Source organism: Shinella fusca (assembly GCF_014203155.1).
In the GTDB taxonomy this organism is placed as follows: Bacteria; Pseudomonadota; Alphaproteobacteria; order Rhizobiales; family Rhizobiaceae; genus Shinella; species Shinella fusca.
The window spans coordinates 1-53,420 of sequence record NZ_JACHIK010000020.1; the positions used below are offsets into that span (position 1 = coordinate 1).

At 67.3% G+C, this 53,420-nt stretch carries 58 protein-coding genes and 1 pseudogene; 20 read left to right on the plus strand and 39 right to left on the minus strand.

All coding sequences use genetic code 11. The features are described from left to right. Positions 1–173 precede the first annotated feature (173 nt). A complete protein-coding gene (locus tag HNQ66_RS20380) occupies positions 174–689 on the plus strand; it encodes a glycosyltransferase family protein (protein ID WP_184146168.1) in 516 nt (171 codons plus the stop codon). Here HNQ66_RS20380 and moaB read toward each other — a convergent pair whose 3' ends face one another. Together moaB and HNQ66_RS20390 are read right to left on the minus strand one after the other, a co-directional pair. After that, positions 690–1,238, minus strand: a complete 549-nt coding sequence (gene moaB, locus HNQ66_RS20385; protein ID WP_184146171.1) for a molybdenum cofactor biosynthesis protein B — start codon at positions 1,236–1,238, stop codon at positions 690–692. Then, entirely contained in the window at positions 1,225–2,106 is an 882-nt protein-coding gene (locus HNQ66_RS20390; protein WP_184146173.1) for a 4-(cytidine 5'-diphospho)-2-C-methyl-D-erythritol kinase, read from the minus strand. The genes moaB and HNQ66_RS20390 overlap by 14 nt, the downstream gene beginning before the upstream one ends. Before the next feature lie 8 nt (positions 2,107–2,114). On the opposite strand from HNQ66_RS20390, the pseudogene HNQ66_RS23775 reads away from it, so the two are divergent. Further along, positions 2,115–2,268: pseudogene (locus tag HNQ66_RS23775) on the plus strand (bifunctional diaminohydroxyphosphoribosylaminopyrimidine deaminase/5-amino-6-(5-phosphoribosylamino)uracil reductase RibD); the annotation flags it as partial. Between the two features lie 50 nt (positions 2,269–2,318). Here the strand turns inward: HNQ66_RS23775 and HNQ66_RS20395 are convergent. Beyond that, positions 2,319–4,160 carry a tetratricopeptide repeat protein gene (locus tag HNQ66_RS20395; protein WP_184146176.1) on the minus strand — a complete coding sequence of 614 codons (1,842 nt, stop codon included), beginning with the start codon at positions 4,158–4,160 and terminating at the stop codon, positions 2,319–2,321. 295 nt (positions 4,161–4,455) lie between these two features. Further along, positions 4,456–5,472, minus strand: a complete 1,017-nt coding sequence (locus HNQ66_RS20400) for a polyprenyl synthetase family protein (RefSeq protein ID WP_184146178.1) — start codon at positions 5,470–5,472, stop codon at positions 4,456–4,458. A gap of 107 nt (positions 5,473–5,579) precedes the next feature. Between HNQ66_RS20400 and HNQ66_RS20405 the strand changes: the two genes are divergently transcribed. The 8 genes from HNQ66_RS20405 to HNQ66_RS20440 all read left to right on the plus strand — a co-directional run bounded on the left by HNQ66_RS20405 (position 5,580) and on the right by HNQ66_RS20440 (position 11,075). Beyond that, a complete protein-coding gene (locus HNQ66_RS20405; protein ID WP_184146181.1) occupies positions 5,580–5,801 on the plus strand; it encodes a putative signal transducing protein in 222 nt (73 codons plus the stop codon). A gap of 196 nt (positions 5,802–5,997) precedes the next feature. Further along, on the plus strand, positions 5,998–6,774 hold the full coding sequence (locus HNQ66_RS20410) for a tRNA1(Val) (adenine(37)-N6)-methyltransferase (RefSeq protein WP_184146184.1): 777 nt from the start codon (positions 5,998–6,000) through the stop codon (positions 6,772–6,774). Between the two features lie 49 nt (positions 6,775–6,823). Next, entirely contained in the window at positions 6,824–7,087 is a 264-nt protein-coding gene (locus HNQ66_RS20415; RefSeq protein WP_184146186.1) for a CopG family ribbon-helix-helix protein, read from the plus strand. Beyond that, positions 7,087–7,407, plus strand: coding sequence for a type II toxin-antitoxin system RelE/ParE family toxin (locus HNQ66_RS20420; RefSeq protein ID WP_184146188.1), 321 nt, complete (start codon positions 7,087–7,089; stop codon positions 7,405–7,407). The genes HNQ66_RS20415 and HNQ66_RS20420 overlap by 1 nt, the downstream gene beginning before the upstream one ends. A gap of 78 nt (positions 7,408–7,485) precedes the next feature. Beyond that, positions 7,486–8,361, plus strand: coding sequence for a S49 family peptidase (locus tag HNQ66_RS20425; RefSeq protein WP_184146190.1), 876 nt, complete (start codon positions 7,486–7,488; stop codon positions 8,359–8,361). Positions 8,362–8,388: 27 nt separating this feature from the next. Further along, complete coding sequence (locus tag HNQ66_RS20430; RefSeq protein ID WP_184146192.1) at positions 8,389–8,580, plus strand: hypothetical protein; 192 nt, start codon at positions 8,389–8,391, stop codon at positions 8,578–8,580. A gap of 204 nt (positions 8,581–8,784) precedes the next feature. Beyond that, positions 8,785–9,855, plus strand: a complete 1,071-nt coding sequence (locus HNQ66_RS20435) for a dTDP-glucose 4,6-dehydratase (RefSeq protein ID WP_184146195.1) — start codon at positions 8,785–8,787, stop codon at positions 9,853–9,855. 263 nt (positions 9,856–10,118) lie between these two features. Then, on the plus strand, positions 10,119–11,075 hold the full coding sequence (locus tag HNQ66_RS20440) for a glycine--tRNA ligase subunit alpha (protein WP_184146197.1): 957 nt from the start codon (positions 10,119–10,121) through the stop codon (positions 11,073–11,075). A 226-nt stretch (positions 11,076–11,301) separates the two neighbouring features. On the opposite strand, the gene HNQ66_RS20445 is transcribed toward HNQ66_RS20440, so the two are convergent. Beyond that, positions 11,302–11,499, minus strand: a complete 198-nt coding sequence (locus tag HNQ66_RS20445) for a hypothetical protein (protein ID WP_184146200.1) — start codon at positions 11,497–11,499, stop codon at positions 11,302–11,304. A 166-nt stretch (positions 11,500–11,665) separates the two neighbouring features. Between HNQ66_RS20445 and HNQ66_RS20450 the strand changes: the two genes are divergently transcribed. Both HNQ66_RS20450 and HNQ66_RS20455 read left to right on the plus strand, forming a co-directional pair. Beyond that, a complete protein-coding gene (locus HNQ66_RS20450) occupies positions 11,666–12,214 on the plus strand; it encodes a LemA family protein (RefSeq protein ID WP_184146203.1) in 549 nt (182 codons plus the stop codon). Between the two features lie 14 nt (positions 12,215–12,228). Continuing rightward, positions 12,229–14,169, plus strand: coding sequence for a DUF2207 domain-containing protein (locus tag HNQ66_RS20455; protein ID WP_184146206.1), 1,941 nt, complete (start codon positions 12,229–12,231; stop codon positions 14,167–14,169). A 147-nt stretch (positions 14,170–14,316) separates the two neighbouring features. Here HNQ66_RS20455 and HNQ66_RS20460 read toward each other — a convergent pair whose 3' ends face one another. Then, complete coding sequence (locus tag HNQ66_RS20460; RefSeq protein ID WP_184146209.1) at positions 14,317–15,411, minus strand: glycoside hydrolase family 25 protein; 1,095 nt, start codon at positions 15,409–15,411, stop codon at positions 14,317–14,319. A 170-nt stretch (positions 15,412–15,581) separates the two neighbouring features. On the opposite strand from HNQ66_RS20460, the gene HNQ66_RS20465 reads away from it, so the two are divergent. The 4 genes from HNQ66_RS20465 (at position 15,582) to mcpU (ending at position 21,128) form a co-directional block, all read left to right on the plus strand. Beyond that, the gene (locus HNQ66_RS20465; RefSeq protein WP_184146212.1) at positions 15,582–16,001 is read left to right on the plus strand and encodes a BA14K family protein; all 420 of its coding nucleotides are present in this window, start codon (positions 15,582–15,584) and stop codon (positions 15,999–16,001) included. A gap of 91 nt (positions 16,002–16,092) precedes the next feature. Continuing rightward, positions 16,093–17,865: an acyl-CoA dehydrogenase family protein gene (locus HNQ66_RS20470; protein WP_184146215.1), complete on the plus strand. Its 1,773-nt coding sequence runs from the start codon at positions 16,093–16,095 to the stop codon at positions 17,863–17,865. Positions 17,866–18,111: 246 nt separating this feature from the next. Then, the gene (locus HNQ66_RS20475; RefSeq protein WP_184146218.1) at positions 18,112–18,867 is read left to right on the plus strand and encodes a crotonase/enoyl-CoA hydratase family protein; all 756 of its coding nucleotides are present in this window, start codon (positions 18,112–18,114) and stop codon (positions 18,865–18,867) included. Positions 18,868–19,043: 176 nt separating this feature from the next. Further along, positions 19,044–21,128, plus strand: coding sequence for a methyl-accepting chemotaxis protein McpU (gene mcpU / locus HNQ66_RS20480; RefSeq protein WP_184146221.1), 2,085 nt, complete (start codon positions 19,044–19,046; stop codon positions 21,126–21,128). 192 nt (positions 21,129–21,320) lie between these two features. Here the strand turns inward: mcpU and HNQ66_RS20485 are convergent, their stop codons facing one another. From HNQ66_RS20485 to HNQ66_RS20550, 14 genes are all read right to left on the minus strand, one after another. Next, positions 21,321–22,571, minus strand: a complete 1,251-nt coding sequence (locus HNQ66_RS20485; protein WP_184146224.1) for a class I SAM-dependent RNA methyltransferase — start codon at positions 22,569–22,571, stop codon at positions 21,321–21,323. Continuing rightward, positions 22,568–23,311, minus strand: coding sequence for a TlyA family RNA methyltransferase (locus HNQ66_RS20490; protein ID WP_184146227.1), 744 nt, complete (start codon positions 23,309–23,311; stop codon positions 22,568–22,570). Before HNQ66_RS20490 ends, HNQ66_RS20485 begins: the two co-directional genes overlap by 4 nt. Positions 23,312–23,354: 43 nt before the next feature. Next, positions 23,355–23,615 carry a hypothetical protein gene (locus tag HNQ66_RS20495; RefSeq protein ID WP_184146229.1) on the minus strand — a complete coding sequence of 87 codons (261 nt, stop codon included), beginning with the start codon at positions 23,613–23,615 and terminating at the stop codon, positions 23,355–23,357. 306 nt (positions 23,616–23,921) lie between these two features. Continuing rightward, positions 23,922–25,841 (minus strand): 1-deoxy-D-xylulose-5-phosphate synthase, encoded by a 1,920-nt coding sequence (gene dxs, locus HNQ66_RS20500; protein WP_184146231.1) that lies wholly within the window; start codon positions 25,839–25,841, stop codon positions 23,922–23,924. Positions 25,842–26,070: 229 nt separating this feature from the next. After that, positions 26,071–26,463: a DUF1801 domain-containing protein gene (locus tag HNQ66_RS20505; protein ID WP_184146233.1), complete on the minus strand. Its 393-nt coding sequence runs from the start codon at positions 26,461–26,463 to the stop codon at positions 26,071–26,073. Between the two features lie 40 nt (positions 26,464–26,503). Further along, positions 26,504–26,710, minus strand: a complete 207-nt coding sequence (locus tag HNQ66_RS20510; RefSeq protein WP_184146235.1) for a hypothetical protein — start codon at positions 26,708–26,710, stop codon at positions 26,504–26,506. Next, positions 26,707–27,144 (minus strand): SRPBCC family protein, encoded by a 438-nt coding sequence (locus HNQ66_RS20515; protein ID WP_184146237.1) that lies wholly within the window; start codon positions 27,142–27,144, stop codon positions 26,707–26,709. The genes HNQ66_RS20510 and HNQ66_RS20515 overlap by 4 nt, the downstream gene beginning before the upstream one ends. Further along, a complete protein-coding gene (locus tag HNQ66_RS20520; protein WP_184146239.1) occupies positions 27,141–27,464 on the minus strand; it encodes an ArsR/SmtB family transcription factor in 324 nt (107 codons plus the stop codon). Before HNQ66_RS20520 ends, HNQ66_RS20515 begins: the two co-directional genes overlap by 4 nt. A gap of 285 nt (positions 27,465–27,749) precedes the next feature. Next, a complete protein-coding gene (locus tag HNQ66_RS20525; RefSeq protein WP_184146241.1) occupies positions 27,750–28,673 on the minus strand; it encodes a pirin family protein in 924 nt (307 codons plus the stop codon). A gap of 98 nt (positions 28,674–28,771) precedes the next feature. Beyond that, positions 28,772–29,149 (minus strand): HepT-like ribonuclease domain-containing protein, encoded by a 378-nt coding sequence (locus HNQ66_RS20530; RefSeq protein WP_184146243.1) that lies wholly within the window; start codon positions 29,147–29,149, stop codon positions 28,772–28,774. Then, positions 29,118–29,426, minus strand: coding sequence for a nucleotidyltransferase family protein (locus tag HNQ66_RS20535; RefSeq protein ID WP_184146245.1), 309 nt, complete (start codon positions 29,424–29,426; stop codon positions 29,118–29,120). Before HNQ66_RS20535 ends, HNQ66_RS20530 begins: the two co-directional genes overlap by 32 nt. Before the next feature lie 24 nt (positions 29,427–29,450). Beyond that, a complete protein-coding gene (locus tag HNQ66_RS20540; RefSeq protein WP_184146247.1) occupies positions 29,451–29,696 on the minus strand; it encodes an exodeoxyribonuclease VII small subunit in 246 nt (81 codons plus the stop codon). 4 nt (positions 29,697–29,700) lie between these two features. Then, on the minus strand, positions 29,701–30,627 hold the full coding sequence (locus HNQ66_RS20545; RefSeq protein WP_184146249.1) for a histone deacetylase family protein: 927 nt from the start codon (positions 30,625–30,627) through the stop codon (positions 29,701–29,703). A gap of 70 nt (positions 30,628–30,697) precedes the next feature. Next, positions 30,698–31,840: a zinc-dependent alcohol dehydrogenase family protein gene (locus HNQ66_RS20550; protein WP_184146251.1), complete on the minus strand. Its 1,143-nt coding sequence runs from the start codon at positions 31,838–31,840 to the stop codon at positions 30,698–30,700. Positions 31,841–31,861: 21 nt separating this feature from the next. On the opposite strand from HNQ66_RS20550, the gene HNQ66_RS20555 reads away from it, so the two are divergent. Beyond that, positions 31,862–32,263 carry an acyl-CoA thioesterase gene (locus HNQ66_RS20555; protein ID WP_343059584.1) on the plus strand — a complete coding sequence of 134 codons (402 nt, stop codon included), beginning with the start codon at positions 31,862–31,864 and terminating at the stop codon, positions 32,261–32,263. A gap of 6 nt (positions 32,264–32,269) precedes the next feature. On the opposite strand, the gene HNQ66_RS20560 is transcribed toward HNQ66_RS20555, so the two are convergent. From HNQ66_RS20560 to HNQ66_RS20580, 5 genes are read right to left on the minus strand one after another with little or no spacing between them, the layout of a single operon-like run. Beyond that, positions 32,270–33,439 (minus strand): thiolase family protein, encoded by a 1,170-nt coding sequence (locus HNQ66_RS20560; RefSeq protein WP_184146253.1) that lies wholly within the window; start codon positions 33,437–33,439, stop codon positions 32,270–32,272. Continuing rightward, entirely contained in the window at positions 33,417–35,099 is a 1,683-nt protein-coding gene (locus HNQ66_RS20565; protein ID WP_184146255.1) for an AMP-binding protein, read from the minus strand. Before HNQ66_RS20565 ends, HNQ66_RS20560 begins: the two co-directional genes overlap by 23 nt. Before the next feature lie 4 nt (positions 35,100–35,103). Then, on the minus strand, positions 35,104–35,667 hold the full coding sequence (locus tag HNQ66_RS20570; protein ID WP_184146257.1) for a biotin transporter BioY: 564 nt from the start codon (positions 35,665–35,667) through the stop codon (positions 35,104–35,106). Positions 35,668–35,705: 38 nt separating this feature from the next. Further along, positions 35,706–36,311, minus strand: a complete 606-nt coding sequence (locus HNQ66_RS20575; RefSeq protein WP_184146259.1) for an energy-coupling factor transporter transmembrane component T family protein — start codon at positions 36,309–36,311, stop codon at positions 35,706–35,708. Next, positions 36,305–36,985 carry an energy-coupling factor ABC transporter ATP-binding protein gene (locus HNQ66_RS20580; RefSeq protein ID WP_184146261.1) on the minus strand — a complete coding sequence of 227 codons (681 nt, stop codon included), beginning with the start codon at positions 36,983–36,985 and terminating at the stop codon, positions 36,305–36,307. The genes HNQ66_RS20575 and HNQ66_RS20580 overlap by 7 nt, the downstream gene beginning before the upstream one ends. Before the next feature lie 398 nt (positions 36,986–37,383). Here HNQ66_RS20580 and HNQ66_RS20585 point away from each other — a divergent pair, with 398 nt between their 5' ends. Continuing rightward, positions 37,384–38,574, plus strand: a complete 1,191-nt coding sequence (locus HNQ66_RS20585; protein WP_184146263.1) for a winged helix-turn-helix domain-containing protein — start codon at positions 37,384–37,386, stop codon at positions 38,572–38,574. Between the two features lie 25 nt (positions 38,575–38,599). On the opposite strand, the gene mazF is transcribed toward HNQ66_RS20585, so the two are convergent. From mazF to HNQ66_RS20610, 5 genes are all read right to left on the minus strand, one after another. Continuing rightward, positions 38,600–38,959 carry a type II toxin-antitoxin system toxin MazF gene (gene mazF, locus HNQ66_RS20590; RefSeq protein WP_184146265.1) on the minus strand — a complete coding sequence of 120 codons (360 nt, stop codon included), beginning with the start codon at positions 38,957–38,959 and terminating at the stop codon, positions 38,600–38,602. Continuing rightward, complete coding sequence (locus HNQ66_RS20595; protein WP_184146267.1) at positions 38,959–39,222, minus strand: AbrB/MazE/SpoVT family DNA-binding domain-containing protein; 264 nt, start codon at positions 39,220–39,222, stop codon at positions 38,959–38,961. The genes mazF and HNQ66_RS20595 overlap by 1 nt, the downstream gene beginning before the upstream one ends. Before the next feature lie 70 nt (positions 39,223–39,292). Continuing rightward, positions 39,293–40,393 (minus strand): 3,4-dihydroxy-2-butanone-4-phosphate synthase, encoded by a 1,101-nt coding sequence (ribB, locus tag HNQ66_RS20600; protein WP_184146269.1) that lies wholly within the window; start codon positions 40,391–40,393, stop codon positions 39,293–39,295. Positions 40,394–40,402: 9 nt separating this feature from the next. Further along, the gene (gene aroC / locus HNQ66_RS20605; RefSeq protein WP_184146271.1) at positions 40,403–41,500 is read right to left on the minus strand and encodes a chorismate synthase; all 1,098 of its coding nucleotides are present in this window, start codon (positions 41,498–41,500) and stop codon (positions 40,403–40,405) included. A gap of 289 nt (positions 41,501–41,789) precedes the next feature. Beyond that, positions 41,790–44,915, minus strand: coding sequence for a bifunctional diguanylate cyclase/phosphodiesterase (locus HNQ66_RS20610; RefSeq protein WP_184146273.1), 3,126 nt, complete (start codon positions 44,913–44,915; stop codon positions 41,790–41,792). Between the two features lie 282 nt (positions 44,916–45,197). Between HNQ66_RS20610 and HNQ66_RS20615 the strand changes: the two genes are divergently transcribed. Then, positions 45,198–45,461 (plus strand): DUF1344 domain-containing protein, encoded by a 264-nt coding sequence (locus tag HNQ66_RS20615; protein WP_184146275.1) that lies wholly within the window; start codon positions 45,198–45,200, stop codon positions 45,459–45,461. Positions 45,462–45,478: 17 nt separating this feature from the next. On the opposite strand, the gene HNQ66_RS20620 is transcribed toward HNQ66_RS20615, so the two are convergent. The 4 genes from HNQ66_RS20620 to HNQ66_RS20635 all read right to left on the minus strand — a co-directional run bounded on the left by HNQ66_RS20620 (position 45,479) and on the right by HNQ66_RS20635 (position 48,605). Beyond that, positions 45,479–46,060, minus strand: a complete 582-nt coding sequence (locus HNQ66_RS20620; protein WP_184146277.1) for a histidine phosphatase family protein — start codon at positions 46,058–46,060, stop codon at positions 45,479–45,481. Positions 46,061–46,077: 17 nt separating this feature from the next. Next, a complete protein-coding gene (fabI, locus tag HNQ66_RS20625) occupies positions 46,078–46,896 on the minus strand; it encodes an enoyl-ACP reductase FabI (RefSeq protein ID WP_184146279.1) in 819 nt (272 codons plus the stop codon). A gap of 184 nt (positions 46,897–47,080) precedes the next feature. Further along, the gene (locus HNQ66_RS20630) at positions 47,081–48,142 is read right to left on the minus strand and encodes a DnaJ C-terminal domain-containing protein (RefSeq protein WP_184146281.1); all 1,062 of its coding nucleotides are present in this window, start codon (positions 48,140–48,142) and stop codon (positions 47,081–47,083) included. Positions 48,143–48,224: 82 nt separating this feature from the next. After that, positions 48,225–48,605: an RT0821/Lpp0805 family surface protein gene (locus HNQ66_RS20635; protein WP_246434367.1), complete on the minus strand. Its 381-nt coding sequence runs from the start codon at positions 48,603–48,605 to the stop codon at positions 48,225–48,227. Between the two features lie 118 nt (positions 48,606–48,723). On the opposite strand from HNQ66_RS20635, the gene pdxH reads away from it, so the two are divergent. Then, positions 48,724–49,344, plus strand: coding sequence for a pyridoxamine 5'-phosphate oxidase (gene pdxH, locus HNQ66_RS20640; protein ID WP_184146283.1), 621 nt, complete (start codon positions 48,724–48,726; stop codon positions 49,342–49,344). 4 nt (positions 49,345–49,348) lie between these two features. Here pdxH and HNQ66_RS20645 read toward each other — a convergent pair whose 3' ends face one another. From HNQ66_RS20645 to HNQ66_RS20665, 5 genes are all read right to left on the minus strand, one after another. After that, the gene (locus HNQ66_RS20645; RefSeq protein WP_184146285.1) at positions 49,349–49,621 is read right to left on the minus strand and encodes a type II toxin-antitoxin system RelE family toxin; all 273 of its coding nucleotides are present in this window, start codon (positions 49,619–49,621) and stop codon (positions 49,349–49,351) included. Beyond that, on the minus strand, positions 49,605–49,829 hold the full coding sequence (gene relB, locus HNQ66_RS20650) for a type II toxin-antitoxin system RelB family antitoxin (RefSeq protein ID WP_184146288.1): 225 nt from the start codon (positions 49,827–49,829) through the stop codon (positions 49,605–49,607). Before relB ends, HNQ66_RS20645 begins: the two co-directional genes overlap by 17 nt. A 49-nt stretch (positions 49,830–49,878) precedes the next feature. Then, positions 49,879–50,934: a polysaccharide deacetylase family protein gene (locus HNQ66_RS20655; RefSeq protein WP_184146290.1), complete on the minus strand. Its 1,056-nt coding sequence runs from the start codon at positions 50,932–50,934 to the stop codon at positions 49,879–49,881. A 247-nt stretch (positions 50,935–51,181) separates the two neighbouring features. Beyond that, positions 51,182–52,597: a metalloprotease TldD gene (gene tldD / locus HNQ66_RS20660; RefSeq protein WP_184146292.1), complete on the minus strand. Its 1,416-nt coding sequence runs from the start codon at positions 52,595–52,597 to the stop codon at positions 51,182–51,184. A 72-nt stretch (positions 52,598–52,669) separates the two neighbouring features. Further along, entirely contained in the window at positions 52,670–53,200 is a 531-nt protein-coding gene (locus HNQ66_RS20665; RefSeq protein WP_184146294.1) for an invasion associated locus B family protein, read from the minus strand. Positions 53,201–53,420: the final 220 nt, after the last annotated feature.

Here is a 53,420-nt window from a genome sequence, read left to right on the forward strand (position 1 = left end):
CTCCCACGGGCTTGGTGTCCCAAAGGTGCTGCGGTCTCTCATCCGCCACCGCAATCGGCAATACAGCGCCAATCCCGGGCAAAGGGAAGTTACAAGGTGCCGGCAGGCGGATGAGGGGCGGTCTTCATGGATGAGCCGATGACAAACGATGCTGCGATGCGGTAAGAGAGGCCATGCTGACGATCATCATGGAATGCCGGGACAACGAGGCGGAGCTGGCGCAGACGCTGTCGGTGCTCGTCGCCGGGGCCGTGGAAGGCCTCGTGCGCGACGTGATCGTGCTCGACCACGGCTCGCGCGACGGCTCGGCGACGGTGGCGGACGCAGCCGGCTGCCGCTTCCTCGATACGTGGGACCTTGCCGATGTGCTGGGCTCGGCGCGCGGCGACTGGCTGCTGCTGCTGGAGCCCGGCGCGCGGCCGCTTTCCGGCTGGGTGGAGGCGATCGCCGATCACGTCGCCGCCCATCCTGGCCCGGCCCGGTTCCGCGGCGCGCGCAAGCGGCCGTTCCTGCAGCGGCTCAGGCAGAGGCTGCCGCTCGAAGAGGGGTATCTCGTTACGAAGCGGCAGGCGGCCGACTCGGTACGGCCGGGCATGGGGCTTGCCGGGCTTGCGGCAGGGGCGAAGGTGCGGATGCTGCCCGCCGAGATCGCGCCGGCCTGGGCGACGCGGGCATTGCGCGCCGGCTGATCAGCCCGCCGAGCGCCTCAGGTGCTCGTCGAGGCGCGGCATGATTTCCACGAAATTGCAGGGCATGTGGCGATAGTCGAGCTGCGCCTTCAGGATGCTGTCCCAGGCGTCCTTGCAGGCGCCCGGCGAGCCGGGCAGCACGAAGACGAAGGTGGCGTTGAGCACGCCGCCCGTCGCGCGCGACTGGATCGTCGACGTGCCGATCTTGTCGTAGGAGATGCGGTGGAACACCTCGGAAAAGCCGTCCATGCGCTTTTCGAAGATCGGCTCCAGCGCCTCCGGCGTCACGTCGCGGCCGGTAAAGCCCGTTCCCCCCGTGGTGATCACCACGTCGATGGCCTCCTCCCGCGTCCAGGCCTCCACCTGCGCGCGGATGGCGGCGACGTCGTCCGCCACGATGGCGCGGGCGGCAAGGCGGTGCCCGGCTTCGGTGACGCGGGCGACGAGCGTGTCGCCGGAGCGGTCCGTCTCCGGCGTGCGGGTGTCCGAGACCGTCAGCACGGCGATGCCGACCGGGATGAAGGGCCTTGTCTCGTCAATGCGCGCCATCGGATGCTCCAAGCGTCGTGGTGGCGGCGAAGAACCAGTGCGGATGCCGCCGGGAAAGCGCGGCTGCCGCTGCGTCCGCCGCCTCCCGCGAAGGATATAGCCCAAAGCAGGTCGCGCCGGAACCGGACATGCGCACGGTGCTCGCTTCGGCCTCGCCAAGGCTTTCGGATATCCGCGCGATCTCCGGGCAGAGCCGGCGGGCGGGCGGCTCGAGGTCGTTGCGCAGGCCCGCTATGGCCGCCGGCCAGTCGGCCGATGCTCCCTCAAGGGCGAGCGGCGGATTGTCCGTCGAGGCGAGGGCCTTGAAGACGGCGGGCGTCGAGACGCCGACGAGCGGATTGGCGAGCACCATGGCAAGCGGGGGGAGGGCGAGCGGCGCGATGGCCTCGCCGATGCCGCGGGCGACCAGCGGCCGGCTCGCAAGGCACATCGGCACGTCCGCGCCGAGGTAGAGCGCAATGGCGTTCAGCGCGTCGTGCGGCAGGCCCGCCTGCCAGAGTGCCAGAAGCCCGCGCAGCGTCGCCGCCGCATCCGCCGAGCCGCCGCCGATGCCGGAGGCGACGGGCAGGTTCTTTTCGAGATGGATATGCACCGCCGGCGCGCCGCCGAGAGCCTCCCGCAGCCGGTCCCGGGCGCGCGTGACGAGGTTGTCGCCCTCCGCCGCAAGCGCGCCCGCGAAGGGGCCGGACAGCGTGAAGCGGTCCTCTTCCGCCGGCGAAAGGCCGATGCGGTCGCCGAAGGCGGTGAAGGTCACGAGGCTGTCGAGCAGGTGATAGCCGTCCGCCCGCCGGCCGGTGACGGCGAGCGCGAGGTTGATCTTGGCCGGGGCCGGCTCGATGAGCGCGAAATGAGCGGGGCTGTCAGGCATGGCGAGCACCCCCCTCTGCCCTGCCGGGCATCTCCCCCTCAAGGGGGGAGATCGGCAAGCGGCGGGAACCTCGCTCAAATTGCGACGTCGGAGAGGGGCGGGGCAATGCTCCATCCAATCTCCCCCCTTGAGGGGGAGATGCCCGGCAGGGCAGAGGGGGGTGTCCGGTGATGCTACGGCTCATAAACAGGCGTCCCGGCCGCCATCCCCGATCAGGACTTGCGGTCCGCCGCCTTGCTTTCCGGCGAGGTGTTTTCCGCCGGCTTGTCTTCCTTCGCCTCGGCGGAGGCCGGGTCGGTCTTCTTCAGTTCCGGCAGGCCGTTCTCGATCTTCAGCTTGATCTTCGGGATTTCGGCTTCCTCGGGGTTGAGGCCGAGGGCGCGGTTCCACTGGAAGGTCGCCTCCAGCTTGCGGCCGACGCGCCAGTAGGCATCGCCCAGATGGTCGTTGATCGTCGGATCGCCCGCCTTCAGCTCGGCCGCGCGCTCCAGTTCGGCGACGGCGTCCTGGAAGCGGTTCAGGCGGAAATAGGCCCAGCCGAGCGAATCGACGATATAGCCGTCGTCGGGCTTGAGGCTGACGGCCTTGCGGATCATGTCCAGCCCCTCGTCGAGGTTCAGGTTCATGTCCACCCAGGAATAGCCGAGATAGTTCAGCACCTGCGGCTGGTCGGGGTTGAGCTCCAGCGCCTTGCGGAAGTTCGGCTCGGCCTTGTCCCATTCCTTCAGCCGCTCGTAGGCGATGCCGCGCTGGAAGAAGATGCTCCAGTGGTTGCGCGCCGGAACGGCGCCGATGGCCGCGACCGCCTTGTCGTAGAGCGAGGCCATGGCCTTGTAGTCCTTGGCCTCGGAAAGCACGCTGCCGAGCGCGAGATAGGAGCGCAGGTCAGACGGGTCGGCGTCGATCAGCTCCTGGAGGTGGGTTTCCGCGTCCTTGACCTTGCCGGTGTCGGCGAGGTTGATGCCGAGCTGCAGTTCGGAAATGCGGCGCATCGGCGATTTTTCCGGCACGGCGCGGTAGTATTCGATGGCCTTTTCCGGGTTCTTCTCGCTCTCGGCGAGCCCGCCGAGCAGCACCAGGACGTCGTCGCTGTCCGGATCGAGCGCGCGGGCGGTCTGGAGATAGAGCGAGACGATGTCCTCCGCGCCCTCGCGGTTCAGCGCGCCGCCGATGGAAAAGAGCACGGCGGCCGCCCCCTGCGCGGCGGTGCGCACCTGCTGCTCCTGCTTCTCGCCGGCCTCGATGCTCTGGCGCAGCGCCTTCAGCGGTGCGTAGCTGGCGATGAAGTTGTCGCCGACCGAGATGGCGTCCAGCGCCTTCTGCTTGTTGCCCTCGCGCGCCTCCAGCCGGGCGAGCGCCATGACGGCGCGCAGGAACGTGTCCGGTGCGGCGCTCGCGCCGTTGCGGTCGAGGATGGCGTCGTTGAGGCGGGCGCGCGCGGTGACCTTGTCACCGGCCGCCGCGGCCAGCGCGCCGGCATGGTAATTCTTGAAGATGGCGAGCCATTCCGGCCCCTTCATGCCGCTGATGAGCTTGAGGGCTTCCTTCGGCTTGCCGTCGCCGAACTTGGCCCAGGCGAGCAGCAGGTCGTTCATCATGCGGTCGAGATCGTTCGGGCCGGAATAGGCGAGGATCTTTTCCGCGCTCTTGTATTCGCGCTTGCGGATCGCCTCCATGCCGCGCACGACCGAGGTGATGCGCTCGACGGCCGGGTCGTTCTTCAGCGCGTCGGCGAACTTCACGCCCTCCTCGAAATCGCCGTTCATCAGGTGCGTCACCATCAGGCGCTGCTTGACGTCGGAATTGGTCGGGTCGAACTGGAGCGCGATCTTGTAGAGCGCGACGGCGGTCTTGTAGTCCTTGTCGAAATCCGCCGTGCGGGCGGCGAGGAACGCGCCGGAGAAGGTGTTGACGTTCGCGGGGTCGAAGGGCTTTTCCTCGGCGGCGGCCGCGGCCGGTTTTTCTTCCGCGAAGGCCGCAAGGGGGCCGGTGAGGGCGATGCTCGCCGCGAGCGCCGCGCCGCAGAGAAGCCGAAGAAGAAGGGACTGCCGCATCAAGATGCCTTTCGCCGCAATGGGAGTTCGTTTGGTGCGTCTTCCGTACAGGTCATGCCACGGTGCCGCCCAAATCAGTCACGGATACATGGGGGCAGAGAATGGCTTTTTTGGCGCAGTGCGGCAAGAAAATCCTGCAGGCCCGCTTCGGATAGGGTGAGGGTGGAACGGCTCGCTCCGACGGCATCTGGTGCCTGCACGTGGTCATTCTTGCGAATGCCACAAAGAGGGCCGTTCCAAAGGAAAGGTTACCATCGCCGGGCGGCGCGTCAACCGTTTTCGCGCTCCGCCCGGGTCAACTGACGCGGGCGATGGAGAAGTCGATGACCTCCAGCAGCGCGTCCTTCCACGGGCTTGCCGGCAGCGGCGCCAGCGCGTCGCGGGCGATCATGCCGTAGTGCTGGGCCCGAGCGATGGTGTCGGAAAGGCCGCCGTAGCGGGTGATGAGGCCGAATGCGCGCTCCAGGTTCGCGTCGTCGCTCTGCCCGCCCTCGATGGCCTCGCGCCAGAAGGCGCGGTCTTCCGCCGTGCCGCGCCGCCAGGCGAGGATGACCGGCAGCGTGATCTTGCCCTCGCGGAAATCGTCGCCGGTGTTCTTGCCGAGGTCGGCCGCCTTGCCGCCGTAGTCGAGCGCGTCGTCGACGAGCTGGAAGGCAAGGCCGAGGTTCATGCCGTAGGATTTCAGCGCCGCGCGCTCGGCCTTGCCCGTGTTGGCGACGATGGGGCCGACTTCGGCGGCCGCGGCGAAGAGCGCGGCCGTCTTGGCGCGGATGACCTCGAGATAATCGTCCTCGGTCGTCTCCATGTTCTTGGCGACGGAAAGCTGCAGCACCTCGCCCTCGGCGATCACGGTCGCGGCGGTGGAGAGCACGTCGAGCGCCTCCAGCGAGCCGACCTCGACCATCATCTTGAAGGCCTGGCCGAGCAGGAAGTCGCCGACGAGCACGCTCGCCTGGTTGCCCCAGATCATGCGCGCGGTCGACTTGCCGCGGCGAAGGTCGCTCTCGTCCACCACGTCGTCGTGCAGCAGCGTCGCCGTGTGCATGAACTCGACGCTGGTGGCGAGCTTGACGTGCTGGTCGCCCTTGTAGCCGAACATCGCGGCGGCCGCGAGCGTCAGCATGGGGCGCAGCCTTTTGCCGCCGGAGGAGATCAGGTGGTTGGCCACCTCCGGGATCATCTGCACGTCGGAGCCGGCCTTCGACAGGATGAGCTGGTTCACCCGCTCCATGTCGGCTTTTGTCAGGTCGACGAGCGGCTTCACCGATGCCTGTTTGTTTTTGCCTTCTTCAAGCGGTATCACGACGCCCAAATGCCCGGACTCCTGTTCATTTTTGTTGAAAGACAATAGAAAACGGGGCCTTCTGCGGCAAGAGGCGAATTGTCCCGCCCTCGGAATTATGGCTGGAAAACGACCGAATGATCGAATTGATCCGAACCAACGACGCCGTGCTGCTCTCCTTTGCCGAAAGCCTGATGAAGGAAGCCGGCATCCACTGCCTGATCGCCGACCAGGGCATGAGCATCCTGGAAGGCTCCCTCGGCATGCTGCCGCGCCGTTTTCTCGTGGAAAGCGACCGGGAGGACGAGGCGCGGCGGATCTTGAAGGACGCAGGTCTTGCGGCGGAGTTGCGGGGGTGAGGAGGCAGGATTCCACAGCTCGCGGCTGCGTTTGGGGCTTCCACCCCCCTCTGCCCTGCCGGGCATCTCCCCCACAGGGGGGGAGATTGAATCGTGGCACCGCTTTTCCCCAAGCCGATCTCCCCCCCTGTGGGGGAGATGCCCGGCAGGGCAGAGGGGGGTATGCCGCAAGCCGCTCCGTCGAGGCTCCCCGCCCATGACTGTCCGCGAAACCGTCGACGCCTTCCACTACGGCCGCTTCCACCTCGTCCAGCCGAAGGGCATCGGCCACCGCTCGGGCATGGACGCCATGCTGCTGGCCGCCCTCGTGACGGGTGACGGCCCCATGCGCGTCGCCGATCTCGGCGCGGGGGCGGGCGCGGCCGGCCTTGCCGTCGCCGCGCGCATCGAGAAGGCCGAGGTCCTGCTGGTCGAGCGCTCGCCGCTGATGGCCGGCTTCGCCCGCAAGACGCTGGCGCTTCCCGCCAACGCCGCCTTGGCCTCCCGCGTCTCGGTGCTGGAGGCCGACGTCGCGCTCGCCGGCAAGGCGCGCATCGCGGCCGGCCTTGCCGACGACGTCTTCGACCACGTCATCATGAACCCGCCCTTCAACGACCGTATCGACAGCCGCACGCCCGATGCCCTGAAGGCCGAGGCCCATGCGATGGAGCACGACCTCTTCGAGCGCTGGATCAAGACCGCGGGCGCCATCATGAAGCCCGGCGGCCAGCTCTCGCTCATCGCCCGCCCGCAATCGATCGCCGAGATCATCGCCGCCTGCGGGCGACGTTTCGGCGGCATCGAGATCACCGCCCTCCACGCCCGCGCCGGCGAAAACGCACTGCGCATCCTCGTCACCGCCGTCAAGGGTTCGCGCACCCGCCTCGCCCTGCGCATGCCGCTTGTCATGCACGAGCCCGGCCAGCACGACTTCACCCCTTTCGTCGACGACCTCAACAACGGCCGCGCCGCCTATCTCCGCCTGCCGCGTTGACAATTTTCCGAAAATCGGCGACCTTGTATTACAAAATATGAGGTTTCCCATGGAAAATCAAAGAAACCTGTCCGATCCCTTGACGCTGCGGCTGCCGGGCGACGTGCTGGCGGATATCGAGGCGGTCGCCCGGATCTGCGGGCGCACCCGCAGCTGGGTCATGGTGCGGGCGATGAAGGCCTATCTTGCGAGCGAAGGCCGCGACATCCTCGATCTCGACGCGGCGCGGCGTGCCGCTGCCGAAGAAGGGGCGACGGAACTCGACGACCTCCTGACGAAAATGGAGCGTATTCTGCCGGGCGACGCCGCCTGATGCCGAAAGTCCTGTTCGCGCCGCCGGCAAGGGCCTTTGTCGAACAGGAAATCCTCTACCTGCGCGACCGCAGCCCGGCTGCCGCCATCGCCTTTCGTGCCGGCATTGCGCATCTCGGCCGCCAGCTCGCCCGCTTTCCGCAGTCGGGTTTCCTGCGGCAGGACATTCCGCTCGGCGGTATCTACCGCATCGTTCTCGGCGATTATCGCGTGGACTACGAATTGGCGGGGGATGACGTTCTCGTCCTGCTCATACGCCATGGCCGCCAGGCGGAGCCCGGCCTGCCGCTCGACGACGATGCGGATTACGAGGCGCCGTAGGCGATTTCCGCGGCCGATCTTGCGTTTTCGCCCGCCGTGCATACATCAGCCGGGCAACATGAGAGACAGGATCGCGCGATGGCCGGAATTTTGAAGAGGCTGGTTCCCAGGAGGTTTCGCAACGAGGGGGTGGCGATCCCCGTCGTGCGGCTGCAGGGGGCGATCATGGCGAACGGCAGCCAGTTCCGCCCGGCGCTGAACCTTGCCAGTGCCGCGCCGGTCCTCGAAAAGGCCTTCGGCGACAAGAAGGCGCCGGCCGTGGCGATCTCTATCAATTCGCCGGGCGGCTCGCCCGTCCAGTCGCGGCTGATCTTCCAGCGCATCCGCGATCTTGCGGCGGAAAAGGGCAAGCATGTCCTCGTCTTCGTCGAGGATGTCGCGGCCTCCGGCGGCTACATGATCGCGCTTGCGGGCGACGAGATCTTCGCCGACCCGACCTCCATCGTCGGCTCCATCGGCGTCGTTTCAGGCGGTTTCGGCTTTCCGGAGCTTTTGAAGAAGATCGGCGTCGAGCGGCGCGTCTATACCGCCGGCACCAACAAGGCGATCCTCGATCCCTTCCAGCCGGAGCGCGAGAACGAGATCGAATACCTGAAATCCCTCCAGCTCGAGATCCACCAGGTCTTCATCGACATGGTCAAGGCCCGCCGCGGCGGCAAGCTGGCGGACGATCCGGACCTCTTTTCCGGCCTGTTCTGGACGGGCACGCGCGGGCGCGCGCTCGGCCTCGTCGACGGGCTTTCCGACATGCGCACGGAACTGAAGCGGCGCTACGGGCCGAAGACGCGGCTGGAGCTCATCTCCGCGCCCAAGGGGCTCTTTGGTCGCAGGATGCCCGGCGTCGGGGGGCTTTCCGGCGGCATGGCGGAGCGTATAGGCTCGGGTGGCGTGTCGGCGGTGGCCGATCTTGCGGAAGAAAAGGCGCTCTGGGGCCGCTTCGGCCTTTCGGGATAGGCGCCGTCACATTCGAGGGGAGGGGCGATGGCCCAGATCATCTTTCTGCTTCTGGTCGTCGGCCTTGCCTGGTACGGCTACCGCAAATTCGTCTCGGACGCCGAGCGGCTGGCAAAACAGCAGCGGCGAAGCGAGCAGGAGCGCCGCACCGGCGCCACCGGCACGCTGGTCAAGGATCCCGAGACCGGCGAATACCGCCTGCGCCGCGACGACGAGTAGCTTTGCGCGGTTCTGTGCCTCGGCGGGAAGGGAAAAACAGCCGCGCCGCCCCATTCCGGCACATTAACCACGACGCGTAAGGTTAACCCCCGTTTTATCCGTTTGCGGCTTTCCCAGCCGTTGCACCCGCGCGGGGCCGGGCCGATCTAGGGGCAAGGCCGATTCAATGCGGCCGCCCGATGTCTGCAATGAACGGAGTAAACCATGGCCTCGCTCGACCTCGACCGGATCCGCACCATCGTCGTGACGGGCGGCGCGGGCTTCCTCGGCTCGCATATCGTCGACGATCTTCTCCTTCATTGCCCGAACGCGCGCATCCGCGTGCTCGATACCTTCACCTATGCCGCGGACATGGCGCATCTCGACGCGGCCTTCCGCACGGGCCGCGTGACGCTGCAGGAAGGCGATGTCGGCAATCTCGACCTCGTGACCGAGATGCTGAAGGATGCCGACCTCGTCGTGCATGCGGCCGGCGAAAGCCATGTCGAGCGCGCCTTCTCCGTGCCGGAGCGCTTCACGCTCGCCAATGCGCTGGGCACGCAGGTGCTCGTGGAGGCGATGGGCCGGCGCCGCGTGCCGCTGATGATCCATGTCAGCTCCGCCGAGGTCTATGGCACAGGCAAGGGCCTGCCGCTCGGCGAGGCGACGCCGCTCCTGCCGGACAATCCCTACGGCGCCTCCAAGGCGGCCGCCGAAATGCTGATCGCCGGCCTTTCCCGCTCCTTCGATCTCGATATCCGCGTGCTGAGGCCGGTGAACGTCGTCGGCACGCGGCAGAACGTGGAAAAGCTGCTGCCGCGCTTCCTGGAGCTTGCCGCCGTCGGCCGGCCGCTGCCGGTGCATGGCGACGGCATGCAGGCGCGCGCCTTCCTCACCGTGCGGGATTTCTGCGCGGCGCTGCGCACGGTCGTCACGCGCGGGGCGGAAAACAGCACTTACAACGTCTCGGGCCGCGATCATCTCGATGTGCTCTCCGTCGCCCGCATGGTGCTCGATGCGGTGCAGGAGCCGGTTTCCGGCGTCGCCTTCACCGGCGGCCGGCCGGGCAATGCCAGCCGCTCGCCGCTCGACACGGCGGCGCTGGAAGCGCTCGGCTGGAAGGCGTCGGGAACGCTCGCCGGCGAACTGCCGATGCTTGCCGCCTGGTATGGCGCGCGCGTGCCGGGCGGCGCCCGCCGGCAGGTCCGCCGCGTGCCGGACCTCGCCCCGCAGCGCGTGCACGCCGTCACGCAGGCGGCGGGCTCGGGCCTTTTCCGCTCGCTCGAGCGGCATTGAGTGTCATGCGAGTCTGAACCGCTTTGCCCTCATCACCCCCCCTCTGCCCTGCCGGGCATCTCCCCCACAGGTGGGGAGATCGGCTTGAGGCAAGGCGGTGCCACGATTCAATCTCCCCCCTTGTGGGGGAGATGCCCGGCAGGGCAGAGGGGGGTATGGCGTGTTGCTCCCCTCGTGGCCGTGCCGGCGCCCGAAACCCTTGACCCTTCCGGCGCATCGTGGCACCAGTCCGCCAGCTTCCCAAGTATGCCGGACATGAACCGATGACCCCTGCCGCCCTGCCTGACCACATGAATCCGACCCGCTCCTTCCAGGCTCTGATCCTGACGCTGCACAATTACTGGGCGGACAAGGGCTGCGCGGTGCTGCAGCCCTACGACATGGAGGTGGGCGCCGGCACGTTCCATCCGGCAACGACGCTGCGCGCCCTCGGCCCGCGCCCGTGGCGCGCCGCCTATGTGCAGCCCTCGCGCCGCCCCTCCGACGGCCGCTACGGCGAGAACCCGAACCGCCTCCAGCACTATTACCAGTACCAGGTCATCCTGAAGCCGAACCCGTCGAACCTGCAGGAACTCTATCTCGGCTCCCTCGCCGCCATCGGCCTCGACCCGCTGCTGCACGACGTGCGCTTCGTCGAGGACGACTGGGAAAGCCCGACGCTCGGCGCCTGGGGTCTCGGCTGGGAATGCTGGTGCGACGGCATGGAGGTCTCGCAGTTCACCTATTTCCAGCAGGTCTGCGGCATCGAATGCGCGCCCGTCGCCGGCGAGCTGACCTACGGTCTCGAACGCCTCGCCATGTACGTCCAGGGCGTCGACAACGTCTACGACCTCAACTTCAACGGCCGCGAGGGCGCGGAAAAGATCACCTATGGCGACGTCTTCCTGCAGGCCGAGCAGGAATATTCCCGCCACAACTTCGAATATGCCGATACGGCGATGCTCCACCGCCACTTCATCGATGCGGAAAAGGAGTGCCAGGCGCTGCTCGCCGCCGGCGCGCCGGGCGATACGAACGCGCTGCACAAATGCGTGCTGCCGGCCTACGACCAGTGCATCAAGGCCTCCCACGTCTTCAACCTGCTCGACGCGCGCGGCGTCATCTCCGTGACCGAGCGCCAGAGCTACATCCTGCGCGTGCGCACGCTGGCCAAGGCCTGCGGCGAAGCCTTCCTGCTCACCGACGCAGGCGGCGCGAACTGGACGAAGGACGCCGCCTGAGCGGCCGGCCTTCGGGCCGCCGTTTGGCTGTTTTCTCTGCGTTTTCCGCTCAGTGTGACCTTTCGGTTTGGTCTACCTCTTCGCTCACCGCCGTTCCCTACCTGCTCTCCTCCTCTCCGTTGTCATCCTCGGGCCTGACCCGAGCATCCATGCGGCACCCGCTGCGGACGAGGCGTGGATCCTCGGGTCAAGCCCGAGGATGACGACGGAGAGGAGGAGAAGGGCCTTACCCCAGCGCGGAAACCTTCACCCCAAGCTCCCACACGGGCTTGAGCGTGGGGCGGGCGCCGGTCGGCAACTGGCCGGCATAGATCTGGAGCGTCCGCCGCACGCCGGCCGGACGCTCGGCCCTGTCGCCTGCCGTATAGGTGAGGAAGAGGGCGGAAAAGCAGATGACGTTGAGGATAAGGGCGAGCGTTTTCATGGAAGTTGCCTTGCGGGTCCGATCTCACTGGTGAAGCGACTATCGGGCAAAGGCACCGGCGGCGCGGTTCCCCCGGTGACAGGCGCGACCGGTGCGCAAGGGGGCTTTCCTGCGGCGGCATGAATGCTAAGGTCGCGCCCAACGCAGGAAAGCAACGGAGAAGGTCATGATCGCTCTGGCAATCGTGGCGGTGGTCGTCATCTACGCCATCGTCATCTACAACGGCCTCGTGCGCGCCCGGCAGATGAAGGAGGAGGCCTGGTCCGGCATCGACGTGCAGTTGAAGCGCCGCGCCGACCTGATCCCCAACCTCATCGAGACCGTGAAGGGCTACGCCGCGCACGAGAAGGAGACGCTGGAGAAGGTGGTGGAGCTGCGCAACCGCGCGCAGGCGCTGCCCGCCGGCGACGTTGCCGGCCGGGCGCAGGCCGAGGGCATGCTGAGCCAGGCGCTCGGCCGCCTCTTCGCGCTTGCCGAGGCCTATCCGGACCTCAAGGCCAACCAGAACTTCGCCGAGCTGCAGGCGACGCTGGAGACGATCGAGGGCGAGATCCAGATGTCGCGGCGCTACTACAACGGCGCGGCGCGCGACCTCAACGTCAAGGTCGAGAGCTTCCCGTCGAACCTCGTCGCCGGGGTCTTCAAATTCGTCAAGGCGCCCTATTTCGAGATCGACAACCCGGCCGACCGGGCCGTGCCCAGCGTAAAATTCTGATCCCGGAGGCGCTCATGACGCGGATCGCCGCCTTCCTGGCACTGTGCTTCTGCCTCCTTGTCGGGGGCGCGGCGCGGGCGGAGGAATATTTCGACAGCTACCGCTCCGATATCGCGGTGGCGCGGAACGGCACGCTGACGGTGACGGAAACGATCCGCGTCCATGCCGAGGGCGACAGGATCCGCCGCGGCGTCTACCGCGATTTCCCGCTGACCTTCACCGATGCCAAGGGCCGCGAGCGGGAGGTCGGCTTCAAGGTCATCGCCGTCGAGCGCGACGGCCGGCCGGAGCCCTATCACACCGAAAGCATCAGCCGGGGCGTGCGCATCTATTTCGGCTCGTCAGACGTGCTGCTCCAGCCCGGCTTCCACGAATACCGCCTCACCTACGAGACGAGCCGGCAGATCCGCTTCTTCGACACGCATGACGAACTCTTCTGGAACGTCACCGGCACGGAGTGGGCCTTTCCCATCCGCAAGGCCTCGGCCGTGGTGCGGCTGCCGGCCGGCGTGCGCGCGCAGGAGCTCACCTTCTTCACCGGCCCCTACGGCGCGGCGGAGAAGAACGCGCGGGCGGAGAACCGCGGCGAGACGATCTTCTTCGAGACGACGCAGCCGCTCGGGCCCGAGGAGGGCCTGACCATCGGCATCAAGATGCCGGCCGGCAGCATCGACAAGCCGACGGCGGCGGAGGAGCGCGCGCTCTTCCTCAAGGACAACCGCAACCTCTTCCTCGCCTTCGGCGGGCTCGTCCTCGTCGTTGGCTACTATCTCTGGGCCTGGGTCTCGGTGGGGCGCGATCCGCCGGCCGGCGTGGTCGTGCCGCGCTGGGATGCGCCGGAGGGCATATCGCCCGCGCTCGTCAACTATATCGACGAGAAGGGGTTCGGCGGGAGCGGCTGGACCGCGGTGTCCGCCTCCTTCCTCAACCTTGCGGTCAAGGGGCTGGTGGAGCTGAAGGACCTGAAGACCTCGATTGCCGTCACCCGCACGGCAAAGCCCGTCGAGGCCCCGCTGCCGACCGGGGAAGCGACCCTCATCAACGCCATGGCAGGCGAGGGCAGCAGCTTCGTCATCGAGAAGGCCAACGGCAAGCGGGTGCAGAAGCTCGGCGCCGATTTCCGCGATGCGATGGAAAAGGAGCATCGCCAGAAATACTACCTCGCCAACTGGCCGCAGGTGATATGCGGTGTCTTCCTGTCGCTCGCCTGCCTTGCCGCCCTCCTGCTGTTCGGCTCGCTGCCGGAGGAGGGCGTGGTGCTCGTCATCCTGCCCGTCTTCGCCTCGGTCTTCGTCTCCATCTTCGCCATGACGCTGGGGCAGAGCATGCGGCGGTCGAAATCGCTCGGTTCGCGCATCGCCGCGGTCGCCTTCGCCGCCTTCTTCGGCTTCGTCCTGCTGACGGTCTTCGGCGGCATCGCGCTCTCGCTCTTCGCCGAGGCGGAGGCGACGGGGCAACTGCCGATCTTCGCCGCCGTCGGCGGCATCGTCGTCGCCAATCTCGTCTTCTTCTTCCTGATGGGTGCGCCGACGCCGCTCGGCCAGCGGATGATGGACGGCATCGCGGGCCTGCGGCAATACCTGACGCTGGCCGAGAAGGACCGCATGAACATGGCCGGTGCGCCGGACATGTCGCCGCGCCACTACGAGACGCTGCTGCCCTATGCCGTGGCGCTAGGCGTGGAAAAGCCATGGTCGGAGACCTTCGACCGCTGGCTGCTCACCGCCGCGGCGGCCGGCGCTGCCGTCGCCTACCAGCCGGCGTGGTATCACGGCGACGGCTTCTCCTCCGGCAGCTTTTCCGACCGCATGGGCGGCTTTGCCGGCTCCATGGCCGATACCATGACCCGCTCGCTCCCCGACCCGCCGAAAAGCTCGTCCTCGGGCTTTTCGTCAGGCGGAGGCTTTTCGGGTGGCGGTGGCGGTGGCGGCGGCGGTGGCGGCGGAGGGTGGTAGACCGCAGGCCCCTCCCTAAATCCCTCCCCACAAGGGGGAGGGACTTGACGCGCGGCACCCTCAGCGAAAAATTTTGAGGGAAGAGCAGGCTGCCAGCCTTTCTCCCCCCTTGTGGGGGAGATGCCGGCAGGCAGAGAGGGTCTTCCCTCAGAAATCCTGATAGTTCAGCGGCGTGATCTCGACCATCCGCTTGCCCGGCATCACGGTTGCCGACCCGGCGGCGGAAAGGCCGGCACCGGCCTCCGCGGACACGCTGACGGCGAAGGCGCCCGCCGTGCCCGAGGCGAGCGTCACCGCGCCCGCCGTCTGCACGCTTGCCCCGGCCGAGGCGTCCGCATCGGCGCTGGCCTTCAGCGCGCCGGCGGCGGGAATGGAGGCCGTCAGCATCTCGTCCACCGGATCGAGGGGCTTTTCCGGCACGAGGGCGCCGAAGGCCCAGATCTTCGCCAGCGCCGCCTTCGTCATCGGCGCGACGTTGACGTCGATGTCGTTTGCCGCGCCCTTCACGCGGTAGGGACAGCGGCGCTTGGTGCAATTGGCGGCGGCGGAGAACTGCCAGAGCGCATAATTGTCCCAGTTGCCCATCGGGAAGGTGCCGGCGATCTCCGGCCGGTAGCGCGCATACCAGAGCGGCAGGCGCGAGAGGATGCGGTATGTGTCACGGTTCGCGGCGATGTAGCGGGCGGTCGCGTGGTTGGTGTAGAGCACCGGATAGCGCCCCGTGCGCGTCTTGATATGACCGGCGAAGACCTGCGCATCCTCCAGCGACATGTCGGTCTCGGGATTGCGGCCCTCGATGTCGAGCACCATCATCTCGTCATCCTGCGGATTGGCATAGTCGAGGAAATGGTTGGCCTGCTCGACGGGATTGCCGGGCCTTGCGAGGTGATAGGCGCCCCAGAGCAGGCCTTTCGAGCGGGCGAGCAGCCGGCGCGTCTCGTAGAGCTCGCGGCTCACCGCGTATTTGCGCCACATGGTCTTGCAATGGGCGACGGTGTCGCCGCCATGGTCGCCCTTGCAGCTATAGCTTTCCGGCAGGCCGTCGGAGGCTTTCGAGATGAAGCCGGCGATGCGCCCGTCCGTCAGCATGTCCGACCATTCGATGGCGTTCAGCTCGTAGGCGTCGATGACGATGGCATTTTCCGGCTTCTTCCACGGCGCCCTGTCGGCGGTAAGGGCGGAAAGGGGGAGCGCAGCGGCAAGGAGAAGGGCGGCAAGGCCGGAAAGCTGCTTGACGTTCATGGACGGTCCTTTGCGAATCTCTTCTCCCCCGCAAGCGGCGATGATGCGGCCGGCATGGTTAACGAAGGGCTAATCGGGGATTGCGGAACAATGCCGGCGCCACCCGCGTTGCATCGGAAAGCCGCATTGCGGCCTTGCGGCTGCTGCGGAGAATATCCGGGAGATCAGCCATGAGACTTACCAGCAAATGCCTTGCCGTCGCGCTTTCCGCGCTCTTTGCCGCCACGCCGGCGATGCCTGTCAATGCCATGCCGCTGCCCGCCGTCACGGTTCAGCCGGTCGCGGGCGGAGATGCCGTGCAACTCGTCGAGCATCGGCGGTACATCCGCCGGCATTGGCGTGGCCATCGCCACTGGGGCGAGCGCCGCTACTATCGTCACCGTCATCGCCACCATCACAGCAATGCCTGGGTGCCCTTCGCCATTCTCGGCATGGGAGCCATGATCGGCGGTGCCGTCGCCAATGACCGCGGCTATGGCGGCTCGCATGTGCGCTGGTGCGCGAACCGTTACCGGTCCTACCGGGCTTACGACAACACGTTCCAGCCCTATAACGGCCCGCGCCGCCAGTGCCATTCGCCCTATCGGTGATTGCGCAACGTTGACGTTTACGTAAAAATCAATAATCTGTCCGCCAACAAGCCGCGCCCCTGAGTCCGGGGCGCGATGGAGGAGGATAGAGATGTACAAGGCGCCGGTCGAGGAGATTGCGTTCACGCTGAAGCATGTCGCGGGGCTGGCGCCTGCGCTGGAGGGCGGCCATCTCGGGGACCTGACGGACGACCTCGTCGATGCCATCCTTTCCGAAGCCGGGCGCTTCGCCAGCGAGGAGGTGGCCCCGCTCGGCGCGATCGGGGATACGCAGGGTGCGCGCCTCGTCGACGGCAAGGTGAAGATGCCGGACGGCTGGCCCGCCCTTTACAAAGCCTGGGCGGAGGGCGGCTGGAACTCGCTGACGGCTTCGCCGGAATTCGGCGGGCAGGGGCTTCCCCACATGCTGCATGTCGCCGCGCTCGAAATGTGGAACAGCGGCTCCATGGCCTTCGCCATCGGCCCGACGCTCACCATCGGCGCCATCGAGGCGCTGACGGCGCACGGCTCGGATCATCTGAAGGCCACCTACCTGCCGAAGATGGTCTCGGGTGAATGGATGGGCTCGATGAACCTCACCGAGCCCCATGCCGGCTCCGACCTCGGCGTGATGAAGACCCGCGCCGAGCGACGCGACGACGGCACCTATCGCCTCTTCGGCCAGAAGATCTTCATCACCTATGGCGAACACGACTTCACCGACAACATCGTGCACCTGGTGCTTGCGCGCCTCCCCGATGCGCCCGCCGGCACGCGCGGCATCTCGCTCTTCCTCGTGCCGAAATTCCTCGTCAACGAAGACGGGTCGCTCGGCGCGCGCAACGATGCCTATTGCCATTCCATCGAGCACAAGCTCGGCATCCACGGCTCGCCCACCTGCACGATGATCTACGGCGACGGCCGCTTCGGCGAGGAGCCGGGCGCCATCGGCTGGCTGGTCGGCGAGGAGAATCGCGGCCTTGCCTGCATGTTCACCATGATGAATAATGCCCGCCTTGCCGTCGGCATGCAGGGCGTCGCCATCGCCGAGGCCGCCACGCAGAAGGCCATCGCCTATGCGAAGGAGCGCACGCAGGGCAAGGCGCCCGGCTGGCAGGGCTCCGGCATGAGCCCGATCATCGAGCATCCGGACGTCGCCCGCATGTTGCTGACCATGAAGGTGCTGACGCAGGGCGCCCGCGCCATCACCTATGCCTGCGCCCATGCCGTCGACATGAGCCACGGCGAGGAGGCAACGCACTGGTCGGAGCGCGCCAGCCTCCTCACACCCATCGCCAAGAGTTTCGCCACCGATGCCGGCGTCGACGTCTCCTCGCTCGGCGTGCAGGTGCATGGCGGCATGGGCTTCATCGAGGAGACGGGCGCGGCCCGCCTTTACCGCGACGCCCGCATCGCGCCGATCTACGAGGGCACCAACGGCATCCAGGCCATCGACCTCGTCACCCGCAAGCTGCCGCTGTCGGATGGCGCGCATGTCCGCGGCTTCATCGCCGAATTGCGTGAGATCGCCGCGAAGGCCAGCGCCGCGAATGCCCCGGCCCTTGGCGAGACCGGCGCCCGCCTCGAGGCGAGCATCGCCGATCTCGAAGCCGCCACCGAATGGCTGCTCGCCACGCTTGCCGAAGGAAAGCAGGCCGAAGCCCTTGCCGGCGCCACGCCCTACCAGCGCCTCTTCGGCCTCGTGCTGACCGGCGCCTACCTCGCCAAGGGCGCGCTCGCCGACGGCGGCGACGGCCGCAACGCCGAGCGCGCCGCGCTCTGCCGGTTCGCGGCTGAGAACGTGATCGGCGAGACGGCGGCCTTGCGGGATCGGGTGATGACCGGCGCGGCGAGCCTTGCAGCGGCGCGGGTGGCTTTGGGGTAAGGCAGGGTACAGTATAGCCAGCACCCCCCTCTGCCCTGCCGGGCATCTCCCCCTCAAGGGGGGAGATTGGATGGAGCGCTGGCTTCCTTCCCATCAAAAGAGGAATTGAGAGCAGGCCACCTGCCGATCTCCCCCCTTGAGGGGGAGATGCCCGGCAGGGCAGAGGGGGGTATACTCCACCCGCATTTTTTACAGACGATCCCCTGCCGTTCGCGGGATGAGGGGTAGACGCCCGAGGAGACGACAATGACCGACCACATCCTGATCGAGCGCCCGCAAGACGCCCCCGGCGTCATGGTGATCCGCTTTAACCGCGCGGAGAAGAAGAATGCCATCACCCGCGCCATGTACCAGGCGATGACCGATGCGCTGAAGGCTGCCGATGCGGACGAGGCGGTGCGGGCCACCGTCTTCCTCGGCTCGGACGGCTGCTTTTCCGCCGGCAACGACCTCAACGACTTCATGGCCTTCGCCATGGGCGGCACGATGGGCCGCGAGGTGATCGATTTCCTCCATGCGCTCGCCACGCACGGCAAGCCGCTTGTCTCGGGCGTCGACGGCCTTGCCATCGGCATCGGCACGACGATCCATCTCCATTGCGACCTCACCTATGCCTCGGCCCGCACCCGGTTCCGCACGCCCTTCGTCGATCTCGCGCTGGTGCCGGAGGCGGCCTCCAGCCTCTTGGCCCCGCGCCTGATGGGCCACCAGCGCGCCTTCGCGCTGCTCGCGGCAGGGGACGGCTTTTCGGCCGATGCGGCGCGCGAGGCGGGCCTCGTCTATGCCGTGGTCGAGCCCGGGGCGGTGGAGGCGGAGGCGCTCGCCGCCGCCTGCCGCCTTGCCGCCAAGCCGCCGAAGGCGCTCGCCATCGCCCGCAGCCTCATCCGCGGCGACCGTGCCGACGTGCTGGCGCGGATCGACGAGGAAGCCGCCCACTTCGCCGCGCAGTTGAAGAGCGCCGAAGCCCGCGCCGCCTTCGAGGCCTTCATCGCGCGCCGGTGAGCCTTCGGCGATTTGTGGTCGACCAATTTTAACAGGGTCTTAAACACGTTTTCCTATAGTGCGGCCACTTTCCGGCGTTCTGCCGGCGGCCGCATGACGCGGTTGATTTTCGCCTCCGGCATGCCGTTCAGCATCGCGCCCGCCGCCCGGCGGGCCCCCGAAGGAATACCGCACCCGTGTCCAAGCGCACCAATCTCATGACGCGCATCCTTGTCGTCGCGTCCCTCGTCGTCGTTGCCGCCTTCACCGGCTTTTCCGTCTATATCGACAGCCTGCAGCGCAAGGTGCTGACGGGCTCGGTCGAATCCAGCATCGAATCCTCCGGCAAGCAGGCGGCCCAGGGCATCGCCAACTGGCTGAACGCCCGCGTGGCGCTGACCGAGATGGCCGGCAACGCCGCCGCCAAGGCCGCCAACCCCGCCGGCATCGAGGCCGTGCTGCAGAACGACGTTCTGGTCGGCCAGTTCATGACCACCTATGTCGGCGACGAGGCGGGCGTCTTCACCCAGTGGCCGAAGTCGGAGATGCCGGAAGGCTACGATCCGCGCAAGCGCCCGTGGTATCAGGATGCCGTCAAGGCGAACGGCAGCGTGCTGACCGAGCCCTATATCGACGCCTCCACCAACGACCTCATCATCAGCGCCGCCACGCCCGTCAAGCGCGACGGCAAGCTCGTCGGCGTCGCCGGCAGCGACTTCTCGCTGAAGTCCCTCGTCGACATGGTCAATTCGGTCGATCTCGGCGGTGCGGGCTTTGCCTTCCTCGTCAGCAAGGACGGCCAGATCCTCGTCCATCAGGACAAGGCGCTCGTCACCAAGACGCTGGCCGATGCCTTCCCCGAGAAGACGCCCGCCATCGGCGGCGGCATCATGCACACCACCTATGCCGGCAAGCCGGTGCTGGTCTCCTTCGTGCCGGTCACGGGCCTGCCGTCGGTGGAATGGTATCTCGGCTTCACCATCGACAGCGGCATGGCCTTCGCTGCCATCGACGAGTTCCGCATCGCGGCGACGATCGCCACCGTGCTCGCCGTCATCGTCATGATGGGCTTCCTCGCCACCGTGCTCTCGCGCCTCGTCGTGCGCCCGGTCAAGGACATGACCGTCGCCATGGACAAGCTCGCCGCCGGTGATGTCGGCACCGACATTCCCGGTCAGGAGCGCAGGGACGAGATCGGCCGCATGGCCGCCGCCGTCGCCGTCTTCCGCGATAACGCCATCGAGCGCACGCGCCTCGAAAACGCCGCCGAGGAGGGCCGCGTGCTCTCCGAAAGCGAGCGCCGCGAGCGCGAGGCCGCCAAGGCCCGCGAGGCCGAGGAGATCAGGCACGTGGTCGAGGCTCTTGCCGACGGCCTCGGCCGCCTCGCCGAAGGAGACCTTGCCCATCGTATCGGCACGCCCTTCGCCGGCCATCTCGACCGCCTGCGCACGGACTTCAACAATTCCGTCGCCAGGCTGCACCAGGCCATGACGACGGTGGGCCAGAACGCCCGCGCCATCGATGCCGGCGCAACGGAAATCCGCTCGGCCGCCGACGATCTCGCCCGCCGCACCGAGCAGCAGGCCGCCTCCGTCGAGGAGACCGCCGCCGCGCTGGAGGAGATCACCACGACCGTCAAGGACTCCACCCGCCGCGCCGAGGAGGTCGGCTCGCTCGTCTCGCGCACCCGTCTCGGTGCGGAAAAGTCGGGCGATGTGGTGCGCCGCGCCGTCTCGGCCATGCAGGGCATCGAGAAGTCCTCGCACGAGATTTCCAACATCATCGGCGTCATCGACGACATCGCCTTCCAGACGAACCTGCTGGCGCTGAACGCCGGCGTGGAAGCCGCCCGTGCGGGCGAAGCCGGCAAGGGCTTTGCGGTCGTCGCCCAGGAAGTGCGGGAACTTGCCCAGCGCTCGGCCAATGCCGCCAAGGAGATCAAGGCGCTCATCACCACCTCTGGCGATCAGGTCCGCTCCGGCGTGGCGCTGGTCGACGAGACGGGCGCGGCCCTTGAGACGATCGTCCGCGAGGTGCAGGAGATCAACGGCCACGTCAACGCCATCGTGACGTCCGCCCGCGAGCAGTCGACGGGCCTTCAGGAGATCAACACCGCCGTCAACACGATGGACCAGGGCACCCAGCAGAATGCCGCGATGGTGGAGGAACAGACCGCCGCCAGCCATGGCCTCGCCGCCGAAGCCGCCGCCCTCAACGCCCTCCTCGCCCAGTTCCGCCTGGGCTCGGAAACGGCCGCAGCGGCTACGCGCCGGGCGGCGTAAGGTGGGGATGGGGGAGCGATAGCCCCCCCTCTGCCTTGCCGGGCATCTCCCCCACAAGGGGGAGATCGGATGGAGAGATGTTTTGACAACCTTGAGCGTTGCTATTTGAGCAATGCTTTTGCGTCCTGCCAATCTCCCCCCCTTGTGGGGGAGATGCCCGCAGGGCAGAGGGGGTAACAAACCCGCTAGGCTCTACTTCTCCAGCACCGCCACCGCCTCGACGTGGGCCGACCAGAGGAACTGGTCGATGGGCGTTACGAGGCGGATGCGGTAGCCGGCGGCGGTGAGGATGGCGAGATCGCGGGCAAGGCTCACGGGATTGCAGGAGACGGCGACGATGGTCTTCACGCCGGAGCGGGCGAGTTCCTTGCATTGGTCCTCGGCGCCCGCGCGCGGCGGGTCGAAGACCACGGCGTCGTAGGCTTTCAGCTCCGAGGCCATCAGCGGGCGGCGGAAGAGGTCGCGCCGCTCCACCGTCACGGGCTTGAGCCCTTGTGTGTTGCGCGCGCCGTGGTCCAGCGCCTTCACCGCCTTTTCCTCGCCCTCGACCGCATGCACCTTGGCCTTACGGGCGATGCGCAGCGCGAAGGTGCCGGAGCCGGCAAAGAGGTCGGCGACGCGTTTGGCCTTGCCGAGGGCGGCAAGCACCAGGCCGGCCATCGCCTCCTCGGCCTCCTTCGTCGCCTGCGTGAAGCCGCCGGCGGGCGGGGAAACGCGGACGCCGCCGAAATCGATCTCCGGCTTCTGCGGCTCGATCAGGATCTCGCCGTCGTTCGATACCCGTGCGATGCCGCGCAGCGAAAGGACGCATTGGGTGACGGCGCGCCGCTCCCTGTCACCGACCGTCTTCACGCCCTCGAAGGCAAGGTCGAGGCCGGAAAGCGTTTCGAGCACGGTGAGGCGGAAGGGCTCGCTGGAGGTGGCGATGGCGCCGGCGACGCGGCGGATGTCCTCCAGCCGTAAGACGATGCCGTCGCTGGCGATGGGACAGTGGTCGATGGAGACGATGTGGTGGCTGCCGGCCTGGTTGAAGCCGAGCAGCATGCCCTTTTCCGTCCTGCGCGCGGTGAAGACGACACGGCGGCGCTCGCCGGGCCGGGCGATGACGAGCGGCGCCACCTCCGGCGTCAGGCCCTTCGATTTCAGCGCCGCGACGACGAGGTTGCGCTTGAAGGGGTGGTAGAGCGCATCGCCCGCATGTTGCAGCGTGCAGCCGCCGCAGGTGCCGTTCCTGCCGTCCGGGCCGAAATGCACGCAGGGCGGCGTCACGCGCTCGGGCGAAGCCACCGACATGGACATGACGGTGGCGTGGTTCTTCACCCGCGCGACGGCGACGACCTCGCCGGGCAGGGTGAAGGGCACGTAGACGGGGCCGGCGGACGTATCGGCAATGCCGTCGCCGCCCGAGCCGAGCCGGGCGATGGTGAGGGTTTCCGTCGTCATGGCTTTCGCCCTCCAAGAAGGAATTCGTGATTGCCGTCGCCGCCGGTGATGGGCGAGGGGATGAGCCCGAGGCTCCGCCAGCCCATGTCCTCGACGAGCCAGCGCTCCATCTCGGCGGCGACCGCGGGCGCGCTCTCCGGGTCCTTCAGGAGACCGGCCTTGCTGATCGCCTCGCGCCCCGCCTCGAACTGCGGCTTGACGAGCAGCACGCAGAAGGCGCCGGGCTCGGCAAGCGCAAGGGCCGGCGGCAGCGCCAGCTTCAGCGAGATGAAGGAGACGTCCGAGACCACCGCGCCGACGGCGTCGTCGCCGATGTCGTCACGCGCAAGGCCGCGCGCGTTCAGCCCTTCGCGGTTGCTGACGCGCGGATCGTCCCGCAAGAGCGGATGAAGCTGATGATGGCCGACGTCAACGGCAACCACATGCGCCGCACCCCGCTCCAGCAGCACTTGGGTGAAGCCGCCGGTCGAGGCGCCGATGTCGAGGCAGGCAAGCCCTCTCGGATCGAGGCCGAAATGGTCGAGCGCCGCCGTCAGCTTTAGCGCGGCGCGCGAGACATAGGCCTGCGCCGGATCGTTGATGGCGAGCACGGCCGAGGCGGGAAAGCCGGCGCTCGGCTTGGTGACGACGCGCCCGTCCACGCTCACGGTGCCGCGCGCGATGGCATCGCGCGCCCGCGAGCGGCTGGCGACGAGGCCGGCATTGAGGAGAAGCTGGTCGAGGCGGGTGGTTTCAGACATGGCCTCTCATGACGCCTTGCAGAACAAGAGGCAAGCCCCAGCCTCAAAGCGCGGCAAGGGGGGTATTCGAATCGGGGCCGGTATCGGCGGAAACGCCCTGCGACTGTATCTCCAGCCGGGACCTGCGCACGATGGTCCGGTCGTCGTTGATGCCGAGCGATTTGCGCAGTTCCGGCAGCTTCTTCTGGAGAATGGCGATGGCCGCCGTCTCGATCACCGGGTCGTAAGCGGGCCGCTCCCAGGCGGCCGCGATCGGGGCATGGCAAAAGGTTGCGGCAAATACCGCAAGCAGCACGCGGCGCATTCGTGGAAATCCCTGTCCGGTCTTTATTCCTTGGCGGAAAGACTAGCAGCCGGAGGTTTCGCAACGGCCAAGGGATGTGGTTACGCGCTTGCAAAACGGGATGGTTGAGGAAAGGTGAGCTGTTTTGGAAAGCTGCCCCTCATCCCGCTGCCGCGACCTTCTCCCCGCAAGCGGGGCGAAGGGGCAGGAGGTTGAACTTTCCCTTACTCGGTGGGCGTTTTATTCGGGAAAACGGAGCGGCATCCCCTTCTCCCCGCTTGCGGGGAGAAGGTCCCGGCAGGGGGATGAGGGGCGGTTTCGCGAGGTTCACCCCGCCGCGCCGATACCCGCGCCCTTCTGCCCCAATGCCTGGAACACCGTCGCGACGATGCCGGCGCGGTCGAGGCCGGCTTTGACATACATGGCCTCGGGCTTGGCCTGCTCCATCCAGATATCCGGCAGCACCATGGGGCGCACCTTCAGGCCTTGCTCCAGCAGCCCTTCCAGCGCGAGGAACTGCAGCACATGGCTGGCGAAACCGCCGATGGCGCCTTCCTCGATGGTGATCAGCACCTCGTGGTGGCGGGCGAGCTGGCGGATGAGGTCGTGGTCGAGCGGCTTGGCGAAGCGCGCGTCGGCGACGGTGGTGGAAAGCCCCGCCGCATCGAGGTCCTCGGCCGCCAGAAGGCAATCGCGAAGGCGGGTGCCGAAGGAGAGGAGCGCCACCTTGGAGCCCTGCTTGACGATCCGGCCCTTGCCGATCTCGAGGATTTCCCCGCGCGCGGGCATGTCGACGCCCACACCCTCGCCGCGCGGATAGCGGAAGGAGATCGGGCCCGCGTCATGGGCGGCGGCGGTGCGAACCATGTGCTTCAGCTCCGCCTCGTCGGCGGCGGCCATCACCACGAAGCCGGGCAGGGTGGCGAGATAGGTCGTGTCGAAGGAGCCGGCATGGGTCGGCCCGTCCGCACCGACGAAGCCGGCGCGGTCGATGGGAAAGCGCACGGGAAGGCCCTGGATCGCGACGTCGTGCACAACCTGGTCGTAGCCGCGTTGCAGGAAGGTGGAATAGAGCGCGCAGAACGGCTTGTAGCCTTCGGCGGCAAGGCCGGCGGCGAAGGTCACGGCATGCTGCTCGGCGATGCCGACGTCGAAGGTGCGGGCGGGATAGGCCGTCTTGAACTTGTCGATGCCGGTGCCGGCCGGCATGGCGGCGGTGATGGCGACGATCTTCTCGTCGAAGCCCGCCTCCTGCACCAGCGCCTCGGCGAAGACGGAGGTGTAGGCCGGCGCGTTGGGCTTGGCCTTCGCCTGCGCGCCGGTGATGACGTCGAAGGTGTTGACGCCGTGGTACTTGTCGGCGGCCGCTTCCGCCGGCGGATAGCCCTTGCCCTTCTGCGTCACGACATGGATCAGCACGGGGCCCTTGGCGTTGTCGCGCACGTTGCGGAGCACCGGCAAAAGGTGCTCGAAGGAATGCCCGTCGATGGGGCCGATATGGTAGAAGCCCATCTCCTCGAAGAGCGTGCCGCCGGTGACGTAGCCGCGCGCATGCTCGACGGCGCGGGTGATCGCCCGGTCCACCTTCTTGCCGAGATAGGCCGTCAGCTTCTTGCCGAGGTCGCGGAAGCCCATATAGGTGCGGCCGGAAGCAAGGCGCGCGAGATAGGCGCTCATCGCGCCGGTCGGCGGGGCGATGGACATGTCGTTGTCGTTGAGGATGACGATGAGGCGCGCGTCGAGCGCGCCGGCATTGTTCAGCGCCTCGTAGGCCATGCCGGCCGAAAGCGCCCCGTCGCCGATGACGGCGATGACGTTGCGCTTCTCGCCGGAAAGGTCGGCCGCCACCGCCATGCCGAGGCCAGCGGAGATAGAGGTCGAGGAATGGGCGGCGCCGAAGGGGTCGTATTCGCTCTCCGCCCTGCGGGTGAAGCCGGAAAGGCCGTCCTCCTGGCGCAGCGTGCGGATGCGCTCGCGCCTGCCGGTGAGGATCTTGTGCGGGTAGCACTGGTGGCCGACGTCGAAGATCAGCCGGTCGTGCGGCGTATCGAACACCTTGTGGATGGCGATGGTCAGCTCCACCACGCCGAGGCCCGCGCCGAGGTGGCCGCCGGTGCGCGAGACGGCGTCGACCATCTCGGCGCGCAGCTCGCTTGCCAGCTGCGGCAGGTCGCGGTCCTCGACGGCCTTCAGGTCCGCCGGAACGCGGACCTTGTCGAGCAGGGGGGTGGCTGGCGTCTGTGTCACTCTATGCCTCGTTGTCGCGCCCGGTTGCGAAAGCTCCGTTGCGAAGCCCGCGCCGGATATGCGGTCCAAACCGCGCTTGCCTGTCAAATGCAGAATGCGGCGCGCGATTTCAACCGTTTCGACAAGTCTAGAGCGTATTTCGCCCGATTGATACCGCCCAATCCGACGCATTGCTGCGTTGTGTCGGGCAATTCGGGCATTTTGCGGACGGGGGTTTCCGGGCGGCGGCCTACTTCTTCTTCCGGGCGCGCATGGACCGGTTCAGCGCCACGGCGGCGCGGATGAGCGCCTTCAGCGCCTCCTCGTCGATTTCCGCGCCCTCGTGGACGTCGATGGCGCGGCGCGTGTTGCCGTCGAGACTGGAATTGAAGAGGCCGGCCGGGTCCGCCAGCGACGCTCCCTTGGCGAAGGTCATCTTCACCGCCGCCTTGTAGGTCTCGCCGGTGCAGACGATGCCGTCATGCTCCCAGACGGGAACGCCGCGCCACTTCCATTCCTCGACGATATCGGGATCGGCTTTCTTGATCAGCGCGCGCAGCCGGGCGAGCGTCTCGCCGCGCCAGTCGTTGAGTTCGGCGATGCGCCTGTCGATCAGCCGGGCGGGGGTGTCTGTTTCCGTCATGCCTTGTCCTTTCGCTAGCAGGGTCCTTTCGCTACAGCCGTCAGCCGTGCCGCCATCGCGCGACATAGGGCAGAACGAAGAGATAGAGCCCGCTTGCCAGAAGCAGGATGAGGGGAAAGAGGGCGAGGAGGCCGACCCAGAGGGGCGGCTGCCCTCCGGTCATCGCCGCGATGTTGACGAGCACGGCGAGCGTGAAGGCGATCGAAAGCCAGCGATGGACCTGGCGGATATTCAGCGTCCAGTTCATTTTCGTTCCCCTTCCTGTTTCAGTTCCGCCAGAACCCGTTCGAGGTTCGTGAAGTTCTGCTCCCAGCCATGGCGCGCGCCGCCGAAGGCCTGCTTCTGCTCCGGCCGGAAGCCGGTCTGCTCCATGCGCAGCAGCGTGCCGGAGCCCGTGGGCGTCAGCGTGAAGCTGACCACGCTTCTAAGGTCGAAAGCCGGGTCGGCATGCGGGTGGTTCCAGGTGTAGGTGAGGGTTTTCCCGGGCTCGACCGCAATGACGTCGCATTCGACGCTGCCCCAGTCCCCGCTGAGGGTGAACCTGTGGCCGACGACCGGCGCGAAATCGTTGCGCATCAGCCATGCGGCGATGAGATGCGGCTGCGTCAGCGCGCGCCAGAGCTTTTCCGGCGGATGGGCGATTTCGCGCTCCACGACGACCGAGCGTATCTCCGTGTTCATTGGTCCATTCTCCTCAGCAGATTTTCGAGATCGTCGAACCGCGCCTCCCAGAACCGGGTCATCCGGCCGGTCCAGTCGACCAGCGGCGCGAGCGCGTCAAGTTGCGCGCTGTAATGGGTCTGCCGGCCCTCGTGGCGGTCGCGCACGAGGCCCGCCTGCTTGAGCAGGCTGAGATGTTTCGAGACGACCGGCTGCGAGACGCCCGCCTTCGCCGTCAGCGCGCCGACCGTCTTCTCGCCCTCGCGGCAAAGCCGCTCGAAAAGCGCCCGCCGCGTCGGATCGGCCAATGTGCGGAAGAGGATGTCGTGGGGCTCGGTCAAAATCCATACCTCAATGGCTATGGATTTTTATATAGCTGGATGGCTATGGGTTCGTCAAGCCGGCAAGAAAGCCCGCCACCCTCTCCGTCGTCATCCTCGGCCTTGAGCCGAGGATCCACGCCCCACGCTAAGCCGTCGCCGTGGCATGGATGCTCGGGTCAAGGCCGAGCATGACGACGGAGAGGGCGGAGAGGCAGGAGAAGACAGAGGAACAGGAACGGCCGGAGATACAGGAGAGGCCGGAGCGACAGAAGGGAGAGGAGAGACACGAGAGGCCGGCGAGCATCACCCCTCCGGCAGGGGGATGAACTCCTCCTCGTCGCCGGGCACGATGTCGAAGCGGCCGGTGCGCCATTCTTCCTTGGCCTGTTCGATCCGCTCCTTCGAGGAGGAGACGAAATTCCACCAGATGTAGCGCTTCGAGCCGAGCGCCGCCCCGCCGAAGAGCATGATGTGACAGCCTTCCGGTCCGGCCCTCAGCGTGATCGCGTCGCCCGGACGGAAGACGAGCAGCCGGTCGGCCTCGAAGAGATCGCCCGAAACGTCGAGCGTGCCGGAGAGCACGTAGACCGCGCGCTCCTCCCAGTCGGCCGCAAGCGGCGCGGCGGCGCCGGGGGCGAGCGTCAGGTCGGTATAGAGCGTGTCCGTCGGCACGCCGACGGGCGAGGCGTGGCCCTCGTATTTGCCGATGATCGTGCGCCCGGTGATGCCGTCCGCCGAGAAGGTCGGAAGCTCCCCCTTCGTGGTGTGCGAGAAGACGGGCGCCATCTCCTCCTGGCTGTCGGGTAGCGCCAGCCACGTCTGGAGGCCGGAAATGGATTGCGGCCGGCCGCGCAGGTTTTCCGGCGAGCGCTCGGAATGCACGATGCCGCGCCCCGCCGTCATCAGGTTCACGTCGCCGGGGGCGATGACCATCTCGGTGCCGAGGCTGTCGCGGTGCTTGATCTCGCCGTCGAAGAGATAGGTGACGGTGGAAAGGCCGATATGGGGATGCGGGCGCACGTCGATGGCCTCGCCCGCCCGCAGCAGCGCGGGGCCCATGCGGTCGAAGAAGATGAACGGGCCGACCAGCCGGCGCTTCGCCGTCGGCAGCGCGCGCCGCACCCCCAGCCCGCCGATGTCGCTGGTGCGCGGAATGATCAAAAGGTCCAGCGCATCGCACGCCGCCGCATCGCCGGCCTCGGGGTCTTTTCCCGGAAAGAAGCTCATCGCACCCTCCTGTGATGGTTCGTGGAAGGCATGCTAGCGGCAGGCGGAGGAGAGGGATAGGCCGGCCGGCGTTGACGGTGTGTCGCCGCCGCGGAATGTCAGGAGCCGTCGTCCGGCAAACGGCCGGCTGCTTGCCTCGCATCGGCAAGAAGCGCGGGCAGACGCTCTACGACAATCGACCAGACAATGTCTGCGTCGAGGTTGTCGTAGACATGGCGGATAACGTTGCCGAGGTCGCGAATTTGCCGCCATGGATGCTGCGGCAGCATGGTCTCGGCCTGCGCCCCCAGTTTCACCGCCGCTTCGGATATTCTGGACAGGCAACGTTCGGTGGCATCCCGCGTGCGCCGGTCCTTTGCGAACGAATCCCGATCCATGTCGGCGGTGTATTCCAGAATGGCCTCAGCATTTTCCGCGATATCGAGGAAACGGGTTTTGGGTCGGCTAGAAGGCAACGATCCGTTCCCGCTCGACATTCCGGCGCAGCCGATCTTTCTGGATCGGCTCGGGCAGGACATCGACGGCCCGCCCCGTGAAGCTTTCGATCATGTTCTTGAGATCGGCGAGAGCACCGAAATAGCCGAAGCCCGATTGCCGCACCGGCTCCGACAGCTTGACGAGCACGTCGATGTCGGACTGGTTCGTGTGATCGCCTCGCGCCACCGATCCGAACAAGGCGACATGCTCCGCCCCCGCAGCCTCAAGTTCGGCGCGGTGCTCCAGCAGTTTCGCGATGATCTCGTCCTTCGTCATGGCTTCATGCTACCATGACGGGCATCAGCCGTCGAGCGGCTCGGTGCCCTGGGGCTTGCCGGCGCGGTCGAGGCGGATCTTCTCGATGCGGTTCTCGGCGGCCGAGAGAAGCGTCTCGCAATGCTTCTTCAGCGCCTCGCCGCGCTCGTAGATCTCGATGGAGCGGTCGAGCGGCACGTCGCCGCGTTCGAGGGCCGCGACGATCTTTTCCAGTTCCTCCACGGCCTGCTCGAAGGAGAGGGCGGAGACGTCGGGGGCGGGTGCAGTCATGGAGTCAGCCTCTCATCAGGCGGAAGATATGGGTGGCGGCGGATTCGGCAAGGCCTTCGAGGTCGTAGCCGCCTTCCAGCAGGCTGACCACCCGGTTATTCGCCGATTTTTCGGAAAGGTCCATCAGCTTGCCCGTCGCCCAGTCGAAATCGTCGGCGACGAGGTTGATCTGCGCCAGCGGGTCGCGGTGATGGGCGTCGAAGCCGGCGGAAATGATGATGAGGTCCGGCTTGAAATCGGCGACGCGCGGCAGCACGCGCGAGCGGAAGGCCTCGCGGAAATGATCGCTGCCGGTATCGGGCGAAAGCGGCGCGTTGACGATGTTGCCCGCGCCCGTCTCGTCCTTCGCGCCCGTGCCGGGATAGAGCGGCATCTGGTGCGTCGAGCAGAAGAGCACGGAGGGGTCGGCAAGGAAGATGTCCTGCGTGCCGTTGCCGTGATGCACGTCCCAGTCGACGATGGCGACGCGCTCGGCCCCGTGCGCCCTCTGCGCATGGCGGGCGGCGATGGCGGCATTGTTGAAAAAGCAGAAGCCCATCGCCTTTTCGCGCTCGGCGTGGTGGCCCGGCGGGCGCGCGGCGACGAAGGCATTGTCCGCCTTGCCGGAAAAGACCGCATCGACCGCCGCGACCGCCCCGCCGATGCCCGTCAGCGCCGCCTGGAGGCTGGCGGGGCTCGCATGCGTGTCGGCCTCGAAATGGTTGATGCCTTCTTCCGGAATCACGTCCATCACGGCGCGCAGGTGGCTTTCGGGATGGGCGAGCAGCACGAAATCCTCGTTCGCCTGCGGCGCGGTCTTGCGCTGGAGAGCGGAAAAGCGCTCGTGCTCCAGCGCAAGGTTCAGCGCGCGGATGCGGTCGGAGCGCTCCGGGTGACCCTCCGGCGTATGGTGCTCGAGGAAAATCGGGTTCTCGAAGAGAAACGTCGTCATGGCCGGAGGCTACCCATTGGAGATGGCAAGGTCCACGGGAAATGGGCCGGTCCTTCCGCCTTTTCAACAGTCACGGCGCCAGAAGCAGTTTTCCCTTGCGCGCCGGATCCTCCTGCCGGGCGAGGGCCGCGGCAAGCTCGGACAGCGGAAAGACGCCGTCGATCGCCGAGCCGAGCACGCCGGCGCGGATCCCGGAAAAGCTGCGCGCGAAAGCGTCCTCGATGGCCGCGCGCGGGGCGGAATGCACCCAGTTGCGCAGCCAGAGGAAGGAGAAGGAGACCGCCTCGCGCCGCGCCGAAACCAGCACCGGGTCGAGCTGCGCGCCGGAGAGCGCGCCATACTGGATGAAGGCGCCGCCGGAGCGGATCCGCCGGAAGAGCGCATCTCCGGCGGCCCCGCCGACGGCATCGAGCACCGCATCGAGCATCGGGGCGGACTGGACGGCGATCTCGCCGGAAAAGCCCTCCCGCAGCCGCGCGGCCGTGGCGGGGCTGCGCACCAGCGCGACGGGCCGGAAGCCGGCGTCGGCCAGCAGCGCCAGCAGCATCTTCCCGATGGCCGAGGCGGCGGCGGTGACGCCGACGCGCCGCCCGTCCGCCGCGCCGAAATGCGCGCTGACGGCCTCGACCAGCCGGAAGGCCGTCAGCGGGTTCACATAGGCCATGGCCGCCTGATCGTCCGAAAGATCGTCCGAAAGATCGTCCGGCACGGCAAAGCACCATTCGGCGGGGCGGACGAGATATTCCTGCCAGAGCCCGCTTGCGCCGATGGGCAGGACGCGCTGGCCGACGAAGAAGCGGGAGGCGGTTTGCGGCTCACCCCCCTCTGGCCTGCCGGCCATCTCCCCCACAAGGGGGGAGATCGGATGGGGCACCGTTTTCCTCCCCTTCAGCGACGCAGCATGAGCAGGGTTCCAGCCTCCTGCCGATCTCCCCCCTTGTGGGGGAGATGGCCGGCAGGCCAGAGGGGGGTAGGCTTCCGCCACCCCATCTCCCATCCGCACGATCTCGCCCACGCCCTCGAATCCGGGCACGAAGGGCAGGGTCGTGCGGCTGCGATAGGCGCCGGTGACGGGGATGAGGTCGGAAGGGTTGATCGCCGCGCGGCGGATGCGGATCTCCACCTCGCCGGGTCCGGGCGCGATGCGCTCCGCCTCTTCGATGCCGACCGCTTGCCGGGGCTCGCCGAACGCTCTAACAACGGCACGAAGCATGGTGTGACCTTGGGACAAGACGTGGAACAGGCGGCAGACATCACGGTCGGCGAGGTCCGGATACCCTTCCGCGATATAGACATGCACGGCCATATGCACAATGCCGCCTATTACGCCCATGCCGAGGCGGCGGTGGCGGGCCTCTGGCGGCATCGCCCGCAGGGGGAGAACGACCCCGTCTATTTCGTCCGCAAATCCGGCTGCACCTTCCACCGCGGCCTGCGGCTGGACGATGTCGCCCGCTTCAAGGTCGCCGTCACGCGCATCGGCGCGACCTCGCTCACCTTCGCCGTCGCGATCACCTCGGAAGGTGCGCCGGTCGCGGAGCTGGAGATCGTCTGGGTCGCCGTCGATCCCGCAACGCGCCAGCCCGTCAACGTGCCGCAGACGGTGCGCGACTGGCTGAAGGCCTTCCTTTCCTGACGCCCTTCACGCGCGCCGGAAGAGCGCGGCGATCCCCATGCCGCCGCCGATGCCCATCAGCGCAAGCCCTTCCGTGCCCGCCGGCTCTTCCCGCATCTGCGCGAAAAGCCGCGTGACGAGGATCGCGCCCGACGCGCCATAGGGATGGCCGAGCGCCAGCGCCCCGCCGTCGCGGTTGACGGATGCTGGATCGATGCCGAGCGCATCGAGGCTGGCGAGCACCTGTGCGGCGAAGGCCTCGTTGAACTCGGCGAAGGGGATTTTCGCCGCATCGAGCCCGGGGTTGCGTACGGCAAGCTTTTCCATGGCCGGCACGGGGCCGAGGCCGAGCAGGTTGGGATCGACCCCGGCCACCGCGCTGTCGACCACCTCCAGCAGCGGGGAAAGGCCGAGGGCGCGCGCTTCGGCCAGCGAGGTGACGAGCACCACGGCCGCGCCATCGTTGACCGGGCAGGCATTGCCCGCCGTCACCGTGCCGTCCGGCCGGAAGACGGGCTTTAGCGCGGCGAGCCTTTCCAGCGAGGTGTTTTCGCGCGGGCACTCATCGCTGCGAATGTCCCCGACAGGCACGATCTCGCCGTCGAACCGCCCGGCCCGCTGCGCGGCGACGGCGCGGCGATGGCTTTCAAGCGCGAAGGCATCCTGCCGTGCGCGGCCGATGCTGGCGTGGGCGGCGACGTTTTCCGCGGCAATCCCCATGTCCGGATCGCCCACCGAATCGGGCGCCATGCGGGCGCGGGGCACGGGCTCCGGCGTGCCGCCGGGCTCTGAAGCAGGGCGGAAGCGCAGATGCGCCCGGCTGGTGCTCTCGGTGCCGCCGGCAAGGTAGAAGCGGCCGGCCCCGGCCGCGATCAGCCGCGCGGCAAGGGCGATCGCCTCCAGCCCCGAGCCGCATTGCCGGTCCACCGTCATGCCGGGTATCGAGACGGGAAGGCCGGCCTCCAGCGCGGCAAGGCGCGCAAGGTTCCCGGCGCTGTTGGCCGCATTGCCGAGGATCACGTCGTCGACGGCACCGGGAGCAAGCCCCGTTTCGGCAAGGATGCGGCGGATGAGCGGCGCGGCAAGGCTTGCCGGCTCGACGGCGGCAAGCGATCCGCCCTTGCGGCCGATCGGCGTGCGGAACGCCGCGGCGATAACGGGAATGCGCGCGGGATCAATAGAGCCGTTCGAGCGCATCGCTGTCCTCCGCCACCCATTGCCGCACCGTCTTCGCCTCGACCTTGCCGGAGGGCGTGACCGGCAGGGCGCGGCAGAGCCACAGCCGGCGCGGCTGCTTGTAGCGCGGCAGAACGGCGTCCATCGCCGCCTTCAGCGCCGCCGCCGTGAGGCCGGGCGCCGCCGGCTCGACCACGGCGACGAGCTCGCTGCCGAGATCGGCATGGTCGAGGCCGAACACGTGGGCGGCCCGCACGCCGGCAAGGCCGGTCAGCGCCGCCTCCACCTCGGAGGGATAGATGTTGTTGCCGCCGGAAAGCACCATGCCGCCGGAGCGGCCGAGAAGATGCAGCGTGCCGTCTTCTTGGAGGAAGCCGAGGTCGCCCACCGTGGCGAGCGTCCCGAAGCGCGCCGGCTCCGCGCCGAGATAGCCGGTGGCGACGAGCGGGCTTTCGACGAAGATCGTCCCCGTCTCGCCGGCCGGCAGCGCCGCGCCCGCATCGTCGCGAACCGAAAGCCGCACGCCCGGAAAGGCCTTGCCGACCGCGCTGGCGGAGGCGGCATCGCCCGGCGCGGTGACGGTGATGAAGCCGAGTTCCGACGCGCCGTAATATTCGCGCAGCGCCGCTTCAGGGAAATGCGCCGCGCAAAGCGCATGGTCGGCGGCCGTCAGCTTGGCGCCGGCAACGGTGACGGCCGAGACGGTGGTGACCGGCGCGCCTTCGCACAGCCGCCGCAGCATGGTCGGCACCAGAACGAGGCGGCGGATGCCCTCCGCCCGGATCGCCGTCCGTGCTTCCACGGCATCGAAATGCCGGGCGGAATGGAAGGTCGCGCCGGCAAGCAGCGTCTCCGTCATCGCATAGAGCGCAAGGCCGTGGGCGAGGGGGCCGGGGGCATAGGTGCCGGTCTTGGCATCGATACCGAAGAACGGCGCGCCGCTCGCAAGGCTCACGCGCCAGGAGCGGCGGTCGCGGATGATGGGCTTCGGATCGGCCGTGGTGCCGGAGGTGAAGACGATCAGGAACGGCCCGTCGTCGTCCCCTTCCGGCAGCGAGCAGGGTGATCGCCCATGGCGTTCGGCGGGTGCCACCTGCCCCTTCTCCCCAGCGGGGAGAAGGTCGCGGCAGCGGGATGAGGGGGAGCCGCTGGCAAGATGCTGAAGCCTTGCCCCCTCATCCGACCCTTCGGGCCACCTTCTCCCCGGCGGGGAGAAGGGGAAAGAGGCAATAGCCTGCCCAATGCGATTTCCCTGCGGCAGCGGGGAAGCATCGGGTGCCGCGCTTTCGGCAAGGCGTAGCGCCTCGCCGCTTTTCCGGGCGGAAAGGAGGAGGTCGGGGCCCTCGGCGGTGACGACTACGTCGGGAGCGAGCTTTTCGAGAAGGCGCCCCCGCGTCGCTTCCGGCAGGTGCGGGTCGATCAGCGCGGCGCAGGTGCCGCCGGCCGTCGCGGCGGCGAAGGCGGCGGGAAAGAGCGCGTGGTTGCCGGTGAGAAGCGCGACGAGCCGGGTTTGCGGCCCGATAAGGCTTGCGCCCGCCGGGGCGAGCGCCGCGAAGGCGGCATGGGCCTGCCGGGCGGTCGCGGCAAGGCTTCCATAGGAAAGAACCCGGCCCTCGATCTCGAAGGCCGGGTTTGCGGGGATGCGCGCGGCGTGCCGTTCGAGGGCGCCGGAAAGCGGCATCGGCTCAGGCGCGCTGCGGCAGCAGCGGATAGCCGGCGAGCACCGCCCGGCCGGCCAGCATGGCGACGAAGGCCTTGATGAGGTCGCCCGGCAGGAAGACGAGCGAGGCGGCGGCCGTCCCGAAGAAGGCCTTGCCGCTCATATAGGCGAGCCACGGAATGCCGAAGAGGTAGACGACCGCGATGCCGCCGACGACGGAGGCCGCAAGGAAGGAGAGGAACTGCGAAAGCTCCGCCTGGTCTTCCTTGACGAGGCGCTCGGCGATCAGGCCGCAGACATAGGCGCCGGGCGCGAAGCCGACGAGATAGCCCGCGGTTGGGCCGGCGAAGACGGCAAGGCCGCCGCGCCCGCCGGAAAACACCGGCAGGCCGATGGCGCCCAGCAGCAGCACGAGCAGCACCGCCGCCGCGCCGCGCCTGGCCCCGAGAATGCAGCCGGCGAGCATGACGCCGAGCGACTGCGCGGTGATCGGCACGGGGATGAAGCCGAGCGTGATCGGCGGCAGCAGGCCCAGCACCACGATGATGGCGGCGAAGAGGGCGACGAGGACGATGTCTCTGGTGCTCATGTCGAAAATTCCTCGAATGGACAGGATCGGGTGGGTGCTTAGTGCCGCCGAAAGCCGCGGGCGTCAATCGCCATGGCGATCGTATCGGCATCCTTCAGCGTCAGGATGATGAGCGGAACGAGCGTGGTGAGCGGGCGCACCGGCAGGCCGCGCGCCCGGTGTGCTTCGGCGATATCCCGGTAGCGCGAAAGGATTTCCGGCACGAAGCGGATGACGAGGCCGACCGCGAGGCTGACATCCGCCGCGCGGACGAAGCCGTAGCGCTCCAGCGGTGTGAGGAGCCGCGCGATCTCGTCCATGAAGGCGGAAATGCCGGTCGTCGCCGTGACGGCGGCGGCAAGCAGCACCAGCGCGGCAAGGCGGCAGAAGACGACGGCGGCCTCGTGCGGCGAGACGAAGACATAGTTGGCGGCGGCGACGAGAAGGACGGTGAAGAGGACGAACCGCGTGCGCCGGAACGCTTGCCCGGTCCCGATGCCCGTCGAAAGCAGCAACCACGCCGAAAGCGCGAGCGCCGGCACCAGCAGGCGAAGGTCCGAAACGACGAAAAGCCCGACGGCGGCGGAAAAGAGCAGGACCAGCTTGCCGCGCACCGGCATGCGGTGCAGCGGCGAATCGCCTTCGATGTCGAGCGCGTTCAGCATGCCGCGATCTTCCGGTAGGCGCCGATGGCCTCCGCCGGGCGCGAATCCGCCGCAAGCCGGCCCTCGTGGAAGACCAGCACCCGGTCGAAGCCCTCGATGAGGGCGAGGTCGTGCGTGATGACGATGACCTGCTCGGGCAGGCTCGCGACGGTGCGCTCGATCAGCGCGCGGTTCTTCAGGTCGAGCTGGTTGGTCGGCTCGTCGAGGATCAGCAGGTCCGGCCCGGTGACGAGCACGCTGGCAATGGCCGCAAGCTGCGTCTCGCCGCCCGAAAGCTCATGCACGCGGCGGCGGGCGAGATACGCGATGTTGAAGCGGGAAAGGATCGCCTCCGTCCTCTCGGCGATCTCCGCCTTGGCAAGGCCCCGGTTCTTCAGGCCGAAGGCGATATCCTCGGCAAGGATCGGCAGGATCATCTGGTGCTGCGGGTTCTGGAAGATGAAGCCGGTCTTTCCCCGCGCGGCCTTCTCGTCGGCCACGGTATCGAGCCCGTCCACCGTCACCGAGCCCTCGGTGGGCTTCACCAGGCCGTTGATCAGGCGCGCCATCGTCGTCTTGCCGGAACCGTTGAGGCCGACGATGCCGATGCGCCGTTCGGAAAGCGCAAGGTCCAGCGGATGGAGCGCGACACGCCCGGCATAACGCACCGTGGCGGCGGTAAAGACGATATCCAAGAGCGGTTCCCGGTTCGCAGAAATTCGCGGCGAGCTATAACACGACGGGCGGTAAAGAAAACCGCGGGGGCGATTGCATGTGGATTGAAGACCCCTCCTCACAGTGGGAAAGGGTATCGCCTATGGCAGGCGGCTGCCTCTTCCCCTTCTCCCCGGCGGGGAGAAGGTGGCCCGAAGGGTCGGATGAGGGGGCAAGCGTGCTGTAGTGCGCCAGCGGCCCCCTCATCCCGCTGCCGCGACCTTCTCCCCGAGGGGGAGAAGGGGCAGGCGGCATCTGTCGACGTCCATATGCGATTGCCCTGTCCCGTGTTGGGGGAGATGCCGGCAGGCAGAGAGGGTCTTGAACATGGAAAGAAAACCGGGTGGAACAAACCGGGAATATATGCCTATCATCCGGCATGACGATTCTCCTTTCCAATGCCGAGGCCCGGCGCATCTTCCTCGCCCGACAGGGGCTCAGCGCGCCGCCCGGCCGCATGCTCGGCAAGGCGGGCCTGTTGCAGCTCATCCACGATATCGGCTTCGTGCAGGTCGACAGCATCGCCACCGTGGAGCGGGCGCATCACCAGATCCTCTTCTCGCGCAACCAGACCTACCGGCGCGAGCACCTTGCCGAGCTTCTCGAAGAGGACGGCGAGCTTTTCGAGAACTGGACGCACGACGCCTCGATCATCCCCAGCGCCTTCTTCCGCTACTGGAAGCACCGCTTCCGCCGCGAGGACGAAACGATCCTCGAGCGCTGGCGAAAATGGCGCGAGCCGGGCTTCGAGGAGGCTTTCGGGGAGACCTATGAGCGCATCGCCTCGGGCGGCGCGGTGCTGTCGCGCGATCTTAAGGCGGAGGACCACAAGTCCGGCGGCTGGTGGAACTGGCACCCGAACAAGACCGCGCTGGAATATCTCTGGCGCACCGGCAAGGTGGGGATCGCAAGGCGCGAGAATTTCCAGAAGGTCTACGACCTCGTCGAGCGCGTGCTACCGCCGCATCATCATGCGCCCGACGTCGACCACGACGCCTTCGTCGACTGGGCCTGCCGCAGCGCGCTCGAAAGGCTAGGCTTTGCCACGCACGGCGAGATCGCCGCCTTCTGGGCCCTCATCTCGCCGGAAGAGGCGAAGGCCTGGGTGGAGGCGCACCGCGACGAGCTGCGCCTCGTTTCCGTCGAGCCCGCTGACGGCGGCAAGCCGCGCGCCTCGCACGCCTTCGCCGGATTCCCGGGCAGTCTCGGCGACATCCCCGAGCCGCCCCAGCGCCTGCGCGTCCTCTCGCCTTTCGATCCGCTGATCCGCGACCGGAACCGCACCGAACGGCTCTTCGGCTATTTCTACCGCATCGAGGTCTTCGTGCCGGAGCCGAAGCGCCAATACGGCTACTACGTCTTCCCGCTGCTGGAGGGCGACCGCCTCGTCGGCCGCATCGACATGAAGGCCGACCGCAAGGCCGGCACCCTCGACGTCAGGCGCCTCTGGTGGGAACCGAAGGTCCGCGCCTCGGCGGGGCGGATGGAGAGGCTGGAGGCGGAACTGGCCCGGCTTGCGAAGTTCACGGGTGTCGAGGACGTGCGCTGGCTGGAGGGGGCGCGAGGCTAGAGGGTGTAGCTGCCAGTCGACACGATCAGGCGGGGTCGATCATGCTGACCACGCGGGCGGCGATCTCGTCCGTGAGATGGTCATCCAGCGTTTCCACGTAGCGCGCGGACTTGTTCTTCACGCGCTCGGCGATATCCAGCGCCCTGACCTGGTTGCAGAGAGCGACGCCCGTGGTCCTGTGGCCGGAAATGTTCACCGCAAGGCCGGCATTGCGGGTGAACTGCCCGCCGGTCGTGACCGGCACCACAAGGCACATGCCCACCGCGTTGATTTCGCGCGGTGTGATGACGACGCAACGATGGTCGTCCTTCATCTCGCGGCCGACGACCGGATTGAGATCGACGATGAAGACGTCGCCGCGTTTGGGAATATTGCTGCGGACCATCAGAAGACTTCGTTGCCGGTGCGTCTCCCGCCCTGCCAGGCTTTGGCTTCCTCGCCGAGCGTGGCCATCTCGTCAGCCCCTTCCAGAAGCTCGGCGAGCGTGTATCTCTTCTTCGGCTTCCGGGGCGTGGCCACGAGCGATCCGTCGCTCACCGCCAGCGTCAGCTCGGTTCCCACCTCGGCGCCGAGCATCTTCAAAAGCGCCGGCGGAACGCTGAAGACCGTCGCGCCGCCCTGCCGGCGGATCTTTGCCGTAATCGTCATGCCATCGCTCCTCTATGTGCTACATAAATAGCACATAGAGGAGCGATGGCAAGAAGCCCGCAAATCTGCCTCAGCAGAGATCCGTGGACGTGATGCGGATGCCGAAGCCTTCGAGACCGACATAGTGGCGCTCGCGGGAGGCGAGGAGGCGGATGGAGCTGATGCCGAGGTCCTTGAGGATCTGCGCGCCGAGGCCGATTTCCAGCCATTCGCTTTCGCGCGCCTGTGCCTCGTCGTGGCCCTCGCGGTCGTGCTTGCCCTTCCGGGCGGTTTCGGACTGGCCGACGCCGACCGAGCCTTCGCGCAGGTACACGATCACGCCGCGGCCTTCGCCGGCGATGCGCTTCATGATGGCGTCGATCTGCCGGTCCGCGCCGAAGACGTCGCCGCCGACATTTTCGAGGTGCAGGCGCACGGGAATGTCAATGCCGTCGCGGATGTCGCCGAAGACGACGGCGAGGTGCTGCATCGGGTCCCAGGGCAGGGTGTAGGCATATGCCTTGGCCTTGCCGCCGGGCGTGTCGATGTCGAAGCTGCCGACCTGCTCGATCAGCGTTTCCTTGCGCTGGCGATAGGCGATGAGGTCGGCGACGGAGACCTGCTTGAGGCCGTTCTTCTCGGCGAAGCTGGAGACCTGCGGGCCGCGCATCACGGTGCCGTCGTCGTTGACCAGTTCGCAGATGACGCCGATCGGCGGCAGGCTCGCCAGCTTGCAGAGGTCGACGGCCGCCTCCGTATGGCCGGAGCGCATCAGGACGCCGCCCTCGCGGGCGACGAGCGGGAAGACGTGGCCGGGGCGCACGAAGTCGCTCGGGCCGACATTCGGATTGGCGAGGTTGCGCACCGTCAGCGTGCGGTCGTCGGCCGAAATGCCGGTTGTCGTGCCGTGCTTGAAATCGACGGAGACGGTGAAGGCGGTGGTGTGGGCCGAATCGTTCTCCGCCACCATGGCGTTGAGGTTGAGGCGCTTGGCCTCCTCGCGCGGCATGGGCGTGCAGACGATGCCGGAGGTGTGGCGCACGATGAAGGCCATCTTCTCCGGCGTGCAGTGCACGGCGGCGACGATGAGGTCGCCCTCGTTCTCGCGGCCGTCGTCATCGGTGACGACGACGATCTCGCCGGCCTCGAAGGCGCGGATGGCGTCGACGACACGCTTCTGGTCGTAGCTCATGGCAGAATCCTATTTCAGGCGGCCGGTCTGGCCGCGGTCGCGGAGATAATGGTCGGCAATGGCGCAGGCGACCATCGCCTCGCCGATGGGCACGGCGCGGATGCCGACGCAGGGGTCGTGCCGGCCCTTGGTGCGCACGTCGACATTGTTGCCGTCGGCGTCGATGGAGCGGCGCTCGGTGAGGATCGAGGAGGTCGGCTTGATGGCGAAGCGCGCGATCACCGGCTGGCCGGTGGAGATGCCGCCGAGGATGCCGCCGGCATGGTTGGACAGGAAGATCGGGTTGCCGTCGTTGCCCATGCGCATCTCGTCGGCGTTCTCCTCGCCGGTGAGCTCGGCCGAGGCGAATCCCTCGCCGATCTCGACGCCCTTGACGGCGTTGATCGACATGAGGAGCGCGGCGATATCCTGGTCGAGCTTGCCGTAGATCGGCGCGCCGATGCCGGCGGGAACGCCCTCGGCGACGACTTCGACGACCGCGCCGATGGAGGAGCCGGCCTTGCGGATACCGTCGAGATACTCTTCCCAGACGGGCACGATGGCGGGATCCGGGGCAAAGAACGGGTTGTTGTTCACCTCGGCCCAGTCCCAGTTGTTGCGGTCGATCCTGTGCTTGCCGATCTGCACCAGCGCGGCGCGCACGACAAGGCCGGGCACGACCTTGCGGGCAAGGCCGCCGGCCGCGACGCGTGCCGCGGTCTCGCGGGCGGAGGAACGGCCGCCGCCGCGATAGTCGCGGATGCCGTATTTGACGTCATAGGTGTAGTCGGCATGGCCGGGGCGGTAGCGCCGGGCGATCTCGCCGTAGTCCTTGGAGCGCTGGTCGGTGTTCTCGATCAGCATGGAGATCGGCGTGCCGGTGGTGATCATCGTTTCGCCGTCCTCGTCCGGCATCACGCCGGAGAGAACCTTGACGAGGTCGTCCTCGCGGCGCTGCGTGACGAAGCGCGACTGGCCGGGCTTGCGCTTGTCGAGCCAGGCCTGGATTTCGGCGAGCGTGAAGCGGATGCCGGGCGGGCAGCCGTCCACCACGCAGCCGAGCGCCGGCCCGTGGCTTTCGCCCCAGGTGGTGACGCGGAAAAGATGACCGAAAGTGTTATGCGACATGAGCGGACCCGGACCCGATGGGAAGTTTGTCCACCAATAGGTGGAAAGCCACCTATTAGTGGAAAATTGCGGGCAGGGACAAGGGTTTCGCGCCATCCGCGTCGTTATGTCGAGGATTGCCCCTCATCCCCCTGCCGGGACCTTCTCCCCGCAAGCGGGGCGAAGGGGGTGATGCACCGCCTTCCCCAAGGCGATGGGCGTCATGATGGAGGAAAAGATCGGCCCCTTGCTCCTTCGCCCCGCTTGCGGGGAGAAGGTCCCGGCAGGGGGATGAGGGGCTGTCCGCCTCCTACGACGCCAGCTTCCAGCGCATTTCCTGCCCGAAGGCGAGGAAGGCGTCGCGGGAGAGGGGTTTGGCGAAGGCGTAGCCCTGCAGGAGGTCGCAGCCGAGGAGGCCGAGCATTTCGGCGTGCTGCATCGTCTCCACGCCCTCCGCCACGATCTCGATGCCGAGCGAGCGGCCGATCTCGATGATCGAGCGCACCAGCGCCTGCTCGTTGTGCGAGGACAGGATGGGCGCGACGAGCTGGCGGTCGATCTTCAGGCGCTTCGGCTTCAGCTTCAGCAGGCTGACGATGGAGGTGTGGCCGGTTCCGAAATCGTCGATCTCGATGTCGATGCCGAGCGCCTTGATGCGCGCGAGGTTGGCGAGCACCACGTCGTCGCTCTCGTCGAGGAAGATCGATTCCACCAGCTCGAAGGCGATCTGGCCGGGCTGGATGGAAAGGCCGGTGAGGCTTTCGATAAGGCTCTCGTCGCGCAGGCGCCGCGCCGAGACGTTGACCGAGATCTTCGGCATGACGAGCCCCTGCGCGGCCCAGCGGGCGCAGTCGAGAAGGGCCTTTTCCAGCACGATCCGGTCGAGCGTCGCCATGACGTTGAGGTCTTCGGCGATCTTCAGGAAGCGGTCGGGGGCAAGCAGGCCGTCGCGCGGGTGGTTCCAGCGGATCAGCGCCTCCGCGCCGGCGAGCTTCAGCGTGCCGGCGTCGATCTGCGGCTGGTAGTAGGGCACGAATTCGTTGTTCTCGATGCCGGCGAGGATGTCGTCGGCGATGCGCTTGTTCGAGATGATCTCGGCCTGCAGTGCCTCGGTGAAGAATTCGTGCCGGTTGCGCCCGAGGGCCTTGGCCCGGTAGAGCGCGATATCGGCGTTGACGAGGAGTTTCGCCGTATCGATCGACCGCCCCTCGGCGAGCGCGATGCCGATGGAGACGCCGAAGCGGCACAGGTGCCCCTCATATTCCACCGGCTGCTGCATCAGCGTGATGATGCGGCGGGCGAGCGTGCTGAGATAGGCTTCGTCCGTGGTGTTGGTGACGACCACGACGAATTCGTCGCCGCCGATGCGCGCGACGATGTCGCCCTTGCGGGTGGAGGCGTGCAGCACCTTGGAGGCGTGGACGAGCAGCGCGTCGCCCGCGGCATGGCCGAGCGTGTCGTTGATCTGCTTGAAGCGGTCGAGGTCGATGTGGAGGATGGCGGCGCGCACGTCCACCAGCTCGCTGAGCCCGGCGATCTCCGTCAGCTCGTCGTCCAGCATGCGCCGGTTGCCGAGGCCCGTCAGCGGGTCGTGCAGCGCGTTGTGCTCGATGCGCACCTTCGCCTGCTCCAGCTCGACATTCTTGGCGTCCGCCTGTTCCTTCGCCGCCTTGAGGTGTTCGCGCAGCGCGACGTCCTCCGTGACGTCGAAGGCGAGGCCCACGAGCTTGCGGGTGCCGCCGTGGCCGTAATGGATCTTGCCGACGGAACGCACATGGCGGATTTCGCCATCGGGCAGCACGACGCGCGCCTCGTGCGCATAGGGCAGGTCCTGCGCGGTGCAGCGCTCGACATTCTCCAGGATCGAGGCGCGGTCGTCCGGATGCACGGTGCCGAGCCAGTCCTCGTGGGACACGATGCCGTCCGTGAAGGTCAGGCCGTAGAGCTGGTGCATGCGCGGATCCCAGAAGGTCCGCCCGACGTCGAGATCGGCTTCCCACAGGCCGCATTCGTAGGAATCGAGCGCGAGGTCGAGGCGCTGCGTCAGGCGGGCGAGCTCGGCGTTCTGCACCTCGGCGTGCTCCTTGGCGCTCTTCAGCGCCTCGTTGAGCAGCACGTCCTCGGTGACGTCCCAACTGATGCCGGTCAGCTTCTCCTCGCCGTTCGGGCCGATGAGGCGGGAGCCGACATTGCGGATGTGGCGCCAGCTCCCGTCCGGCATGCGGATGCGGTACTGTGACTTGTATTCGTTGCCGCCGGCGCGGATGACGTCCATCTCCGCCTTGGCCGTCGGGGCGTCGTCGGGGTGGAGCGCCGCGCGCCAGGCGCTGTCCTGCGGCGTCTCGTTCTCGGGAAAGCCGTGCAGGCGGTGCATCTGCGCATCCCAGTTGCGCGCGCCGGTGGCGAGCTCGATCTCCCAGATGCCGATCTTGGAGGCGTCGAGCGCGATGTCGAGGCGCTGGGAGAGCGACTGCACCTGCCGCTCGCGCGCCTTGAGGCGGGCGATGTTGCGCTGGCGCTCGCTGACGAGGCCGCCGGTCAGGAAGATCGGCAGGATGATGATGAGCGCGGCGGCGGCGATGATGAGCCTCAGGCGCGCCAGATTGCCGGGCGGATGATGCCAGCCTTCCGCGGGAATGGCGGCGAGCTCCCACCGCCCGCCCGGAAAATCGAGCACCTGCACGACGGGTTCGCTCTCGAAGACCTCCACGTCGCCGAAGAACGGATCGACGATGTTGTCCGCCACGCTGACGTCGCGGATCGCCAGCCGGATATCGCGGGCGTGCCCGGCAATGCCTGGCGAAAGATGCCGGTCGCCGTCGATGAGGCCGGCATCGGTGAAGAGCTTCCTTTCGTCGATCAGCCCGTCGATATAGCCCCAGAGATAGGGCCGCGCGTCTATGTTGGTGAAGACCGGGATGAAGAGGTTGAAGCCGCGTCCGCTCCTGGCGAACTCGATGGGACCGGACATCAGCGGGCGCCCCTGCGTGCCGTCCGCCTCCGCGGCCATGCGGAAGGAGCCGAAGCGGTTGAAGTCGGTGCCGATATAGTGCCGGCTCCGGTCGAGCGGGAAGGCCTGCGCGACCTTTCCGCCCGGCGCCACGCCGACGCGGCGGAAGTGCGGGTTCTGCAGCAGGAGCTTGCGGGCGAAGACGGAAAACTGCGAGGCCGCCTGATCGGGCGCGGCGGAGAAGAGATTGGCCACGCTGCGCAGCGCCGCGACGTTGCCGTTCACCTCGCTCTGCAGCCGGGCGCCGACCAGCGCGAGGTCGCCGGCGACATGGCTTTGCAATTCGTTGCGGTAGACGCCCTCGTTCTGGCGCTCGTAGAGGATGCCCGCCGTCAGGATGACGCAGCCGGCGATCGCGGCCGGGACGAGCGAGGGCTTCGCCCATTCTGCGATGGACGCCACGGCGCGGCGGAATGCGGCGGTCAAAGGCAAGAATGCGGTCCCCGATGATGCCAGGAACCATAGGGATGTTTCATTAAAATTGCATTTATAACTCGCTGAAATACTTGCGCTTCCCCTGAAACGGCAGGGGTGCGCGGCGGCGGGTTCGCCGCATTTGTCGGACAAACCCGGGGATGACGCGGCCGCGCGCCTTGATTCGCGCATCCTTTCCGGCTTTCCTTCCCGCAAGCGGGCGAATTTCGCCATATTTGGGGGGCATCTGACGTGACCGGCAAGAAGACTGATTCATTCCCAGGGATTCACAAGATGCGGTTGCTCATCGCGGCTCTGATGGCCACGGCCTCTTTCCTTTCACCGCTCGTCGCCTCTGCCGAAAGCGCGGATGTCGAGGCCGTGATCACCAAGGTCGATACCGCCAACCTCAGCCTCTCGCTCGACGACGGCAAGAAGTACCAGGCGCCGGAAGAGTTCAATTTCGAGGGGCTGGAGCCGGGCGTGAAGGTGCTGGTGTTCTACACCGAAGTCGACGGCAAGCGCGTCATCAACGACCTCGAAGTGCTGCAGCAGTAGCGGGCTGTCGCTGCCCCTCAGAGCCAGTTCATCCCCGTCCCGTCGAGCCGCAGGATGCGGTCCTGGTGGATGAGGGCGTTGGCGGCCTCCTCCTCGCTCATGCCGTGGAGGCGAAAGGCGGCGCGGAAGACGCCGCCGTGGCTGACGCAGACCGTCGGCCGCGTCACGTCGGCGAGGAAGGAACCGATCCGCCAGCAGAGGATCTCGTAGCTTTCGGCCGCTTCCCCCGGCGGAATGAAGTTCCACTTGGAATGGCTGCGCTCTTCCACACGCTCGGGCGCGTGCGCCTCCAGCTCGGCCAGTGTGAAACCCTCCCAGTCGCCGAAGGAGACTTCGACGAGGCGCGGATCGGTGCGGTAGGCGAGGGGGTCTAGGCCCATGGCCCTGCGCAAAATCTCCATCGTCTCGCGCGTGCGCCCGAGCGGGCTTGCCACGAAGTCGAAATCTGAAACCGTATCGCCGAGAATGCCCTTGAGGGCGAGGCCGTTGCCGGCCGCCTGCCTGCGGCCGGTCTCGTTGAGCGGGATGTCCTTCTGGCCCTGCAGCCTGCCTTCTGCATTCCACGCGGTCTGGCCGTGTCGGATCATGTAGAGGAGCAAGGCGGCGTCCTGGAGTCTTAGTCCTTGATGACGGAGATGTCCGGCGCGTCGACGGCCTTCATGCCGATGACGTGGTAGCCGCTGTCGGCATGGTGCGTCTCGCCGGTGACCGAGCGCGACAGGTCCGACAGGAGGTAGAGGCCGACATCGCCCACTTCCTCGATGGTGACGGTGCGGCGCAGCGGCGCGTTGTACTCGTTCCACTTGAGGATATAGCGGAAATCGCCGATGCCGGAGGCGGCCAGCGTCTTGATCGGGCCGGCCGAGATGGCGTTGACGCGGATGTTCTTCGGGCCGAGGTCGACGGCGAGGTACTTCACGCTCGCCTCCAGCGCCGCCTTGGCGACGCCCATGACGTTGTAGTTCGGCATGACCTTCTCAGCGCCGTAATAGGTCAGCGTCAGCATCGCGCCGCCGTCCGTCATCAGCTTTTCCGCGCGCCGCGCGACGGAGGTGAAGGAATAGACCGAGATCTGCATGGTCTTGGCGAAGTTGCCCGGCGTCGTGTCGACGTAGCGGCCGGTCAGCTCGTCCTTGTCGGAAAAGCCGATGGCGTGCACGATGAAGTCGATCTTGCCCCACATCTTCTCGACATTGTCGAAGACCGCGTCGATGGAGGCTTCGTCGGAAACGTCGCAGTCGCCGGCCAGCACCGCGCCGATCTCGGCGGCCAGCGGCTCGACGCGCTTCTTCAGCGCATCGCCCTGATAGGTGAAGGCGATCTCGCCGCCCTGCGCGTGGATGGCCTTGGCGATGCCCCAGGCGATGGAGCGGTTGTTGGCGACGCCCATGATGACGCCGCGCTTGCCCTTCATCAGACCAGATGCCTGAACCATGGTTTGTCCCCTGATATCTAGGGCAATCCCGGCAGGCGCGAAGCGCCTTGCCCTTGGAATTGCGTGGAATAAGTCGGAATTGCCTATGGCATAGGCGGCAATGCGGTTCAAGCGCGCACAGGTTCAGGAACTGTTAGCACCCGTAACAATGGGTGCATCTTTCACGCAAGCGTCATAAACCGATTTAAAGGTAGAGCCCCTCGCGCAGCGAGCGCATCAGGTCGATCATCTTGTCGTCGGGCTTTTCCCAGAGCAGGAGGCGGACCTGCGCGACGAGGTCGCCGCGCTCGCCGGTGTCCCGCAACAGCCCTTCGCCCTCGATGCGGATTTCCCGGTCGGAGCCGGACCAGGCCGGCACCGTCACGGAAAGCGGGCCGGAGGGCCCTTCCACCGTCATCTCGCAGCCGAGCACGGCATTTTCGATCGTCACCGGAAGGTCGATCTTGAGGTCGAAGCCGTCGATGCGGAAGCGGCCGGGCGCGACGCGCACGGTCACGACCACGTCGCCGCGGCGGAGATTCTCGATGCGGTGCCCGGCCTCCTTGAGGCGGATCACCTGGCCCTCGGTGGTGCCGGCGCCGATCGGCACGCGGATCGTCTGGCCCTCGGGCGTCTCGATGGTCGGGCGGGTGCGGGCGAGGATATCCTCCACGCTCACCGTCACCTCGGCCATGAGGTCGGGCGCCTTGTCCGCCTTGGCGCGGCTGCCGCGGATGCGGCGGAGGATCGCCGAGACGAGCGTTGCGGCCGACGGCGCGCCTCGGCTCGCCGGCATTTCCTCGCCGGTCGCGGCGTCGTCCGCCGGCCTGCGGGCTTCCTGCGCGGGGGCGGCGCCTGCCTGCGGCTGGGCCTGTGTTTGTGCCTGTGCCTGGGGACGGGCCTGCGCCTTGCCTTCGGCCTGCGCGGTGCGGGCGTCGACGCCGAAGATGCGGGCGATCATGTCCTCCGCGTCCTCGCCGGAAAGGGGCGGGGCCTCGGCCTTTGCCTTGCGCTCGGCCTCGCGGCGGCGCATCTGCTCCATGCGGCGGAACTCGGCCTCGCGCTGCTGGCGGTCGTAGCGGCTGCGTTTGTCCGGGTCGCGCAGGAGGTCGTAGGCGCGGCCGGCTTCGGTGAACCGGACGGTGGCGAGCGGGTCGTCGTGATTCTGATCCGGGTGCACGGCCTTTGCCAGCGAGCGCCAGGCCGCCTTGATTTCTTCCTGTCCCGCGCTGCGCTTCACGCCGAGGACCGAATAGGGATCACGCATAATTTCCACCCGTCTCCGTTGTACCGTTCAAAATAGCGATGAACGTCCTAATCGCCTGTTACGGATCAGGGTTGAGAAAGCGTTACCCCTGCTTGTCGAAGGCGAGCAGCAGCCATTCGCCGGTGTTGCCGAGGCAGGTCCGGCCGGTGAAATTGGCGATGCCCTGGTAGGAGTGCTTCGTCGTCACGAAATCGCGGCAGGGGCGGCCGTCCCGGTCCCGGTTCTCCGCGATCCGGCTGATGACGCCGGCGCTGCCCGAGGCGGAATTGGCCCATGGAATGGGGTTGCCGCCGGTACGCAGGAGGTCGGCCGAAGAGACGGCGTTGCGCACGGTGATCTCGTCGGTCAGCCGCTCGGCATTGCCGTTCTGCACCGTTCCCGTGTGCACGGTCTTGTCGACGCCGCTGTCGGAAAAAAGGTCGAGACCGCTCATGCAGCCGGAGAGGATGAAGCCGCCCATCATGACGGCTAGGATCCCGTGGCTGCGCGTCCAGTATCGCTTTGTGTCCGGTCGCGTTTTTGCTATGTCTTTCACTCCAGACTGCCTCATACAGCTAGATAGATCGGCATTTGAGTAGAATATGAGCGAAAATGCGTTAACAAGCGGTGACTTTACCGAGGAAAACCAACCCTATGACCTGTTCGCGGCGTGGCTGGCGGATGCCGGCGGGAGCGAACCGAACGATCCGAACGCCGTGGCGCTCGCGACCGTCGACGAGGACGGCCTGCCGAACGTGCGCATGGTGCTGCTGAAGGGCTTCGACGAGCGGGGCTTCGTCTTCTACACGAATTTCGAGAGCCGCAAGGGCACGGAGATCCTCGCCGCCCGCAAGGCCGCCATGTGCTTCCACTGGAAATCGCTGCGCCGCCAGGTGCGCATCCGCGGCGAGGTCGAGATCGTCAGCGACGCGGAGGCCGACGAATATTACGCCTCGCGCCCGCGCGGCAGCCGCATCGGCGCGTGGGCCTCCAAGCAGTCCCGCCCGCTCGAAAGCCGTTTCGCGCTGGAAAAGGCGGTCGCCGAGTACACCGCGCGCTACGCCGTGGGAAACATTCCCCGCCCGGCCCACTGGTCCGGCTTCCGCATCAGGCCCGTCTCCATCGAGTTCTGGCACGACCGCCCCTTCCGCCTGCACGACCGCGTCGAATTCCGCCGCACCGCGGACGGCAAGGGCTGGGAGAAGGTGCGGATGTATCCGTGAGCGGCTAGCGGCGGTAGACGGATTTCCGGTCGCCGATGCGAACGATGAAGATCGTGACGACGGAATCCTCTATCCGCGCGATGACGCGATAGTCGCCGACCCGGTATTTCCAGAATTCCCCGAGTTCGGACCCTTTCAAGGCCTGGCCGACGGCACGGGGATTGTCGAGTTGCGCGATGCGGTCGTGGAGAAAGCGCAGGATGCGCTGCGCGGCGACAGGGCCGATCTCGGCAAGTTCCTTCTCCGCGCCCGGATGGAACTCAATTTTCCAGGCCATGGGCCTTCATCAGTTCGCCAATCGCGATGGCCTTGCTCGATCCGTCCCGCAATTCGCGCAGGCGCTCTTCGGCAAGCTGCAGGTCTTCGAGGTCGTCGAGATGTTCAATGATGGCGTCGCGGACATGGTCGCTCTTGCTGCGCCCGGTTTTCCGGGCGAGCTCGTCGAGGCGTTTTTCGATATCGGCGGGCAGGTGAAGGTCAAGCATCGTTCGGTCTCCACGGCTTATATAGCACGTCGGGAAGCGCCGCCAAAGCCTAGCGGCGCATCAGCCGGAAGGGGATGCCGGAGGCCAGTGCGCCGACATATTTCGGTTTCTGGTAGAGGCCGTTCAGCGAGATGCGGGGAAGCGCCATGGGCGCATCGAAGGAGCGCGGCGAGAGCGTGCCGGGCTCCGTCGTCACGGCGGCGCGGAAGCCGAGGTCTTTGGCAAGCCGGTGCTCGCGCGCCGAGACGGCGGGGGCATCGCCATAGGGATAGGCGAAGGTTTCCGGGCGCCGGCCGGTGATCGCGGCGATGCGCTCGGCCGATTCGGCCATTTCGCGGCGCGCCTCGCCGTCGTCCAGCCGCGCCAGCGCGCGGTGGCTCACGGTGTGGGCGCCGATTGCGGCGAGCGGATTGAGGACGAGGCTCTTCAGTTCCGGCTCGCGCATGACGAGCTTCTCGGTGATCATCCGCGGATCGATGCCGTGCGCGCGGGCGGCCGTATCGAGCCGTTCGATCGCGGCGGCCTCGTCCATCTCGGCCTGGATGAAGCGGGCGAAGCGGGAAAAGGCCGCCTGTTTCTGGAAGGGCGTGGCGAGCGGCAGGGTCACGGGGCCGGAGCCGAAATCGAATTCGAGATGCGGGACGGCGCGCAAAAGTTCGGCCAGCGTCTCCCACCAGATGCCGTGCGTGCGCGCGGCAAAGCCCGGCGCGACGAACACGGTGAAGGGAACCCGGTGCTGCGTGAAGACCGGCTGGGCGTGGACGGCATTGTTGCGATAGCCGTCGTCGAGCGTGAAGGCCGCAAAGCGCTCGCCAGCCCGCGCGATGGCAAGGCGCGCCGGCATGTCGGAAAGCGCCACGAACTGGTAGCCCTCGTCCGCAAGGTGCCGGATCGCCGCATCGAGGAAGTCCGGCGTGATCTCCAGATGCGCATTGGGGTCGAAGGCCTGTGGCGTCTTCGGCCGGACATGATGCAGCGTGAAGATCGCACCCATGCCGCGCGCGCCGGCCATGAGCCCGGCCCGTCCGGCCAGATGGGCGACCTCCAGCCCGCCAGTGATCACGGCGCGCTTCAGCCCCTGTCTCATGACGCTGCGGATCGGCATGTGGCGTTGTTATCCTTCGTCTTTCAGGCGGCCGTTATCGCACCCGGGCGGTATCCGAGGGGTTAACGGGCGTGGCTGCTGGGGAAAAGGCCCTCTCTGCCTGCCGGCATCTCCCCCACAAGGGGGGAGAACGCTAGAGGCTTGCTCTTCCCTTCAATTTTCATGCGAAGGGTGCCACACGTTAAGTCCCTCCCCCTTGTGGGGAGGGGTTGGGGAGGGGCCTTCGTGCCATACGGGAAGCGCTGCCTTAAGCCTTCGTCCCGCCCACCGTGATCTGGTCCATCCGAAGATGCGGCTGGCCCACCCCGACGGGGACCCACTGGCCGGCCTTGCCGCAATTGCCGATGCCGGTGTCGAGCCTGGTGTCGTTGCCGATCATCGAGACGCGGCGCATGGCGTCCGGGCCGTTGCCGATCAGCATGGCGCCCTTGACGGGGGCCGTCACCTTGCCGTTCTCGATGAGATAGGCTTCCGTGCAGCCGAAGACGAATTTGCCGGAGGTGATGTCCACCTGCCCGCCGCCGAAGGAGACGGCGTAGAGGCCGTTCTTCACCGAGGCGATGATCTCCTCCGGCGTCCGGTCGCCGGAGAGCATGTAGGTGTTGGTCATGCGCGGCATGGGGCGGTGGGCATAGCCTTGCCGCCGGCCGTTGCCGGTCGCGCGCATGCCCATCAGGCGGGCGTTCTGCCTATCCTGCATGTAGCCGACGAGCTTGCCGTCCTCGATCAGCACGTTATAGGCCGAAGGCGTGCCCTCGTCGTCGACAGTGATCGAGCCGCGGCGGTTGTCGATGGTGCCGTCGTCCACGACGGTGACGCCCTTTGCCGCCACCTGCTCGCCCATCAGCCCGGCGAAGGCGGAGGTCTTCTTGCGGTTGAAGTCGCCTTCGAGGCCGTGGCCGACCGCTTCGTGCAGCATGACGCCCGGCCAGCCGTTGGAAAGCACCACGTCCATCGTGCCCGCCGGGGCCTCGACGGCTTCCAGGTTGACGAGCGCCTGGCGCAGCGCCTCGTCGGCGCCCGAGCGCCAGCTTTCCTCCGTGAGGAAGACGTCGAAGGTGGTGCGCCCGCCGATGCCGTAGCTGCCCGTCTCCTGCCGGTCACCCTCGCCGACGACGACGGAGATGTTGATGCGGGTCATCGGGCGCACGTCGGTGACGCGGTGGCCGTCGGCGCGCAGGATGTTGACGACCTGCCAGCTTGCGGCAATCGAGGCCGTCACCTGCCGCACCTTCGGGTCCTTGCCGCGCAGATAGGCGTCGATCCCGGTCAAGAGCGCCACCTTCTCCTCGAAGGTCGGAGACCCGATCGGGTTGTCCTCGGTATAGAGCCGGCGGTTGGTGCCCTGCGGGGCGGCCGAATAGTCGCCGGAATAGCCGCGCGTGACGGCGCCGGCCGCATCGGCCGCGCGCTTCAAGGCCGAAAGCGTCATCTCGCCGGAATGGGCGTAGCCGACGGCCTCGCCCGCCACGGCCCGCAGGCCAAAGCCCTGGTCGGTGTTGAAGCTGCCGCCCTTGAGGCGGCCGTTGTCGAAGGAGAGCGATTCGGCCTGCGCATGTTCGAGGAAGAGCTCGCCGTCGTCGGCGTCCTTCAGCGTTTCCCGCAGCACCGCCTGTACGGTCGCCTCGTCGGCGTCGAAGAGGGAGAGAAGGTCGGTGTTCATGGCGGGCTCCGCAAGCGTCATAATCTGGGGCTCATGTAAGTCCCCCGGCGGCGGGCGGCAAGCCCGCCGTGCTTACGGCAATGCGTCGTAGCCTTCGCCGAAGCCCTTGAGGTCGACGGGAATGCCGATGCCTTCCTCCGGCGACTGGAAGACGATGAAGGTCGCTGTCGCGCCCGAGCGGAAGGTCTTCAGCAGCTCGTCCTCCAGCACGACCTCGGCATAGCAGCCGTCGGCAAAGCAGCGCACGAAATAGGCGCGGCCGATATCCTTGCCGTCGACATTGAGGCCGAGGCCGTTCGGCAGGAGAACGCCGAGCGGGGCGAGCACGCGCAGGATCTTCGCCTTGCGGTCCGCGGTCTTCAGGACGACGACGGAAAGGCCGAGCTCCGGCCTGTCCTCGGCCAGCACGTTCTGCATCAGCGCGCACTGTTCGCCCGAAGCGCCCGCCGGCTGGTCGCAGACGATCGACCAGGCGCCATGGTTCGATTTCACCGTGCCGGGCTGCTGGGCTGCCGCAAGGGGGGCGAGCGCGGCGGTGCCGAAACCCAGAGCGGCAAGGCCAAGGGCCGCCCGGGACAGCCGGGAAAGGGAGGAAAAACCCATGAAAACCTCGGAATCTCGAATCAGTCGCGGTATCTTTGAATAGGCGGCAGCGAAATGAAAAGCCCCAAGGGCTCCTTTCCGATTGATTGACGGCGGAAATTGGACAAGCCGGCGCTCTTTATAAATAGAGGCGCTTTGGAAGCGCCCGCCGGGCGGCGCGAAGGGGAGGGCGCACGGCCAAACCTTTCGTGCTATAGGAAATTATGAAGAAAGTGTGTGG

What these genes read in the sequence shown, in the direction of transcription:
- HNQ66_RS20515 (WP_184146237.1), bottom strand. Translation starts at nt 27,144, where the DNA reads ATGAACACGGAGATACGCTCGGTCGTCGTGGAGCGCGAAATCGCCCAT.
- HNQ66_RS20530 (WP_184146243.1), bottom strand. Translation starts at nt 29,149, where the DNA reads ATGTCGAGCGGGAACGGATCGTTGCCTTCTAGCCGACCCAAAACCCGT.
- HNQ66_RS20540 (WP_184146247.1), bottom strand. Translation starts at nt 29,696, where the DNA reads ATGACTGCACCCGCCCCCGACGTCTCCGCCCTCTCCTTCGAGCAGGCC.
- HNQ66_RS20545 (WP_184146249.1), bottom strand. Translation starts at nt 30,627, where the DNA reads ATGACGACGTTTCTCTTCGAGAACCCGATTTTCCTCGAGCACCATACG.
- moaB (WP_184146171.1), bottom strand. Translation starts at nt 1,238, where the DNA reads ATGGCGCGCATTGACGAGACAAGGCCCTTCATCCCGGTCGGCATCGCC.
- HNQ66_RS20455 (WP_184146206.1), top strand. Translation starts at nt 12,229, where the DNA reads ATGACGCGGATCGCCGCCTTCCTGGCACTGTGCTTCTGCCTCCTTGTC.
- HNQ66_RS20475 (WP_184146218.1), top strand. Translation starts at nt 18,112, where the DNA reads ATGACCGACCACATCCTGATCGAGCGCCCGCAAGACGCCCCCGGCGTC.
- HNQ66_RS20465 (WP_184146212.1), top strand. Translation starts at nt 15,582, where the DNA reads ATGAGACTTACCAGCAAATGCCTTGCCGTCGCGCTTTCCGCGCTCTTT.
- HNQ66_RS20595 (WP_184146267.1), bottom strand. Translation starts at nt 39,222, where the DNA reads ATGACGATTACGGCAAAGATCCGCCGGCAGGGCGGCGCGACGGTCTTC.
- HNQ66_RS20565 (WP_184146255.1), bottom strand. Translation starts at nt 35,099, where the DNA reads ATGCCGCTTTCCGGCGCCCTCGAACGGCACGCCGCGCGCATCCCCGCA.
- HNQ66_RS20395 (WP_184146176.1), bottom strand. Translation starts at nt 4,160, where the DNA reads ATGCGGCAGTCCCTTCTTCTTCGGCTTCTCTGCGGCGCGGCGCTCGCG.
- HNQ66_RS20485 (WP_184146224.1), bottom strand. Translation starts at nt 22,571, where the DNA reads ATGACGACGGAAACCCTCACCATCGCCCGGCTCGGCTCGGGCGGCGAC.
- HNQ66_RS20665 (WP_184146294.1), bottom strand. Translation starts at nt 53,200, where the DNA reads ATGGGTTTTTCCTCCCTTTCCCGGCTGTCCCGGGCGGCCCTTGGCCTT.
- HNQ66_RS20495 (WP_184146229.1), bottom strand. Translation starts at nt 23,615, where the DNA reads ATGCGCCGCGTGCTGCTTGCGGTATTTGCCGCAACCTTTTGCCATGCC.
- HNQ66_RS20425 (WP_184146190.1), top strand. Translation starts at nt 7,486, where the DNA reads ATGGCCGGAATTTTGAAGAGGCTGGTTCCCAGGAGGTTTCGCAACGAG.
- HNQ66_RS20510 (WP_184146235.1), bottom strand. Translation starts at nt 26,710, where the DNA reads ATGAACTGGACGCTGAATATCCGCCAGGTCCATCGCTGGCTTTCGATC.
- HNQ66_RS20560 (WP_184146253.1), bottom strand. Translation starts at nt 33,439, where the DNA reads ATGCGCTCGAACGGCTCTATTGATCCCGCGCGCATTCCCGTTATCGCC.
- HNQ66_RS20390 (WP_184146173.1), bottom strand. Translation starts at nt 2,106, where the DNA reads ATGCCTGACAGCCCCGCTCATTTCGCGCTCATCGAGCCGGCCCCGGCC.
- HNQ66_RS20585 (WP_184146263.1), top strand. Translation starts at nt 37,384, where the DNA reads ATGACGATTCTCCTTTCCAATGCCGAGGCCCGGCGCATCTTCCTCGCC.
- HNQ66_RS20535 (WP_184146245.1), bottom strand. Translation starts at nt 29,426, where the DNA reads ATGACGAAGGACGAGATCATCGCGAAACTGCTGGAGCACCGCGCCGAA.
- HNQ66_RS20415 (WP_184146186.1), top strand. Translation starts at nt 6,824, where the DNA reads ATGGAAAATCAAAGAAACCTGTCCGATCCCTTGACGCTGCGGCTGCCG.
- HNQ66_RS20405 (WP_184146181.1), top strand. Translation starts at nt 5,580, where the DNA reads ATGATCGAATTGATCCGAACCAACGACGCCGTGCTGCTCTCCTTTGCC.
- HNQ66_RS20380 (WP_184146168.1), top strand. Translation starts at nt 174, where the DNA reads ATGCTGACGATCATCATGGAATGCCGGGACAACGAGGCGGAGCTGGCG.
- fabI (WP_184146279.1), bottom strand. Translation starts at nt 46,896, where the DNA reads ATGGTTCAGGCATCTGGTCTGATGAAGGGCAAGCGCGGCGTCATCATG.
- HNQ66_RS20550 (WP_184146251.1), bottom strand. Translation starts at nt 31,840, where the DNA reads ATGCTTCGTGCCGTTGTTAGAGCGTTCGGCGAGCCCCGGCAAGCGGTC.
- HNQ66_RS20490 (WP_184146227.1), bottom strand. Translation starts at nt 23,311, where the DNA reads ATGTCTGAAACCACCCGCCTCGACCAGCTTCTCCTCAATGCCGGCCTC.
- HNQ66_RS20410 (WP_184146184.1), top strand. Translation starts at nt 5,998, where the DNA reads ATGACTGTCCGCGAAACCGTCGACGCCTTCCACTACGGCCGCTTCCAC.
- HNQ66_RS20435 (WP_184146195.1), top strand. Translation starts at nt 8,785, where the DNA reads ATGGCCTCGCTCGACCTCGACCGGATCCGCACCATCGTCGTGACGGGC.
- pdxH (WP_184146283.1), top strand. Translation starts at nt 48,724, where the DNA reads ATGAGCGAAAATGCGTTAACAAGCGGTGACTTTACCGAGGAAAACCAA.
- HNQ66_RS20450 (WP_184146203.1), top strand. Translation starts at nt 11,666, where the DNA reads ATGATCGCTCTGGCAATCGTGGCGGTGGTCGTCATCTACGCCATCGTC.
- HNQ66_RS20655 (WP_184146290.1), bottom strand. Translation starts at nt 50,934, where the DNA reads ATGCCGATCCGCAGCGTCATGAGACAGGGGCTGAAGCGCGCCGTGATC.
- HNQ66_RS20430 (WP_184146192.1), top strand. Translation starts at nt 8,389, where the DNA reads ATGGCCCAGATCATCTTTCTGCTTCTGGTCGTCGGCCTTGCCTGGTAC.
- HNQ66_RS20615 (WP_184146275.1), top strand. Translation starts at nt 45,198, where the DNA reads ATGCGGTTGCTCATCGCGGCTCTGATGGCCACGGCCTCTTTCCTTTCA.
- HNQ66_RS20440 (WP_184146197.1), top strand. Translation starts at nt 10,119, where the DNA reads ATGACCCCTGCCGCCCTGCCTGACCACATGAATCCGACCCGCTCCTTC.
- HNQ66_RS20570 (WP_184146257.1), bottom strand. Translation starts at nt 35,667, where the DNA reads ATGAGCACCAGAGACATCGTCCTCGTCGCCCTCTTCGCCGCCATCATC.
- HNQ66_RS20420 (WP_184146188.1), top strand. Translation starts at nt 7,087, where the DNA reads ATGCCGAAAGTCCTGTTCGCGCCGCCGGCAAGGGCCTTTGTCGAACAG.
- HNQ66_RS20635 (WP_246434367.1), bottom strand. Translation starts at nt 48,605, where the DNA reads ATGATGGGCGGCTTCATCCTCTCCGGCTGCATGAGCGGTCTCGACCTT.
- HNQ66_RS20525 (WP_184146241.1), bottom strand. Translation starts at nt 28,673, where the DNA reads ATGAGCTTCTTTCCGGGAAAAGACCCCGAGGCCGGCGATGCGGCGGCG.
- relB (WP_184146288.1), bottom strand. Translation starts at nt 49,829, where the DNA reads ATGCTTGACCTTCACCTGCCCGCCGATATCGAAAAACGCCTCGACGAG.
- mazF (WP_184146265.1), bottom strand. Translation starts at nt 38,959, where the DNA reads ATGGTCCGCAGCAATATTCCCAAACGCGGCGACGTCTTCATCGTCGAT.
- HNQ66_RS20645 (WP_184146285.1), bottom strand. Translation starts at nt 49,621, where the DNA reads ATGGCCTGGAAAATTGAGTTCCATCCGGGCGCGGAGAAGGAACTTGCC.
- HNQ66_RS20460 (WP_184146209.1), bottom strand. Translation starts at nt 15,411, where the DNA reads ATGAACGTCAAGCAGCTTTCCGGCCTTGCCGCCCTTCTCCTTGCCGCT.
- aroC (WP_184146271.1), bottom strand. Translation starts at nt 41,500, where the DNA reads ATGTCGCATAACACTTTCGGTCATCTTTTCCGCGTCACCACCTGGGGC.
- HNQ66_RS20575 (WP_184146259.1), bottom strand. Translation starts at nt 36,311, where the DNA reads ATGCTGAACGCGCTCGACATCGAAGGCGATTCGCCGCTGCACCGCATG.
- HNQ66_RS20505 (WP_184146233.1), bottom strand. Translation starts at nt 26,463, where the DNA reads ATGACGGAAACAGACACCCCCGCCCGGCTGATCGACAGGCGCATCGCC.
- HNQ66_RS20630 (WP_184146281.1), bottom strand. Translation starts at nt 48,142, where the DNA reads ATGCGTGATCCCTATTCGGTCCTCGGCGTGAAGCGCAGCGCGGGACAG.
- HNQ66_RS20470 (WP_184146215.1), top strand. Translation starts at nt 16,093, where the DNA reads ATGTACAAGGCGCCGGTCGAGGAGATTGCGTTCACGCTGAAGCATGTC.
- HNQ66_RS20445 (WP_184146200.1), bottom strand. Translation starts at nt 11,499, where the DNA reads ATGAAAACGCTCGCCCTTATCCTCAACGTCATCTGCTTTTCCGCCCTC.
- tldD (WP_184146292.1), bottom strand. Translation starts at nt 52,597, where the DNA reads ATGAACACCGACCTTCTCTCCCTCTTCGACGCCGACGAGGCGACCGTA.
- ribB (WP_184146269.1), bottom strand. Translation starts at nt 40,393, where the DNA reads ATGAGCTACGACCAGAAGCGTGTCGTCGACGCCATCCGCGCCTTCGAG.